The following is a 54,613-nucleotide window of genomic DNA, read 5'->3' as shown; positions in this document are numbered from 1 at the left end:
TGCCGATGCCCGAGCATGACATGCTCGCCCTGTGCGCCGAGACCGGCGTCGACCCGGCCACGGTCGAGAAGGTCTTCAGCCCGCACAACTCGACGCAGCTCTACATGGCCTACAGCCGCCAGACCGACGATGACACCGTACAGCGCACCCAGGCCGCCTTCGAGCACCTGCAGGCGGAGGGCGAGGTGGCGCGGATCATGGCGGGGCAGCCTTGATATGGCCTGATGGCGCGGCCTGTTTGCCGACTCGATTGCGGCGCAGGTGCCCCGTCCGGAACGCCACTGCCCGGTGACCGTGACCTGATCCGTGACCGCCAGGAACGTCTGCTCGAAGAGCAACGCCGCCGCCTCGAGGAGCTGCAACAGCTACCGGGACGCGAAACGTAGGCGCAGCCTGTGCTGCCATCCGATGACGAGCGCTGCTTCGAAATTCAGACCATTCGGTTGCAGGGCGCCAACCAGCTCAACGCGCTGCTCAAGGCCGTACATCGACCGTGACCGCGTCACCTCGCGTGCGTACCTGCCGCAGCAGGGCATGGCTGACCCTCGACAACACGCACTTCCAGCTCGCCGTCAGACCGTGAGCCAGACCATCGATGCGATGGTGCAGGCCGAACCTGGATTTATTTTTTGAATGAAAAGATCTGTTCCTTTTTATTCTTTTGCTTTTTTGCAGCTGGAATAAGCCGGGTAAGCGCGGAGCGAGAGGCAGCGTGGTGAGCGCCCGCGAGACCTCGTTTACGAGCACTCTCACGATGAGACTCCGGGACTTGCTTAAGGCAAAGAACTACCAGGACGGTTTCCTCGGCCTCGAACTACGGCGGACGGGCCCTGCTGCACACCGTATTCACATCCAGTTGCACAACCCGCTCGGTCTTACAGAAACCATCCGGCGACCGGTGGGTCATCCGTTCCTGATGCGTGTCGACGGTCGATGCGCCCGTTCCCGGGAGAATCACGATGCTCCTTGCCATGACTCATACCCTTCGTTTTTTCCTGCTGCCTTTGGCGCTATTCGCGGTCATGATGGTGCAGGCGCAGACGCGTCAGCTGGACGTTCCCTACGTACCTACGCCCGATAGCGTGGTGGCGCGCATGCTGGAAATGGCTGAAGTCGGGCCGGGCGATCGGGTCATCGATCTGGGCTCCGGCGATGGGCGCATCGCCATTGCCGCGGTGCGCGACCGCGGCGCGCATTCCGCCCTGGGTGTGGATCTCGACCCCGAGCGTGTCGCCGAGGCTGAGCTCAATGCGCAGGAGGCGGGCGTGTCCGACCGGGTCGCGTTCGAGCAGGGCGACCTGTTCGAAAAGGACATTTCCGAAGCCGATGTGCTGACCATGTACCTGCTGCAACGGGTCAACCTGCGCCTGCGTCCCATCATTCTCGAAACCCTGCAGCCGGGCACCCGCGTGGTGTCCCACGCGTTCAGCATGGATAACTGGCAGCCCGACCAGACCGATACCGTGGCTGGCAGCTACGTCTATCTATGGATCGTGCCGGCCAAGGTGGAGGGCGAATGGCAGGTGAAGACCGAACAGGGCCAAGTGACGTTGAGCCTGACGCAGCAGTTTCAGGAAGTGCAGGGCAGCGCTCGCAGCGCGGCCGGCGAGGAGCCTGTCCAGGGGCGGCTGATAGGCGATGAACTGCACTTCTCCCTCGGTGACCGGGAATACGTCGGCAAGGTCAATGGTGACCGGATCGAGCCCCTGTCGAACGAGGGCACGCAGCGCCGCTGGTCGGCTCAGCGGTCCTGAGGTGCGCGCTCCGCACCGCTCGCGTAGCGGCCTCTCCGTCACGGACGGGGTTGCGGTGCTGGTCGGCGTGGTCGTCGGCGTCGGCATCTTCGGTTTTCCTCCGCTGGTCGCGCAGCACGCGCCCAGCGCCCTCGCCTACCTGGGACTGTGGCTGGCCGGTGGTGTGCTGATGTTGCTCGGCGCGCTGTGCTATGCCGAGCTGGGCGCGACCTATCCGCACCGCGGTGGGGAATACCATTACCTGGCTCTCGCCTGGGGGCCGCGCCTGGCGCTGCTGTTCGCCTGGGCCCGCTGTGGGGTGATCCAGACCGGCTCCATCGCCGCGGTGGCGTTCATCTACGGCGACTACGCCCAGCGCCTGCTGCCGCTGGGCGAGGCTGGCGCCGCCTGGCACGCCGCTTCGGTCGTGGCGGCGTTGACCGTCCTCAATGTGCTGGGCACTCGCGAATCGGGGCGTCTGCAGCAAGTGTTCACCGGGCTCACGCTGCTGGCCATCCTTGGTGTTTGTGGCGCGGGGCTGTTTGTGGCACTCACCGGCGATGGCGCGCCGACGCGAGCCGTGGCGCCTGTCGAAGGCGGCCTGGCTGGCATGCTCGGCATGGGCATGGTGTTCGTCCTGCTCACCTATGGCGGTTGGAACGAGGCCGCCTACCTGTCCGGCGAGTTGCGTCGGCCGGGCCGCGACATGAGCCGTGTGTTGCTGCTCGGTGCAGCGCTGGTCACCGGGCTCTATCTGCTGGTCAACCTGGCCTTCCTCACCATCTTCGGCCTGCAGGGCGTGCGTGACTCATCGGCGATCGGCGCCGATCTGATGGGGCTGGTGGCCGGTGCCCGGGGCGAGACGCTGTTGGCATTGCTGGTCTGCCTGACCGCGTTGTCCACCCTCAACGCCACGGTACTCACCGGCGCCCGCGTTTACTACGCGCTCGGCCGCGACGTGCCGCGCCTGGCGGCATTGGGCGCCTGGAACGAACACGGCGCCACACCGCGTCGGGCGTTGCTGGCGCAGGCGGCTATCAGCCTGGGCTTGGTGGCCTTCGGTGCGTATGTCGGCAACGGCATCGAGACCATGGTCGCCTACACCGCGCCGGTGTTCTGGCTGTTTATGGCGCTGATCGCCCTGAGCCTGCCGCGTCTGCGCCGTCGTGCGCCGCGGGCGCGGCCGTTCAGTGCGCCCGGTTATCCGTTCACGCCCTGGCTGTTCGCGCTGGTCTGCCTGGGCCTGTGCTGGGCCAGCGTGCGCTACGCCGGCGAGGGCGCACTGCTTGGTGTGGCGGTACTGCTGGCCGGCCTGCCGCTGTTGCTGCTGCAACGCCGGGTCGCGCTGCCGGAGCCGGCCGGCGAAGGCGCCTGAATGGAGTCCTGCGTCTTCGTGCCGGGCTTCGCTTGACTACAACGCAAATAACTGGAGGCCGACCCCGCCATGAGCCTTTCATTCCGCCAATCCCTTGTGGCTGCTGTCCTGTCGTTGGCAGTGTCGGCCGTCTGCTCTTCTCCGCTCCAGGCGCAACCGCGCGCGCTGCTGATCGAAGGTGCGCAGGTGATCAGCCTAGACCCGCAACTGGGCGACCTGCCGCGCGCGGACGTGCTGCTGCGCGACGGTCGTATCGTCGAAGTCGGCGCGCAGCTCTCCGACGCCGAGGCGCAGCGGATCGACGGACGCGGCAAGCTGTTGCTCCCCGGACTGGTGGATACCCATACCCATCTCTGGCTGAGCGCGGCCCGCGGGCAGTTCCGCAATACGCCGCAGACCGACTACTTCCTGCTGAAGAAGCATCTGGCGCGGCACTACACGGCTGAGGATGTCCGCATCGGTACTGCCTTTGGCGCGCTGGAAAGCCTGGCGGCGGGTGTGACCACCAGTGTCGTGTTCTTCCATAACCTGCGTGGCCCGGAATATCTGCAGGCATCGCGGCAGGCGTTGCACGACAGCGGCATACGCGCCCGTCTGCTGTATGGAGCCCATGACGACCTCCCCGCCGACCGCACGATCGACCTGGAACATCTGGCCCGGGTCGCCCGCGACTGGCCGGCGGGGCGGGTTTCGCTGGGGCTGGGCTGGCGCGGCATCGGCGACGGGAAGGATGCGAAGGTCCTGGCGGTCGGCCGCCGAGAGATCGAGGTGGCGCGGCAGCTGGGGCTGCCGGTGTCGGTGCACTCCGGCGGTGCGCACAATGCGGCGCTGGCGGCAAGCGGCCTGCTGGGCCCTGATGTGCAGATCGTGCATGCCACCGGCGCGACGCCCGAGCAGCTCGCGGTGTTCCGCCGGGCGGGCGCCTCGCTGTCGCTGACGCCGGTGACCGAGCAGCGCGTCGGCTACGGCCTCACGCAACTGAGCGATTACGCGGCGGCAGGGCTGATCGGCCTCGGCATCGACGGGCCCGCCCTGGCCGGCAGCGCCGACCTGTTCGCCAACATGCGCCTGCTGGCGCTGAACGAGTCCGGCGCACGGCGCGCCGAAACGGCGGTCGAACCGCGCCGCATCCTCGAGCTGGCGACGCTGGAAGCCGCCCGTTCCCTGGGGCTGCAGGACGAGATCGGCTCTATCACCCCGGGCAAGCGGGCCGACCTCATCCTCCTTGATCTCGATGCGCTGAACCTGGCTCGACCCGGCGATACCGACCCCGCGGCGCTGCTGGTCTATTCGGCTACGCCGGCCAACGTCGACACGGTGATCGTCGACGGCATCGTCCGCAAACGCGACGGGCGCATGCTCGACCTGGATGTCCCGCGCCTGCTCGACGAGGTGCGCGGCTCACTGGAAACCATTCTCGAGCGCGCCGGCGGCCTGCCGTCAGTGCCGGACGGCTCCTGACCGCCGTCCGGGAAGGCGAGGCTTCGCTCAGAACCTGTTCACGATCTGCTGCGCGTCGGTCCTGCTGCGTTAAAAACAGGCTCGGCAAGCCGCTTGCGGCTAACGCGTTTTAGCGCGGCACGAAGGGCGAACGAAGTGAGTCATGCTCATGTACATCAGTAAACTCCGCTTGATTCGCTGTGCTTACCCTGCGGGCCAGCCTTCGGCTGTTACTCCGCTGCGCTATGTCTCTCGCCTGCTTTTGTGGGGCCGCCGAGGCCTTGCAGGCTTCGCCGAGCAGCAGATTCAGCAGGCCGAGCTTGAGCAGACGTCGTCTCTTCATGTCCTTTCACTGCCTTTCCTGGCGCGCGCCGTCGGCGCGGGCCTTCAAGGCGTGTGGCTAGCGTCGGCGGCGGGAGTTCCGCTATCGCGCGTCCTACAACCCCAGCGCTTCGCGCAACTCGGCGGCGCTCAGCATCCTCGCCGAGAGTCCGGAGTCGTAGTCGAAGCGCCTGGCGCTGCTCAACGGGCCGACGATCACCGGATCGAAGCCGGCATCGCTGACCAGTCGCGAAGCGACATGCAGGGCCTCGTCATCATCGCCGGCCAGGGGAATGGCCAGCCGCTCGCCGTCGCGATGGGCCTGGCTGCGCAGGTTGTAGGCCGAGATGGCATTGAACGCGCGAACCAGCCGCGCGCCCGGCAGGAAGCGCTGCGAGGCCAGTCCGACGCCCAGTTCCCGTGCCTCCTCGGCCATGGGACCGTCGCGCGCGGGGATGGGGTTGCCGGCATCCAGCACGATCTTGCCTTCGAGCCCCGCGGCGTGGTCGCGGCCAACCTGTGGGGTGGCGGCATAGGGCACCGCCAGCAGGATCACCTCGGCGAACGCCGCCGCCTCGCGCACCGTGCCGGCGCGGGCGCGTTCGCCCAGCTCGTCGGCCAGGGGCTGCAGGCGATCGGGATGGCGCGAGGAGATCATCACCGAATGCCCGGCCTTCACCCAGAGCCGGGCCAGGGCGCTGCCGATATTGCCGGTGCCGATGATGCCGATGCGCAGTGGCTGCTCCTGCGCCGCGCACCATGCGGCGTTCAGCGCCAAAGTCAGGCCCAGCAGGCAGGCGGTGAGGCGGTGGCGGGCTTTCATCGGGGCATCCTCCGGTCGATGGCACCGGGAAGCATAGGCGCCTCCGCTGCGTCGTGCCCTTTGCTGAATGGCTCAGCGGCTCGCGGCCGGAGCGACGCCGCGCCGCCAGCGCGCACGGGGCGGCCGGTGCAGCCAGGGTGCCAGCAGGCGGGTCGACAGCGGGATGAACAGGTAGGTCATCAATGGGGTCAGCGCCAGAGTGCTGAGCAGAATGCGCAGCATCAGGGGCAACTCGCTCAGGGCACCGCCGAACAGCGCGTGGAACAGCAGCGAGACGGGAAAGAACGCCAGCCAGATCGCCACACTCTGCTTCCAGCGCGGCGGCAGGCGGTCGCCATTGCCGAACCAGGCGTCGATGCCGCGGGCGCGGTGCTCATGGGGCTGGACGAAGAGTTCGCCGCCGCGTTGCAGCCAGGAGCGGCGCGAGGCCGAATGCTCCCAGGCGTCGAGGGTCGCTTCGTCGACGAAGCGGAAGACCATCTGGTATTCATCGTCGCCCGGCGGTGGGGCGAGCACGCCGGAACCGAGATAGCCGGGAAAGTCGGCGGCCAGTTGTTCGCCTTCGTGCAGCCAGGCGAGGAAGTCATGGTAGCGGCCGTCGCGCACGCGGCGGGCCACCATCAGGGTGACGGGGGCGGTAGACATCGTGTATCTCCAGCATCAGGCCGGCGACCCGGATAGGGTGTTCGGCGGTACGCAGCGCCAGGGTGGTGGCCTGCGACGAAGGCCATGCGAGGATCGTTCCTGTTCGTGCCGATCCCCGTCCCGCGCGGCGTTCCGGGGTAAGGTCGGCGGCGCGGGCGCGCCACTATACGAGAAAATGCCCCGTATGGTGGCGCGCTTCGCACCGCGATGGGTCTCGTCCGTGCCGGCCGGCTTCAGACCTCGCCGAGGTACTGCGTTTCCTTCAGCAGGCGCGCCAGGTGGATGCTGTTGTGCGCCAGGGTGCGGGTGGCCTGGTCGATCTTCTCCGGGGTTTGCGGCAGGTCCTTGTAGTCCTTGCCCTGCATGACCTCTTCGACCAGCAGGTCACCGCGTTGGGCGCCAGTGAGAAGCCGAGGTCGTTGAGCCCGTGGAAGATCTGCGCGCAGACATGGTGCGCACCGCCTTTTCCACGGATGGAGAACGCCCTATGCCCAGCATGGGCCGTCTTGCTTTACCGAACGACCTACACCATGTCGTCCAGGAGAAAAAGGGCTGTGCTGATGAAATGGAGTTTCGCGATGCAAGGTAGCGCTGTTGATACTGGGCATCCCCGGAGTGATTTGCTGCGCCCGGATGACTCGCGGGGCCACCAAGCTGGCCGGCGCGGCAAGTCGTCATGCCACGCCACCCCGCTAGACTGGCTTCGTCTCCATGAAAAACAAGAAAAACGAATGAGTAGCACCGACGGCATAGCACTGGATACCTGGCGCGCCAGCGCTCGCGAGTTCGATTTTGGCGGCAAGCGCATCCGCTACTGGACGGCCGGCGAAGGCGAGCCGCTGCTGCTGATCCATGGTTTCCCCACCGCCAGCTGGGACTGGCACAAGGTCTGGCAGCCGCTGGCGGCGCGCTATCGGCTGATTGCCTGCGACATGCTCGGCTTCGGCTATTCGGCCAAGCCGCGCGGACACGCTTACAGCCTGATCGAGCAGGCCGACCTGCAGCAGGCACTGCTGGCGCAGCTGGGTAGCGGCGGCGCGATCCATGTGCTGGCCCATGACTATGGCGACAGCGTCGCTCAGGAGCTGTTGGCGCGTCACTGCGAAGGGCGCATCACGCTGGCCAGCTGCGTGTTTCTCAATGGTGGGTTGTTCCCGGAAACCCATCATCCGGTGCGGGTGCAAAAATTGTTGCTTGGCCCGTTCGGCTTTCTGTTGGGCAGGCTGTTCTCGCGGCGTTCGCTAGGGGCGACCTTCGGCCGGGTGTTCGCTGCGCAGACGCAGCCGAGCGACGCCGAGCTGGACGATTACTGGCGGCTGATCGCCGAGAGCGACGGCCCGGCGGTGATGCACCGGCTGATCCGCTACATGCCCGAGCGGGTCAGGCAACGCGAGCGCTGGGTGACGGCCATGCAGCGCTGCAATGTGCCGTTGCGGGTGATCGACGGCGCTGCCGATCCGATCTCTGGGGCACATATGGTGGCGCGCTACCGCGAGCTGATTCCGACGCCCGACACCGTGCTGCTGGAAGGCATCGGTCACTATCCGCAGGCCGAGGCGCCGGAGCGGGTGCTCGAGCACTACTTCGAGTTTCGCGCGCGCCTTGCGTCCGTTGGCTGCGACCGTTGAGTCAGTGGACCTCGGCCGCGGGCGCGATCGCTCAGGCTTTACGCTTGGAAAACCTGCTCGCGAGGCTCGTTGAAGAAGTCTAAGTGCGGTGGGCGGCGCTGGATACGAACTCGGGACGGCCGACCGGCACCCACAGCTCGCCAGCCTCTCCGTTGAATCCTGCCGTTTTCAGAATTCTGGCATCCAAACGCAAGAAGCCCCGCCGACATCAGCCAGACGGGGGCTTCTTGCCACCTGCGCAAGGAGCTTCAGGCAGCGCCGCGCGGCGTCGGTGGTGCAATCACTGCTGCATCATCGCGATCACACGGTTGCGCAGCTCCGGGTCGGTCTGCACGGCTTGGTTGATGGCGTTGTACTCGTCGATGCTGATGTCGTTTTCCTCGATCACGCCGAGCATCTTCTCGTTGGCTTGCTGCTGAAGATCGCGGGCCTTGTCGGCGTCTTCGGTCTGCTGCAGCTTGCCGGTGAACTCCTCGCGGATCTCCATGATTTCGCCGAGCGACTCGGCGAAGCTTTCCAGTTTTTCCTCGCCGAACTGCTGCGCCTGTGCGCCGGCCGCCGGCTGGGCGGTGGGGGCCGGATTGGCTGATTGCGCCGATGCAAGGGGGGCGGCCAGGCCGAGGAACAACGAGAAGATTCCGGCGAAGGCGAGACGAGCGTTGTGCTGGGTCATGTTCATTCCTGCTTCGGTTAAAGACGTTCTCGACACTGCAGCCGCCGTGCCAGGTGCTCAGGTTGAGCGTAACCCCTTGATGGATAAGCAATTGCCCGTTTCATCGGAGCGCGCTGGCCGCAGCCGATGGCCTCCTGTAGTGTGCCGGTATGACACATGTATCAATCTGGCAGCGCCCAGCGAGCCTGCGTGGCGCGCTTTTGCTCAAGGTCGTCGTGCCGCTCATGGTAATCATGTTCGGCTTCAGTTCGGTGGTGCTCTGGACGGTCGAGCGCAGCAGCGAGCGGCGCCTGCAGGCCGAGGTGGAGCTGGTGGCGCGGGCGGTGCGGCTGCCGCTCAGCGCCAGCCTGGAAAAGAACCATGAGCGCACCCTGCAGCAGGTGCTGGAATCGGTGCTCGGCGTCGGTCGCGTGTACGGCGCCTACGTTTACGATCGCGACGGCAAGCTCGCCGCCTATGCCGGTGCGGTGGAGCCGGATCAGGACGAGTCGGCGATCCAGCAGCTCACCGCCGGTGGCGAGCTGACCGGTACCTATCAGCGCATCAATGGCCGCCCGGTTTATTCCTACTTCGTTCCGCTGGAAGAAAGTGGCGGGCAGATCAATGGCCTGCTGCAGGTGACGCGACGCTGGGGCGATTTCGAGCAGGACATCCGCCGCCTGCGCCTGATCGCTGCGGGCCTGGGCGGCTTGCTTGCCGGCGTGGCGCTGGTGGTGATCCTGCTCGGCCATCGCTCCGCGGTGGGTAAGCATCTGCAGCAGCTGGCGCGCAGCATGACGCGTGTCGCGGCCGGCGAGCGCGAGCATCGTGCACCGCGCAGCGGGCCGCAGGAGATCGTCGTGCTGTCCGCTGCCTTGAATCAGATGCTCGACAGCATCGCTGCCGCCGAGCGCCAGGTTGCCGAGCAGCAGGACCGCGAGGAGCAGTTGCAGGCGCGCCTGCGCCAGAGCCAGCAACTGGCGGCGGTGGGGCGGCTGGCGGCCGGTGTCGCGCATGAGCTGGGCAGCCCGCTGAGCGTGATCGACGGCAAGGCGCAGCGCGTGTTGCGCGACGACGAACTGGGCGAAACCCATCGCCGTGCGCTGTTGCAGATTCGCCAGCAGGTGGCGCGGCTCAGCGCCATCGTCCGCCAGCTGCTGGATTTCGGCCGCGCCGCCGGCTCGCCGCTGCGCAAGGTGCCCGCCGAGGTGCTGGCGCATTCGGCAGCCGCGGCGGTGGCCGATGAGCTGGCCGCGCTGCAGGTGCGGCTGGAGCTGCAGGCACCGGCGCAAACGCTGTACTGCCGGGTCGATCCGCCGCGTTTCGAGCAGGCGCTGACCAATCTGCTGCGCAATGCCGCCCAGGCCAGCCCGGGCGGGCTGGTGCGGCTGTGCTGGTGGCGCGCTGGCGCCGAGCTGATGTTGCAGGTCGAGGACGACGGCCCCGGCATTGCCGAGTCGAACCGCGCCTCGCTGTTCGAGCCGTTCTTCACCACCAAGCCGGTGGGCGAGGGCAGTGGGCTGGGGCTGGCGGTGGCCCATGGCGTGGTCAGCGAGTGCGGCGGGCGCATCGAACTGGTCGACGGCAGCCTGTCGGGCGCGGCCTTCCGTATCGCATTGCCATTGATCGAGGAGGAGGTCGAGCATGACTGAAGTGACGCAGGAGCGGGTCCTGCTGGTCGAGGACGACGACAGCCTGCGCCAGTTGCTGGTCGAGGAACTGGAAGATCGTGGCCTGCAGGTGCGTGCGCTGGCCAGCGCGGAGGAGGCGGTCGGCTCGCTGGAAAGCTGGGAGCCGGCGCTGGTGGTCAGCGATCTGCGCCTGCCCGGTGCCGATGGCATGGCGCTGTTGCGGCGGGTCAAGACGATGCAGGCAGCGCCGGCGTTTCTGGTGATCACCGCGTTCGGCAGCATCCAGCAGGCGGTGGCGGCGCTCAAGGAGGGCGCCGACGAGTTTCTCACCAAGCCGTTGGACCTCGAACACTTCGCCCTGGCGGTGGCCCGCGCGCTGGAGACGCGCCGCCTGCGCGACGAGGTGCGGCGCTTCCAGCAGTTGCTCAGCGATGATCGCTTCCACGGCATGCTCGGCCGCAGTCGGGTGATGCGTGGCTTGTTCGACCAGATCCGTCAGCTCGCCCGCGCCGAAGGGCCGGTGCTGGTGATCGGCGAGAGCGGCACCGGCAAGGAACTGGTCGCCCGCGCCGTGCATGCACAAAGCGAGCGTGCCAAGGGGCCGTTCCTCGCGATCAACTGCGCCGGGTTGCCGGCCGAATTGCTGGAAAGCGAATTCTTCGGCCATGTCGCCGGTGCCTTCACCGGCGCCAACCGCGCGCACAAGGGGCTGTTCCAGCAGGCCGACGGCGGCACGCTGTTCCTCGACGAGATCGGCGAGATGCCACTGCCGCTGCAGGCCAAGCTCCTGCGCGTGCTGCAGGAAGGCACGATCCGCCCGGTGGGTGCCGAGCGCGAGCTGAGCGTGGACGTGCGCATCATCGCCGCCAGCAACCGCCCGCTGGAAACCGAGGCCGGGCGCGAGGCGTTCCGCGAGGACCTGTTCTTCCGCCTGGAAACCTTCATCCTGCAGGTGCCCCCGCTGCGTGATCGCGAAGAGGATCTTGAACTGCTGGCCGCCGGCTTCGTCGCCCACTTCGCCGCGCGCAGCGGGCGGCCGGTGCGCGGCATCGCGCCGGCGGCACTGGCGCAACTGCGGCGCTATCCGTTCCCCGGCAACGTGCGCGAATTGCAGAACGCCATCGAGCGCGCGGTGACCTTCTGCCACGGGCGCAGCATCGAGCTGGAGCACCTGCCCAGCCGCATCGCCGACTATCGTGATGACAAGGCGCGCAGTGCCGGTGCCGAGCTGCTCGCCCAGCTCAGCGACGGTCCACTTTTGCCGACACTGGAAGAGCTGGAACTGCGCTATATCGAACACGTGTTGAAGCTGGTGGACGGTAACAAGCGCCGCGCCGCAGCGCTGCTCGGCATCGGCCGGCGCACGCTGTACCGACGCCTAGGCGAGCGCGAAGACGGTTGATCGGGCTCGCCGCAGGGCGCCTGAAAGCGCACACTGCCGGCCTTTTTCCAGTGAGGAGCGACCATGCTCAACAACGACGTCCTGCGCAGCCTGCGCTACACCCTCAAGGCCAGTGATGCACAGATGGCCGAAATCGCCGCCCTGGGTGGCTGTACGGTGGACGAGGCTGGGGTTCGCGCCTGGCTCAGCCGCGAGGACGAGGCCGCCTATCAGGAATGCCCGGACGAGGCGATGGCGCGTTTTCTCGACGGCTTGATCTACTTCAAGCGCGGCAAGGACGAGAGCCGCCCGGCGCCGCCGCTGGAACTGCCGGTCAACAACAACCAGATCCTGAAGAAACTGCGGGTGGCTTTCGAGCTGCGCGACGAAGACCTGCAGGCGATCCTGCAGGCCGCCGACCTGCAGCTGTCGAAATCCGAACTCGGCGCGCTGTTCCGCAAGCCCGGCCACAGCAACTACCGCGCCTGCGGCGATCAGCTGCTGCGCAATTTCCTCAAGGGGCTATCGCTGCGCCAGGGCTGAGCCACACCGCACGACACCGCAAGTGGTAAATGGCCAAACGGCCGCTACGCTGAAGCAGGCAGCTAGCCGCATGCCCGGTGCGCAGCTCGTCGCCGGGAACGCCATAACAACAAGATGACCGCCCACGTGGCGGTGCCCCGAGGTGCGTGCCATGAAGATTCCCTGCGTGACCCTGAGCGCCCTGCTCGCGATGAGCTGCGCCGCTGCGATTGCGGCGCCGACCAGTGACGAAGCACTGGAGCGCATGCGCTCGATGAAGACCACCGGCCAGTCGCTGGAGATGAAGACCATCCCCCAGGATGGACCCACTGCTGATGCCATCCGCGACAACCTCAAGCGCATCAAGCTGCCGGAAGGTTTTCGCATCGATCTCTACGCCATCGTTCCGGACGCCCGCCACATGGCGGTCGGGCCGTCCAGCGGGGTGGTCTTCGTCGGCACCCGCAAGACCGATCTGTGGGCGGTCACCGACCGCACCAAGAACCGCACCGCCGATGAAGTGAAACGCTTCGCTCCGGCGATTTCCTTCACCCAGCCCGGCCCCTGCTTCAGCCCGGACGGCTTTCTCTTCGTCGCCGAGCACAACCGCGTGCTGGTGTTCCCGGCAGCCGAATTCTTCTACGAGGGACCGGACGTGGCGGCGGACATCGTGGTGCCGACCGGCGAGCTGATCCCCAAGGACGAGGAGAGCTACAACCACGGCGCGCGGGTCTGTGCCATCAGCCCGGACAACAAGCTCACCATCTCCCTCGGTCAGCCGCACAACGTGCCGCCCAAGGACAAGCTCGACCTGTACGCCAAGCACGGCATTGGCGGCATCCTGCGCATGGAGCGCGACGGCAGCAAGCGCGAGGTCTACGCCACCGGTGTGCGCAACTCGGTGGGCATCACCTATCACCCGACGACGAAGGAGCTGTGGTTCACCGACAACCAGGTCGATGGCATGGGCGACGACACGCCGCCGGGCGAGATCAACCATGCGCCCAAGGCCGGAATGAAGTTCGGCATGCCTTGGTATGGTGGCGGCCAGGTGCGCACCAACGAATATGCTGACGAGACCCCGCCGGAGGGGCTGACCGCGCCGGTGGTGGAGACCATCGCTCACGCCGCCGACATGGGCCTGACGTTCTATACCGGCAAGCAGTTTCCCGAGCAGTACCGCGGCGGGCTGTTCAGTGCCCAGCGCGGCAGCTGGAACCGCACCGTGCCGGCTGGCGCGCGGGTGATGTTCACGCCGTTCGACGCCGATGGCAGCGGGCCGTCCGGCGAGACGGTGCCCTTCGCCGAAGGCTGGCTGGACGAGGAAACCGGTGAGTACTACGGCCGCATCGTCGATGTCGCGCAGCTCAAGGACGGTTCGCTGCTGGTCAGCGACGACACCGCCGGGGCCATCTACCGCATCTCCTACCAGGGCAAGTGAGCCGCTGCGCCGGCCTGCCGTTCAGGCGGCCGGCGCCATTCGAGGATCCCTGTATGTCGATGGATTTCAGCCGGCGGCTGTCCCTGGCGCTGGCACTGCTGCTAGGCAGCGCCTGTGTTCCGGTACTGGCGGCCGATCTGGCCGCTGCCAAGGCCAAGGCGAAGATGTGTGCGGCGTGCCACGGCATCGACGGCATCGCCAAGGTCGCCGATGCGCCGAACCTGGCCGGCAATGGCGAGCTGTACCTGGCGCGCCAGCTGCAGGCCTTCCGCTCCGGTGAACGCAAGCATCCGCAGATGAGCGTCATCGCCTCCGGGCTGAGCGACGAGGATATCGCCGCGGTCACGGCCTGGTATTCGGCGATCAAGGTCAGTGTCGAATTGCCTGAGTGAGCCGCTCGCTCTGAACGTTTGCCGCTTCGCTCAGGCCTAAGCCCTGACGAATCCAGAGAGCACGTCCATGACCTTTTCCATCATCGCCCGCTGCCCGCGCACCGGTCAGTTCGGCGTGGCCGCGGCCACGGCGATGCCCGCCGTGGGCAAGTTGCTGACCCACGCGGCGGCTCATGTCGGGGCGGTGGCGACCCAGGCGCAGATCAATCCGTACCTCGGTATCGACGGCCTGCGTTTCCTGCGCCAGTTCAGCCCGGCGGCCGAGGTGCTGGAGCGGTTGCGGCGCACCGATCCCTGCATGAGCCAGCGCCAGTGCGCGGTGATCGACGGCAACGGCCGCACGGCCTGCTGGACCGGGGAGAAATGCCTGCCCTGGGCTGGCTCGATCGCCGGCGAACAGTTCTGCGTGCAGGGCAACCGGCTCAAGGGCCGCGAGGTGCTGGAGGCGGCCTGCGAAGCCTATGAACGCAGCGCGCATCAGCCACTGGTGGAGCGTTTGATGGCGGCGATCGCTGCCGGCGACGCCCAGGGTGGCGATCGCCATGGCGAATCATCGGCAACGGTGTATGTGGTCGATAACGAGGAATACCCGCTCTGGGATATCCGCGTCGACCATCATCCAGACCCGTTCGCCGAGCTGCGCCGACTGCACGATGTGTTCGCGCGCGACGTGGTGCCGGAGATCCTCGCCATGTCGACGCGCGCCAATCCCGCCGGCGCGGCCGAGGAAGACGCCATCTAGTAGTTAGTAGTCGCTGCCGACTGCAACCGGACCGGGCTGCGGGCAAGCGGATGGCGGCAGCGGCTCGAGGCGCAGCGTGCCCTGGGCGCGGTTGCGCACGGCCATCCAGTCTTCCAGTGCCGCCAGCGAGCGCGGCGGCGAAATCAGGTAGCCCTGGAACAGGTCGCAGCCGGCCTGCAGCAGCGCCGACTGTTTTTCCATGTTGTCGACGCCCTCGGCATTCACGCGCTTGCCCTGGGCATGGCAGAAGTCGACTAGCGCGGTGAGGCTCAGCTGCATCTCTGGGCGGGTCAGTCGCGTGATGATCGCCATGTCCAGCTTGATGGTGTCGGCGGGGTATTCGAGCAACTGCTGGATCGAGGTATAGCCGACGCCGAAATCGTCGATGGCGACGCGAAAGCCCGCGCGGCGAATCGCCTGAACCACTTCCATGGTGCTCTTGCACAGCTCGGCGGCGTAGGTTTCGGTCAGCTCGATTTCGATCCTGCCTGGCTCGACGCCATGGTGTGCGGCGCGCTCGACCAGGTAGCGGCAGATGCGGTCGTCGTTGAGCTGCGCGGAGGATACGTTGATCGCCAGCAGCACGCCTTCGCCGAACAGCTGCACCAGCTTCGGGTACTCCGCCAGCGCATGATCGATGACCCAACTGTCGATCTTCGGGAACAACCCGGCCCGTTCGGCGATGGGGATGAACTCGCCGGGGGAAACCGTCCCGAGGATCGGTGAATGCCAGCGCAGCAGCACTTCGCAGCTGACCACTGCGCCTTCGCGATCGAGCGCCGGCATGTAGACCAGCCGCAGCTGATCATCGCCGTCGAGCTCGCGCAGCTGGTCCTCGATCAGGCGGATGCGCTCGTTGCGCCGCTCCAGCTCGCCGCTGAAGGCCACCGCGGTGTTCTTGCCCTCGGCCTTGGCCTGATACATGGCGGTGTCGGCACGGGTGAGCAGTTGGGTGATCGAGTCCGCGTCCTCCGGGTAGCAGGCGGTGCCGATGCTGACGCTGACCGGATACTGGCGATCTTCCAGACGAAAGCCGCCGCGGCACAGCCCCAGCAGGGCGTCGCACAGTTGCTGCAGACCGCCGTCGCCGGTTTCGCTCAGCAGCAGGATGGCGAACTCGTCGCCGGACAGCCGCGCCAGGGCCGTTTCCGTCTGCGGGTAGGCGACGCGATGACGTTCGAGCACGCCGCGGGCACGCTGGGCGAAGATCCGCAGCAGGGTGTCGCCGGCCTCGTGGCCGTGCTGGTCGTTGACCTGCTTGAAGTTGTCCAGGTCGAGAAACAGCAGCGCCAGTCGCCTGTGCGTGTGCAGGCACTGCTCGTACATGGCATTGGCCAGCACGCCGAAGTGCGCCCGGTTGCTGACCTGAGTCAGGCTGTCCTGCCAGGATATTTCGCGGATGCGCTGCAGCGCCTCGGTGTTGCGGTCGTGCAGGGTCTTCATGTTCACCGTCAGTCGGCCGATCTCGCCGCCATCGGTTGGCTCGTCGAGTGCGTTGCGTTTGCACAGCAGCAGGTCGGTGAGCTGGTCGTCCAGCTGGCTGATGGGGCCGGTGATGGAACGGCGGATCAACCACAGCAGCAGGCCGATGGAGATCAGGCAGATCAGCGCACCGCCGGCGATGAACGCCAGCCCCAGGGTCTGCAGACGCTCGGCGCTGTAGTGCGGCGCCGGTGTCAGCCGTGCATGCAGCGAGCGTGACAGCGAAACCCCGGCGGACAACCCCGCTGCCGCCGGCAACGGCTCGTCGGAGATTTCGACAGGCGCGGCGTATTCGCTTTCCAGGCTGCGCTTGAGCTTGAGGAAGCGCTCAGGACGCACCGCCAGCTGGATGGCGAAGGCCTCGGCGCGCTGGCTTGGCAACGGCCGGCTGCTGGAGGCCGGCAGGATGAAGTCGGTGTTCATCAGCAGCGGGGCGTCGGCGGCCTGCTCGACGTAGAGGGTGTTGCCGGGTGCCGATGACCGTCTGGCTTCGCTGACGATCCGTTGCTGGTTCGCGCTCATCGAGGCGAACGGCGACAGGCTGCTTTCGAAATAGTAGGCCGGCCTGCCATCGGGCTGCACGACGGCGAGGGAAACGAAGGTCAGCTCGGTGTTGGATAGCGAGCGGATGCTTTGCTGGATGCGCAGCCCGAGGGTGTCGTTGCGAAAGCCGGTGTCCGACTCGCGCAGGAACAGCAGCAGCGCCTCGCTATCCATGATCGAGTAGAGCACGCTGCGATTGAACGCCTCGTAGTCCAGGTAGGCGGAGGTCAATACCGAGAGCTGCTGTTCCAGACGCGCCTGCTCCAGCCCCAGCAACGAGGCGCGCTGGGTCAGGTAGGCGGTGGTCGAGGCAACCAGCTGGATGATCAGAATGACCGGAAAGATCACCAGCAGCGTGCGTTTACCTAGCGTCATGGGCGTTGATCAGTGCACTGATGATGCGTCGCCGTGTCTGCGTGCCTTCCAGCGGTCGCGTCTGGTAGACCTGGCTACGCTCCAGCACCGCTTCTGGCGGGTAGATGGTCGAATCTTCGCGGATCTCCTCCGGTAGCAGTGCCCGCGCTGCGGCATTCGGTGTGGCGACGCCCAGGTCGGCGGCATTCAGAGCGGCGATTTCCGGCCGTTGGAGGAAGTCGAGGAAACGCCGGGCCAGGGCTTTGTTTTCGGTGCCGGTCGGTATCGACAGGCAATCGACCCACAGCAGCGTGCCTTCTTCAGGCACCACGTAGCGCCAGGGCTCGCCGTCGACACCTTCCACCTCGTTGAGCACCTGCTGGTCGCCGCTGTAGGCCAGCGCCATGTCGGCCTGCTCCAGATAGCGCTGGCTGCGCAGGGAAGTGATCACGTACTCGTAGGTCAGTACCGCGCTGGATTGAGCCATGAGCAGGTTGAACGCGGCCTTGAGCTCGTCGTGGTTCGAGGTGTTGATCGAGTGGTTCTGCAGGATCAATGGGCTGGCGAGGATGTCCTCGTGGTCCTCCATCATGATGATGTGCGGCTCGTCCGGGCGAGCCGGTTGCAGCAGGTCCTTCCAGGAGCGCGGCGCGCTTTCCAGGCGGTCGCTACGATAGGCGATGCCGAGTGTGCCCCATAGATAGGGCACGCCGTAGCGACCGCAGCTGTCGCGCCAGCGTGGCGGAACATGACGCAGCGTCGGCAGCTGCTTGTCGTCGAGCGGGTCCAGCAGGCCGCGGGCGCCGAAGCGCGAGGCGCTGATCAGCTCCGTCAGGGCGATATCGATCTGGTGCTCGGGTTTGGCGAGGATTTCGTCGCGCTTGTCGCCGCTGTCGAAATAGATCTGCCTGATCGCGCCCCCGGTTTCGGTTTGCCAGCGCTCGATTACCGCTTCGCTGAGGTATTGCTCCCAGGTCAGCAGCGTCAGGGTTTCGGCCGCGTGCACGGGAGTCGAGGGAAACAGCAGGCTGACCGTCATCAGCAGGGTGCTGCGCATACGCCATGGTGCCGGTTTGTTGTTCTTCTCGGTCATTGGTCATCCATCCCAGGCATTGGCCGCCCTGTCGGTGGACGGCGCATTTGGCGGTCCTGCCCGGGCTATCGGCAATCAATGATGGCACTTTAATGGCGTCAGAGGGATGACGGCAATGGATTTGTAGTCTCAGCTGCGTTCGTTTCGATCGACGGTGCCCGGCAGCGATCGGTCAGGCGGGCTGTTCGTCGCCGATGGAGCACCGACACTCGATTCTTGAGCCAGACTCCAATACAGCCCGTGCCGGAACCGAGGAGCCTGCCATGACCTTCAAGATCCCCTTTTACGATCGAGTCCAGGCAGGTGAGGCGCTGGCCGAGCGCCTGGCGCAGGATGCCGACTGGCGCGACGCCCTGGTCCTGGCGCTGCCGCGCGGCGGTGTGCCGGTGGCGTTCGAGGTGGCGCAGCGGCTGGGCCTGGAGCTGGACATCCTGGTGGTGCGCAAGCTCGGTACGCCGGGCAATCGCGAGCTGGCCATGGGGGCCATCGCCGGCGGCGGCGTGCGCGTGATGAACGACGACATCGTGCAGTACATCCACGTCTCCAGGGCCGAGATCGACGGCACCATCGTCCAGGAAACCCACGAACTGCAGCGGCGCGAGCAGGCCTATCGCGGTGAACGACAGCCGCCGCTCATCGCCGGGCGTGGCGTGATCCTGGTGGACGACGGGCTGGCGACCGGCGCGACCATGCGCGCCGCGGTGCAGGCCGTGCGCCAGCTGGGCGCGATGCGCATCACCGTTGCGGTGCCGGTGGCCGCCGCGCAGAGCGTCGCGCAGCTGGAAAAACTGGCGGATCGCATTGTCTGCCTGCATGTGCCCCATGACCTGTATGCCATCGGCCGCTGGTACGAGCATTTCGAGCGGACCCCCGATCGCCAGGTGGTAGCGCTGCTGCAGCGCGCCTGGGACAAGGGAGGGCAGGCGGCATGACCACGCTTGCGGCGACACCCATGCGCTTCACGCTCGGCAAGGCACGCCTGCACGGCGAACTGTGCCTGCCGCCCGCGGCCACCGGCCTGGTGGTGTTCGTCCACGGCAGCGGCAGCAGCCGGCATAGCCCGCGCAACCGCAGCGTGGCGCATTGCTTCAACGAAATGGGGCTGGCGACCCTGCTCTTCGATCTGCTCACCAAGCACGAGCAGCCCATCGACGAGATCACCCGCCAGCTGCGCTTCGACATCCCGCTGCTCAGTCAGCGCCTCAGCGGCGTGGTCGACCAGCTGAGCAGCGATACGCGCCTGCAGGGCCTGCGCATAGGCCTGTTCGGTGGCAGCACCGGCGCCGCCGCGGCGCTGACCACCGCCGCCTCGCGGCCGGCGGACATCGCCGCGGTAGTTTCGCGTGGCGGCCGGGTCGACCTGGCGGATCTGTCGCTGGCGCGGGTCAAGGCGGCTTCGCTGTTGCTCGTCGGCAGCGGCGACCTCGAGGTGCTGGAACTCAACCGTGCCGCGGCCGCTCGCCTGCAGTGCGTGCATCAGCTGGTGGTGGTACCGGGAGCGACGCATCTGTTCGAGGAACACGGCACGCTGGAGGAGGTGGCGCGGCTGGCCGGCGACTGGTTCGTGCGGCACCTGGCGTGACCGCCGCCGCGGCGCCGCGTAGCGAAACTTGCGGCGCAGCACGTGACGGGCACGTCGGATTGGCGCTGAGCCAAGGCGGGCGCGATCATGGGCGCTCGACGACAAGGAGGTTTCATGAGTACCCAGAATCCCTACGCACCCCCGCGTGCCCCGCTGAACGGTGATGAGGCCGTGCGGATCGAGGCGTTGCCGGTTTCCGACAGCTGGAAACGACGCTTCCAGGCCATCGCCAGGGCGGGCGGCCCGCGCCTGCCCTCATTCAAGAGCCTGCCCGCGGCCGAGCGACGCCAGGCCATGGCCTTCAACATCCTCGCCTTTCTCTTCGGCCCGCTGTACTACTTGGCCAAGGGCATGTGGCGCAAGGCGATCAGCTACACGCTGCTGGCCCTGGGCGCGGTCACGCTGCTTGTCATGGGACTCGACGCCTTGGGCTACGGCGACTTCGCACGCTTGCTCGCCTATGGTGTCGCCGGTGTGTTCGCCATGCGCGCCAATCTCGATTTCTACAAGCGCCAGGTGCTGGGCGACAACGGCTGGTTATAACCCCGCCGTTGCATCACCCAGCCGATGGGCGAAGGCCTCCAGCGCCGCTTCACCGACCACGTCGCCGGGCAGCAGCGGCAGCTCCAGCAGCGGCAGCTGGCCCAGCGCCTGGCACAGGGTGGTGAGATGCCGCTCCTCCAGGGCGTGGCGTTCGGCGAGAAAGGCGCCGGCATCGGCCGGCGAGCGCTTGTTCACCACCAGCGCGCCGACCGGCGTGCCGGCGCGCTGCAGCTGCGCGTGCAACTCGATGGTTTCCAGCACCGGCAGCCGCTCGGCGGCGAGCACGATGACGAAGGCGCACTGCTGCGCATCGCCGAGTACCTCGCGCAGCCGGTTGAAGCGCTCGCGGCGACGGTCGAGGATCTGGCGGATACGGCTGTCGCGATCCGCTGCCGCCTCGCCATCGCCCTGGCCGAGGATGGACTGGCCGAAGCCGCGATCGTCCTGGCCGAGGTTCTTCAACACCTGGCTGAAGCGCGAGCCGCGTTCCTGGCGCCGCAGCAGGCCTTCGGTCCAGGCTGCCATCATCTCCGGCAGGGCCATCAGCCGCGCGGTGTGCCCGGACGGCGCAGTGTCGAACACCAGCAGGTCGTATTCGGCCAGGCCCTGGTCGACGGTTTCGGCGATGCGCTCGAGCAAGGCCGCCTCGTGCATGCCGGGCGCGTCGCGCGACAACGCCATGTGCTTGTCCACCTCGCCGGCCAGGTGCGCCGGCATCAGCTTGCGCAGAGCGGTGCCGACCTCCTCGAGGTGCTGCTGCACGGTGACTTCCGGGTCCAGTTCCAGGCCGTCCAGCCCCGCCGCCAGGCGCACCTTCTGCGGGCCCACCGGCCGCTGCCAGAGATGCCCGAGGTTGTGTGCCGGATCGGTGGAGACCAGCAGCACGCGGCGCCCGGCCCGCGCCTGGGCCAGCGCGGTGGCGGCGGCCACGGTGGTCTTGCCGACGCCACCTTTGCCGCCGAAGAACAGCACGCGGCATTCGGCCGCCAGCGCTAGCAGCATGCGATATGGTCCAGTGGCGAGCGCTCCATGCCCATGCGCCGGTGCCAGTCATGGAAGCGCTCGTACAGCGCCGGCATCAGCTCCAGGGTGTACCAAGCGGCCGGGTTCGGCACGCCCAGGGTTTCGCTGAACACCAGCAGCATGAACAGGTCATCCTCGTCGCGCCGGGCACGGGCGAAGGTCCGCCGGTAGGGCGCGACGTAGAATTCGCGCAGCCCCGCTGAAACCTTGCCGAGAATGCTCAGCGGCGGCTCGCTCACGGCTGTGCCTCGAAGGCACGCTCGGCCGGGTCGCGACCTTTGCGCATGGCGATGATCGCCTCGAGGGTGACCCACAGCGCGGCGATCAGGATGATCACGTCCATGCCCAGCAGCAGCCAATTCTCGGCGCGATAGAACTGGCCCATCTGCACCAGCAGCGCGTAGATCGACATGGCCAACAGAAACACCAGTGGCACCAGGGTGTACACCGGCGAGCGGCCGAGCTTGATCAGAATGACGGTGATCACTGCCAGGGTCAGGCCGGCCAGCAGCTGGTTGGTGGTGCCGAACAGCGGCCAGATGACCATGCCGCCGGTGCCATCGGAGCCGGCGCCGAAGGCCAGCGCCATGCACACGCCGACGGCGATCAGCGTGCCGATCAGCGTGTTGACCTTGATTCCGGCCAGCTCACCGGCCTCCTGGATGACGAAGCGCTGCAGGCGCAGGCCGGTGTCCATGGTGGTGCCGGCGAAGAGAATCGCCATTACTGCCAGAATGGTCCCGCCGAGTTCGGCCGGCAGGCCCAGACCGTTGGCCAGCAGCGTGCCGCCGCCCTGCACGAAGGCGGTGACGCCGCCGCTGCCGAAGGCGGTGTAGACCTGCTGCCAGTCGGTCAGGGTGGCGAAGCCGGCGGTGCAGCAGATGATCGCCGCCAGCGACAGCATGCCTTCGCCCATGGCGCCGAAGTAGCCGACGAAGCGGGCGTCGGTTTCCTTGTCCAGCTGCTTGGAGGTGGTGCCCGAGGCGACCAGGCCGTGGAAACCGGAGATCGCGCCACAGGCGATGGTGACGAACAGCAGCGGCACGATGCTCGGGGTTTCGGCCGGCAGCTCCTGGTTGAAGGCCGGCGCCACCAGCTCCGGCGCGCCGAACAGCACCGCCAGGTAGAGCAGGCCGAGGCCGACGAACAGCTGCAGGCCGTTGATGTAGTCGCGCGGCTGCAGCAGCACCCACACCGGCAGCAGCGAGGCGATGGCGGCGTAGACGAACAAGAGCAGGATCCACAGCGACTTGGCCGACAGGCCCATGATCTCGTCCGGTAGCACGATGGGGTACTGGTTGCCGATCAGGATCAGCGCGTAGAGCACGATCACCCCGCCCAGCGACGGCCAGAGCAGCTTCATGTTGTAGCGGTAGATCATCTGGCCGATCACCAGCGCCACCAGGATCGCGCCCCACACCGGGATCACCGAGGTCGGCGTGGACACCAGCAGGTTGGAGATCACTGCGGCAAAGGCGCCGTTGACCATCAGCAGGACGAGGAAGATCACCACCAGGAACAGGCTGCGCCCGCGCGAGCCGATCAGCCGACCGCTGAGCATGCCGACCGACTGACCGCGGCTGCGGGCGCTGGCCCAGAGCGCGCCGAAGTCATGCACGCCGGCGAAGAAGATGGTGCCGAACACCACCCAGGCGAAGGCCGGGCCCCAGCCCCAGATCACCGCAATCGCTGGGCCGACGATGGGCGCGGCGCCGGCCACCGAGGTGAAGTGGTGGCCCCAGAGCACGAATTTGTTGGTCGGTACGTAGTCCACGCCGTCGCGCATGGTGTGTGCGGGCGTCCGGTAGTTGGGATCGAGCCGGTAGATTCGTTCGGCGATGAACTTGGAGTAGAAGACGTAGCCCAGCGTCATGGCGCCCAGGCCGACCAACAACAACGCGATTGCACTCATCAAAGATTCCTCGGCGTGCCGCTCGCCGCGGCAGCGCAGTTCTGTCTGGCCCTCAGGGGGTGATTGTTTTATGACCGGGCGTCCACGCCCGGCCTCAGGGGACAGACCAGCGCTTGTCACGGACGTTCCGCCCACCGTGGCAGCGGGCATGCGGGCCGGCATCGCCAGGGCGGGCGGCAATCTGCTGATACAAGGCTTCTGCCGGCCTTGGGTGGACAGTGGCGAACTCTTGGCCTCGACTTGTTACAAAGATCGGAATGCCAAGGAGGATGTGATGACACAGGCCGCATGGCGTCGCGGAGCCACCGACGCACTCTTCTGGTCACTGCTCTATACCGCACTCTGGTCGCTGTTCGCGGTAGGCGAGGGCTGGCTGCTGGGCGTGCCGTCCATTGCCTTGGCCGTCGCCCTGAGCCTCTGGCTGGGCCTGCGGCCGATGGCCATGCGGCTGATCGCGCTGCCGGCGTTTCTCGGCTTCTTTCTCAAGCACATGCTGCTCGGCGGCTGGGACGTCGCGCGGCGGGCCTTGCAGCCGCGCTGCCCGCTGCAGCCGGCGTGGCATCCGTATCCGCTCCGCAGCCGCTCGCCACGGGTACGCTTGCTGCTCTCGGCGCTGGTCGGGCTGTTGCCCGGCACCCTGGCGTCGCGAGTCGATGCCGACGAGATGCGTGTGCACGTGCTGGATGAGCGCCTGCCCTGGCAAGCCACCGTGGCCGAACTGGAACTGCGCCTGGAGCGGCTGCTGGGCGTGGAGGGGCGGCGTTGATGGCGGTGTTCTGCGCACTTCTGCTGCTGACCCTGATCATCGGCCTGTGGCGCGTACTGCTGGGCCCGCGACGGGTTGACCGGCTGCTTGCCGTGCAGCTGTTCGGCACCACCGGCACGGCACTGCTGCTGGTGCTGGCGCAGTGGCAGGGCGCGCCGGCACTGCGCGATGCGGCGCTGGTGCTGGCGCTGCTGGCGGCGATGATCAGCGCCGCGCTGGTGCAACTGCTGCGTCGGAGTCGCCATGAGTGACCTGCTGAACATCCTCAGCTGGCCTTTGCTGGCCGGCGGGCTGCTGTTCTTCGCCGCCGGCAGCATCGGTTTGTTGCGCTTTCCCGATACCCTGAGTCGCCTGCACGCACTGACCAAGGCCGACACCCTCGGCCTCGGCCTGGTGGTCGCCGGCCTTTCGCTGCGCGCCGGCGGCGTTCTGGAAGTCGCGCAGATGCTGCTGATCTGGCTGCTGGTGCTGGCCTCCGGCGCCACCGCCTGCCAGCTGCTGGCACGTCAATCCGACGAGGAGGGCGGCGATGACTGACTGGCTGCTGGATGCGGTCCTCGGCCTGTTGCTGCTCGGTCTGGCCGGTGGCGCGCTGCATGTGCGCCAGCTGTATGCCGGCGTGTTGCTGTTCATCGCCTTCGGCCTGGTGCTGGCGCTGGTCTGGGCGCGGCTGGGCGCGGCCGACCTGGCATTGGCCGAGGCCGCCATCGGTGCCGGGCTGACCGGTGTGCTGCTGTTCGCCGCGCTGGCGCGCCAGCCGCAGGCCGGCAGCGAGCCGCAGCTGTCGCGCCGCCGGCGGCTGGCCGCGGTAGCGGTGCTGCTGCCGCTCTTGCTGATGGTGTTGCCGCAGCTGGCACCGCTGGCCGAACTGCAACCGAGCGTGCCGCCGCAGATCGATGCCGCGCTGGCGCAGAGCGGCGTCGAGCATCCGGTGACGGCGGTGCTGCTCAATTTTCGCGCCTGGGACACCTTGCTCGAGCTGGCCGTCCTGCTGTTGGCCCTGCTCGGTGCACGGCAGCTCGGATCGCTGCAGCCGCAGCTGAGCGAGCCCTGGCCTATGCTGCGTGCCTGGGGCCGAACCCTTGCGCCGCTGCTGGTGCTGGCCGGCGGCTATGTGCTCTGGCGTGGCGCGGCATCGCCCGGTGGTGCGTTCCAGGCCGGCGCGCTGCTGGCCTCCGGCATCGTCCTGCTGCGTCTGGCCGGTGCGCTGCCGGCGCTGTGCTGGAGCTTCTGGCCGCTGCGTCTGCTGGTGCTGATCGGTCTGCTGCTGTTCGTCGGCGTGGCCGCCGCCTGCGCCTGGTTCGGCGATGGCTGGCTGCAGTACCCGGCCGGCTGGGCCAAGCCGCTGATCGTCTTCATCGAGGCCGCGGCGACGCTGTCCATCGCCGCCAGCCTGAGCCTGCTGGTGATCGGCGACGACCCGGAGCCGCATTCGTGAGCGCCACGCTGTTCTGGATCGCCGTCGGCTTCGCCCTCTGGCTGCTCGGCCTGCACGGGCTGCTCACATTGCAGCATGCGCTGCGGCGGATCATCGCCATCAACCTGATGGGCAGCGGCGTGTTTCTGGTGATGATCGCCCTGGCGGCGCGCCACGATCCGAGCGATCCGCTGCTGGTGGCGCTGGTGGTCACCGGGCTGGTGGTGGCGGTGAGTGCGACCGCCCTGGCGTTGCGCCTGAGCAGCGCGCTGGCCGCGTCGAAGGAGCAGGAGCGTTGAACGCCGCCCTGGTCAGCCTGCTGCTGCCCCTGGCCGGCGCCTTGCTGCTGATCCTGCTGCGCCCGGCGCGCAGCGGCCGCTGGGTGATCGCGCTGAGCCTGGCTGCGCTCCTGGCGGCGATCATGGCGCTGCAGGTGGTGCTCGATCATGGCGAGCGCAGCCTGCTGGTCGGTGGTTGGGAGGCGGGGCTGGCGATCCGTTTCCGCCTGACGCCGTTGGCTGCGTTGTTGCTAGTGTTCACGTCCGGGCTGCACCTGCTGGTGGCGCTGTACGCGGCGCGCATCGCCCATGCCGCCGGCAGTCAGGATTACTGGCCGTTGTCTTGCCTGCTGCATGCTGCGCTGGCCGCGCTGTGGCTCTCGGCGGATCTGTTCAACCTCTACGTGACGCTGGAGCTGCTCAGCCTGGTCGCGGTGGCGCTGGTGTCGCTGGCGGGGCGCAAAGCCTGGAAACCGGCGCTGAATTACCTGCTGCTGTCGCTGGCCGGCTCGCTGGCCTATCTGCTCGGTGTGGCACTGATCTACGGGCGCTACGGCGTGCTCGATCTGGCCATGCTGGCGCAACTGACCGAAGCCGATGGCGCGACCCAGCTGGCGCTGCTGCTGATGACCCTCGGGTTGATGCTCAAGGCCGCGCTATGGCCGCTGCACCTGTGGTTGCCGCCGGCCCACGCCGCGGCGCCGACCGCGGTCAGTGCGCTGCTTTCGGCGCTGGTGGTCAAGGGCCCGCTGTACATTCTCTGGCTGATCTGGAGCGAGATCGCGCCGGATGCCTTTGGCCACGATGCTGGCCTGCTGTTCGGCGCCGCCGGGGTGCTGGCGCTGATCGCCGGTGGCTGGTCGGCACTGCGCGCGCCGCGACTGAAAACCCTGGTGGCCTACTCGACGGTCGCCCAGCTGGGTTACGCGCTGCTGGCGCTGGGGCTGCTGCTGCACCTCGACGAACCGCGCCTGCATGCGGCCCTGTGGTTGTTCGTGCTGGCCCACGGATTGGCCAAGGTCTCGATGTTCCTCGCAGCCGGCGAGTTGCAGAGCATCCTTGGCAGCAAGCGGGTGAAGGGCATGAAAGGTGCCAGCCAGAACGTGCCGATCGCCCTGGCGGCGTTCGCCGTGGCCGGCGGCAGCCTGATCGGCCTGCCGCCCAGTGGCGGTTTTCTGGCCAAGTGGTTGCTGTTGCAGCCGCTGTTCGAGCGGCCGCAGCACTGGCCCTGGGCGCTGGGCGTATTGTTCGGCACGCTGATGTCGGCGGCCTACGTGTTTCGCGTCATCGCCCATGGCTTCGACCGTGCCCGACCGAATCCACCGAGCATTCATGCCGATCGTCTGGCGCAGTGGCTGGCGTTGCTGCCGGCGCTGCTGGTCTGGGGGCTGGCGCTGATCAGCGAGCCGCTGCTGCTCTGGCTGGGAGGGCTCGGGCGATGAGCTGGCATGAGCTTTTGCCCCTTGGCATCGTGCTCAGCTCGCTGCTGCCGGGCCTGGTGATCTTCGGCCTGCGCGAGGACCGGCAGCGCCTGCGGGTGTCCCTCAACCTGCTCGGCGTGACGCTCAAGCTGGTGCTGGTCGGCAGCATGCTCTACGGCGTCAGCCAGGGCAGCGAGTACCGCTTCAGCGTGCCGCTGTTGCCGGGCGCGCCGCTGGTGTTGCAGGCCGATGCGCTGGCCTTGCTGTTCGTCGCGCTGTCGTCGCTGCTGTGGGCGGCGACGACGATCTATGCCATCGGCTATCTGGAAAACTCGCCGCTGCGCTCGCGCTTCTTCGGCTACTTCAGCCTCTGCGTCAGCGCCACGGTGGGCCTGGCGCTGGCCGGCAATCTGGTCAGCTTCCTGCTGTTCTACGAACTGCTGACCCTCGCCACCTTCCCGCTGGTGGTGCACCGCGGCACGCCCGAGTCGCTCGCCGCGGGGCGCGTTTATCTGGCCTACACCGTCGGTGGTGGGTCGCTGGTACTGATGGGCGTGGCGTTGCTGCACAGCCTGGCCGGCACGCCGGATTTCCAGGCCGCCGGCTACCTGCTGGATGAGGTCGGCGAGCATGACGTCGGGCTACGCGTAGCCTTCGCCCTGCTGATCCTCGGCCTCGGCGTGAAGGCCGCGCTGATTCCGCTGCACGGCTGGCTGCCGCAGGCGATGGTCGCTCCGGCGCCGGTCAGCGCCTTGCTGCACGCGGTGGCGGTGGTCAAGGCCGGGGCCTTTGGCATCGTGCGGGTGGTCTATGACGTCTTCGGCGCCGAGGCGCTGACGCAACTGGATCTCACCACGCCGCTGCTCTGGCTCGCCGCAGCGACCATTCTCTACGGTTCGCTGCGCGCCCTGCAGCAGCAGGAGCTGAAGAAGCGCCTGGCCTACTCGACCATCAGCCAGGTGTCCTACGTGACTCTCGGCGTCGCGCTGCTCGGGCCGATCGCTGCGGTGGGCGGCCTGGTGCATCTGGTCCATCAGGGGCTGATGAAGGTCACGCTGTTCTACTGTGCGGGCAACTTCGCCGAAACCCTGGGCATACACCGCATCCGCGAGATGGACGGCGTCGGCCGGCGCATGCCCTGGAGCATGACGGCGTTCTCCATCGGCGCGCTGGGCATGATCGGCATCCCGCCGATTGCCGGCTTCATCAGCAAATGGACGCTCGGCCTCGGCGCGCTGGAAGTCGGTCAGGACTGGGTGCTGCTGGTGTTGCTCGGTTCGGCGTTGCTCAACGCCGCCTACTTCCTGCCGCTGCTCTGGCGTGGCTGGTTTGCCGAGCCAGCGGACTGGCACCAGAACCGCTGGGCCGATGAGCGTTTCGAAACCCACTGGATGCTGTTGCTGCCGCCGCTGCTCACGGCGCTGCTGTCGCTGCTGGTCGGCCTGCTGGCAGCCACCGCGCTGAGTCCGCTGGGCTGGAGCCAACTGATCGTCGAGCGGGAGTTCGCCATATGACTGCCTGGCTCTGGCTGCTGGTGCCTTTCGCACCGTTGCTCGGCGGCGTTCTGCTGTTGTGGCTGCGCGAGCGCAGCCTGCCGTGGCTGTGGCTGGCCTGTGCGCCGGCGCTGCTGGCAGCGCTGCAACCGCCGCCAGCGTTGGAGTTGCCGTGGCTCTGGGAGGGCGTGCGCTGGGGCGCCAGCGATACCCTGACCCGCGCCTGGCTGGGCTTTACCGCCGTGCTCTGGAGTTGCGCGGCGATCTTTGCCAACAGCAGCCTGGCTGCCGATCGCAAGCGGCTGCGCTTCTGGACGTTCTGGCAACTGGCGCTGGCCGGCAACCTGCTGTTGGTCATCGCCACCGACGCGCTGAGCTTCTACCTCGGCTTCAGCGCCATGAGCCTCGCGGCCTATGGGTTGATCGTGCAGCGCGGTGGACCGGGCCCGCGGCGGGCCGGACGCCTCTATCTGCAACTGGCGATCGGCGGCGAGATGCTGCTGCTCGCCGGGCTGTTGCTGCGCAGCCACAGCACCGAGCAGGCCTTCGACTTCGCCAGCTGGCAGGCGCAGCCGATCGACCACCTGACCCTGGCCCTGCTGGTGCTCGGGCTCGGCCTGAAGGCCGGGTTCTGGCCGCTGCACGTCTGGCTGCCGCTGGCCCATCCGCAGGCACCGGCCCCGGCCAGCGCGGTGCTTTCCGGGGCGATGCTCAAGGCTGGCATTCTCGGCATCTGGCGCTGCCTGCCGGAGAGCGACCCGACGCTCGCGGCCTGGAGCACGCCGCTGCTCGTTGCCGGCCTGTTCGGCGCGCTCTATGCGGCTGCGCTGGGGCTGTGCGCGGCCAAGTCCAAGGCGGTGCTGGCCTGGTCATCGGTGAGCCAGATGGGCTGGATGCTGATGATCCTGGCGCTGGCCTGGAGCCTGGAGGCGCCCTCTGCGGCGCTGCTGACGGTGCTGGTGCTGTTCGGCGTGCATCACGGGCTGGCCAAGGGCGCGCTGTTCCTCGCCGCCGGGATGGTTCATGAAGGACGTCTGTCGCGTCTGGGCTGGGCGCTGCTGGTGCTGCCGGCGCTGGCGATCATGGGCGCGCCGCTCACCAGCGGTGCGGCAGTGAAGTACCTGCTGAAGGAGGCCTGGCATGACAGCGCCTTCGGCGCCTGGTTGCCCTGGCTGACCCTGGCCAGCTTCGCCACCGCGTTACTGCTCTGGCGCGCGCTCTGGCTGATGTGGCGCGACCAGCAGCACGCCAGCACCCGCGCGCCGCTCGGCCAGTGGTTGCCGTGGGCGTTGCTCTGCGTGGCGTCGCTATCCGTGCCCTGGCTCTGGCCGGCTATGCGCGAACCGCTATTGGCCGGGATGTATCTGGCCAATCTATGGTCGGCGTTATGGCCGCTACTGGCTGCACTGGGCCTTACATTGCTGGTGCTGCGCCGCGGCTGGGGCGTGCCGTCGCGGCTGGCGCAGTTGCCCAACCCGGCACTGTGGGCATCGCTGTATCTCACGCGCCTGCTGCGCCAGCCGCCACTGCCCGTACCCGGGATGCAGCTCGAGCGGAACCGCTGGCGGGCGCGCGAACGGCGCTGGAATCGCCAGTGGGAACGCGGCGCGCTGACCCTCAGCGCCTGGCTGCTGGTGGCGCTGCTCTGGCTGGGCTGGCTGTGGTGAATCGCTGACTCAGGGCAGGGCCTTCTCTGCGAAGGGCCGGGTATCCAGGCCCAGTTGGGCGCGGAAGCTTTCCATGTCGAACATGGTGCAGATTTCCTGCACCTGCTGGGTCGGGGTGATGGTCCAGAAGGCCATGGCGGAGATGCTCAGTACCTTGTCGCTGGGCGGATAGCCGAACGCCTGCCGCTCGATGGTGCCGATCAGCGTGCTCCAGGTGACCACCCGATTGTCTTCGGCGATGCATTCCTCGACCACCACTTCCAGTTCCGGCATGGCGTGGCGGATCTGCCGGACCATGTCGAGAAACTCGGCGCTGGCGAGCGGCCGGCCGATGAAGGAGCTCTTGTAGAGAAAATCCTTGCTGTGCAGGTGCTCGGCCAGCGCCAGGCGCCCGCGATTCCAGGTCAGGTCGATGTGCTGACGGACGAGTTTCTTGCGGTCATCCAGTGACATGCGCCCTCCAATGGGCTGCAGATAGCTCGGCAGCGAACTCTAGCAGTGGCCAGGGCTGTGCGGGAGTGCCGTTTGGTCAGTCCGCCTGCAGCCGGATGCGGAAAGCCGCGCCACCGAGTGCCGACTCGCCGAGGCTGAGTTCGCCGCCGTAGCTGTCGAGAATATCCTTGACCACCGCCAGGCCGATGCCCTGGCCGGGGTGCTGGCCATCGAGGCGTTCGCCGCGGCGGATGATGCGCTCGCGTTGGCCGACCGGCACACCCGGGCCGTCGTCCTCGACGCTTAGCAGCAGATCGCCTTCGTGGTAACTGGCGCTGATGCGCACCTGCTGCAGGCACAGACGGTAGGCGTTCTCCAGCAGGTTGCCGAGCAGCTCCATCAGCGCGCCCTGTTCCATCGGCACCAGGCAGGGCTCGGCGAGCTGCATGTCGGCTTGCACGTGCTTGTCGCGGTAGACCTTGTCCAGCGTGCTGCAGAGGCTGGTCAACAATGGCTTCAGTTCGACCCGGTGCCGCACCAGGCCGCTCTTGCCGAGGCTGGCACGCTGCAGCTGGTAGCCGATCTGCTGGCTCATGCGTTCGATCTGCCCCTGCATCACCTGCGCCTGCTCGCGGCTCTGCGTCTGCGCGGCGAGGGTTTCGCCGACGCCCTGCAGCACGCTGAGCGGGGTTTTCAGGCTATGCGCCAGGTCGCCCAACGAATTGCGGTACTGCTCGCGCTGGCGCCGTTCGCTGTCCAGCAGGCGGTTGAGCGAACGGGTCAGGCGCAGCAGCTCCCGGGGGTGTTCGTCGCTCAGGTGCTGGCGCTGGCCACCCTCGACCTGATCGAGCTCGGCACTGACGCGTTTCAGTGTGCGAAAGCCCCAGGTCAGGCCGAGCCAGAGCAGGATCAGCAGCACCAGCAGGCCGCTGCCGAGCCACAGGTAGAGCTGCCGGCGAAACTCGTCGAACAGGCTCAGGTATTCGCTGGTGGGCTGCATGGTGACGAAACTGAAGGCGTTGTCGCGGCTGCCAGCCAGCTGCAGTTCGACGTCGTAGACGAAATACTCCACGCCCGCCGCATCGCGGGTGCGCAGAAATTCGCTGGTGTGGCCCTCGTAACGCGGACGGTAGTCGATGCGCTCGTCGGCGGCCGAGCGTGAATGCCAGACCAGCTCGCCGCGGCGGTCGTAGATGAAGCCGAGCAACTGTGCGTCGGGCAGGTTGAATTCTTCGTCCGGCATTTGCTCGGGCATCAGCAAGCGACCGTCCTCGACGTGCGCGGCAGTGATCAGGGTGCTGGCATCGGCGGCCAGGCGTTGCTCGATGACGCGTTCGAAAGTCAGGCTGAAGGCACCCTGCAGCGCCGGCAGCAGGGCCAGCATGAACAGCACGGCGAGGCCCGCGGCGCCGAGCATCAGCCGCAGGCGCAGCGACATGGCACCTTTCAGTTGATGGCGCACGCGCGCCTGCAGGCGGCGCCAGCGTCGGCTCATCGGCAGCGCTCGGTGAACAGGTAGCCGAGGCCGCGCACGGTTTCGATGGGCCTCATCGCGCACTGCGCCTCCAGCTTGCGCCGCAGCCGGCCGACCAGCACTTCGATGACGTTCGGGTCGCGCTCCTCGTCGCCGCTGTAGAGCTGCTCCATCAGCCGCTCCTTGGCCACCACCTGCTGCTGATGGCGCATCAGGTATTCGAGGATGCGGTATTCGTAGGCGGTCAGCGCCAGCGGCGCGCCATTGGCCGTGGCCTGCTTGCGATTGAGGTCGAGCAGCAGCGGGCCGGCCTCAATGGTGGCCTGGGTGAAACCGCTGGAGCGGCGCAGCAGCGCATTCAGCCGGGCTTCCAGCTCCTCGAACTGGAACGGTTTGACTACGTAGTCGTCGGCGCCGGCGGCCAGACCCTCGACCTTGTCCTGCCAGTTGCCGCGCGCGGTAAGGATGAGGATGGGGAAGGCCTTGCCGCGGCTGCGCAGCTGGCGGATCAGGTCCAGCCCGCTGATACCCGGCAGGCCGAGATCGATGACGGCCAGGTCATGGTTGAATTCGTGGGTTTGAAACAGCGCTTCTTCGGCGTTGGGCACGGCATCGACGACATGCCCGCTTTCGCCGAGTCGGGTCTGCAAGTGGTGGCGCAGCAGCGCCTCGTCTTCCACCACCAGCACTTTCATTGGTCTGCTCCCCGTGCAAAAACGGCCAGGTGCTGCCTGGCCGTCGTTCAACGTTCTGTCAGCGTAACGCCATCAGAAGTGATAGTTCAGACCCAGATAGGCCTGCTTGCTGCTGTGCAGGTCGATCGAGCCCAGCTTGCCGACGCCACGCTCGGACACTTCGGTGCCGGCGTTGCTGCGCAGGTAGCGGTAACCGGCTTCCACCGAGGTGTTGTCGCCGAGTTTCTGCAGGATACCGGCCTGCAGGCCGACCAGGTAACCGATGTCGCTGTCACGGCTGTAGCCCTTGGATTCGTTCTCCAGCTTGGTCAGACCGGCGCTGGCGCCGCCGAACAGGCGGGTGGTGTCGCCCAGCGGGAGGAACAGGTCGTAGCTGCCGAGCAGGTTCTGCTGGCGCAGCTTGAAGGTGCTGCCGTAATCGTCCGAGACGTTCTCGTAGGTCATGTAGTAGCGGCCCTCGTCGGTCATCTGACCGGCGCGAACACCCCAGGTGCCGCTGTTCTTGATGGTGTCATCGAAACGGTTTTCGCCGCCCATGTTCTGCTTCAGGTCGCTGGAACGATCGGTATTGACGGTGGTTTTGCCCCAGGTGAGACCGGCGAAGTTCTCGGCGGCGTGGGCGCCGAAGCTGAGGATGCCGAGGGTAGTGGCCAGGGCCAGGGTGCTGAGTTTTTTCATCGGTGACTCCTTTTCAGGCAGCGGGATACTGACGGCCCCTAGCCTGAACGGGTGTCACTGAACCCCGCCTGAACCCCAGCTGAACCTGCGCTGAACGAGCGCCACCTGGTGCGCCGTCGGTCCGCTTTCGGCCTTCACGCGATCTGTTCCGGCTGGTCTTCGTCGCCCACGTCGGCGTCGTCGTCCGGGTAGCTGCGCAGGATCGGCGGCTGCTCGGCATCGTCGATCCACCACTGCAGCTCGGCCTCGACGCGGGTGTCGTCGGCGATGCCGAGGCGGTTGTTCAGCGGGCATTGCTGCGTCGGGGTGGCGATCAGCGTGCCGCTCTGCGCGGTCTGGGCATTGCCGGCCCTGCCGCTGGAGCGAACCTTGAGACGAAAGCGGACCTGCTGTCCGCTGCCCTTGAAGCACAGGGCGAACGAAAGCCGGCTTTGCTCGGCCGGTTGCAGTTCGAAACTGACGGCTACCGGCGCATCAGCGGGAGCGGGGGTGGCTGCGAGCAGCCAGGTGGTGAGGGTCATGGTCAGCATCCGTTCTGATTCCGTTGAAGCCGGTCCGTGGCTGGAGGGTGGTTGCGCTACTGCTGGACGATGGTGGCGCTGTTGCCGGTGCCGCTCTGCTGGATCGTCGCGACGCCGGGCAGGCGGGTGAAATCGTTGACCGGCAGGCTCTGGCGGATGATCGCTTCGTTGGCACTGCCCAGCTGGGTGATGGTGGCCTGATGACCGTAGTTGCCCTGCTCGATGCTCGCCAGGTTGTCGTTGCCGCTCTGGATCACCGTGGCCTGGTTGGACATGAAGCTCTGGACGATGTCGACGCTGTTGCCGCTGCCGATCGACGAGCCGCTGATGCGGCCGCCGAAGCCGTTCTGGTCGACCGTCAGCCGGTTGCTGTCGCCGCTCTGGGTGAAGTCCAGTTCGTTGTGGTAGTCGTTCTGCTGAATCTCGGCGATGTTGTAGGTGCCGGCCTGGGCGATGTTCATGCGATTGCCGTCGCCTTGGTAGATGTCGGCCAGGTTGCCCAGACCGTCCTGCGACACGCTCATCCGCGACCCTTCGAAATAGCCCTGCTGGTCGAAGGTCAGCACGTTGTCATCGCCGCGCTGTTCGATCTGGGCGGTGACGAAGGCGGTCTGGCTGCCGGTGATCTGGTTGCCGTTGCCGATGCTGCTGGCATCGACCGTGCTGGTACGCCCGGTCTGCTCGAGGGTGGCGACGTTGGCGTTACCGATCTGCTGCAGGTTGGCGACCTTGAAGTAGGCCTCGCCGATCTGCGTGATGCTGGCGGTGTTGAGGTTGCCGATCTGGCTGACATCCATCGTGCTGGACTCGACCAGGCCGGTCTGTTGCAGCTCGGCGACGTTGTCCGTGCCGAGCTGCTCCAGTTCGATGCTGTTCTGCGCCATGGCCTGAGCGGCGGCGAGGGTGAGCAGGGTGGCAATTGCCGTAGGCTTGAACATGAACTCTCCTGATCGCCAGTGGCCTGTGCGGTGAGTGGTTGAGGCAAGTTCGGATGAACATGGCTCCGAGACAAGGCGCTGCGACGAGTCATAGCGGGGCTATGGCGAGGAGCAGCAACACGGTATCGGGGCCATGGGCGCCGAAATTGACCAATTGGACTTACCAAACAGGCCACTAGCGACCCTGCACGATATTGATCTGCTGGCCGACGCCGAATTGCGTCACCGCGCTGCGCAGGCCCTGGCCGGTCTGCTCGATGCGCGCATCGTTATAGGCGCCGTATTGGCTGATGCTGGCCTGGTTGTCGCTGCCGGTCTGGCGGATTTCGGCGTAATTGCCCTGTCCGACCTGCTCGATGACCGCCATCAGGTTTTCGCCGTGCTGCAGGGTGAAGGCTTCCTGGTCGCTGCCCTGCTGCAGCATCTGCGCGCTCAACGCCTGGCCGTTCTGGGTCAACTCGGCGAGATTGCCCTGGCCCAGCTGCTGAATGTAGGCGGCCTTCGCGTCGGTCAGCTGAATGGCAAGCCGGGAGGCGTTGGCGCTGGTGCTGCCAAGAGGGGATAGATCGCCGTTGTCCATCAGGTCGGCGGCCATCAGCGGCGCGCAGGCCAGGCAGGCAATCAGAGCAAACAGTGAGGTGGCGCGGGGCAGGGCGGAACGGGTCATTGGCGTGTACCGGATGACAGTGGCCGCGATTCTTGAACGTGGCGGGCGCCCTTGAACATCCATCGGATGATGTAAAAGGTGCCGCGCGTGAGGTTCGCCAGGGATTAATACCTGTCACTGCGTGACGTTTCCAGGCCGTGCCAGAGCATTTTCGATGACGCTCCGTCCGCTAGACCGCCCGTCGCCGCGGGCGCTAGCGGACGCTACTCAAGCGCTGCAGGACTTGTCCCAGTCGAGATGACTACGCAGCAGGTACGCTGCCTCGGCCCGATTGGACGCGCCAATCTTGCGCAGCAGATTGTGGATATGACTCTTGATCGTGTGTGGGCTGAGGCACAGCTGCTCGGCGATTTCCGCGTTCGACAGCCCCTTGCCGGCCAGGCTCAGGATCTCGCGCTCGCGCAGCGTCAGGCTGGACTTGGTTTCAGCGAGCTGGCGCATGCGCCGCCACTGGCCCAGCAGTCTCTCGGTGAGGACCCGTGGCAGCCAGTCGCCACCCTTGAGCAGCACGAGGATGCCCTCGAGCAGGTGCTCGCGGGTGGCGTGGCTGTAGAACACCCCGCGAATCACCGGATGCCTCTCGACCAGTTGCTCGGCCTGCTCGGGGACGATATTCACCAGCGCCACCGGTGTGTGCTCGTCGAGCTGGTCGATCAGGCTGGATATCTGTTCCGCCTCGCTGTGGCCGGCGTCGACCAGAAACAGGTCGGCGCCGCGATTATCCGGTGATTGCAGTCCGGTCAGGGCAACTTCGACTTGCGCCTGCTCGCCTAGAAAGTGGCGAAAAAACAACCCCAGCAGCTCATTGCCGGTTAACAGCGTGACAGTTGGGGAGGATGTGTCCCGTGTAAGCTCCGCGTCCATGTTCGGTACCTAGTCAGTCGGGCGTGATTGATTAAAAAGTTACTAAACGACCAGCACCTTGCAGCGAAGTTCAGCCGAGAGATGGCGAACGGGCATTATCCAGCCAGCACGTGCACAACTCCGCCGAATGCCGAGCGCGCCGGCGAAAAGGGCGCGCGTTTTTGCACCGCACGGCTGCTAAGGTAGGGTAATGATCGCGACCACCTCTGCCGTTTCGTCTCGTGAACTGACCCTGCGTGCCTTGCTCACCGGTCTGCTGTTGGGTGCGCTGCTGGCACCGTCGAATGTCTACTCGGGCCTCAAGATCGGCTGGTCGTTCAATATGTCGATCATCGCGCTGCTGATCGGCTTCGCGTTCTGGCAGAGCATGGCCGTCGCGTTCGGCCGTCCGCGCTGGTCGTTGCTGGAAAGCAACATCAACCAGACCACCGCCTCATCCTGCGCCTCGATCATCTCCGGCGGGCTGGTGGCACCGATTCCCGCCTATACCTTGCTCACCGGTCAGCAGCTGGACAGCCTGCCGCTGATGGCCTGGGTGTTCTCGGTGAGCTTTCTCGGGGTCTGGGTGGCCTGGTATCTGCGGCCCTCGCTGATCGTCGAATCGGGGTTGCGCTTTCCCGAGGGCATGGCGACCCTGGCCACCCTGCAGCAGATCTACAGCCATGGCGCCGAAGCCGGACGGCGGCTCTGGGTGCTGGGTGGCGCCGCCGTGCTGGCCGCCGGGAGCAAATTGCTCGACACCTTTTTCTGGACGCTGCCGCGCTGGGCACCTTCGGCGCAGCTGGAGCGCCTGACGTTCAGTTTCGAGCCGTCGCTGCTGCTGCTCGGTTTCGGCGGCATCATCGGACTGCGTGTCGGCTTGTCGCTGCTGCTCGGCGCCGTGCTGGCCTGGGGACTGCTCGCGCCCTGGCTGCTGACCGAGGGGCTGGTGCGCTTGCCCGCCGCCGCCCAGGGGCCACAGTTCGCCGCGCTGATCGAATGGTTGTTGTGGCCGGGCGTGAGCCTGATGGTCTGCGCGACGCTGACCTCGCTGGGCCTGCGCCTGCTGCGCTCACGCTCGACAACGACACGCCGGCGGCCGAGGTTGCGGCGCCCGCACGGCTGGCCAGCGGCCGGTTTCGCGCTGTCGGTAGGGCTGGTGCTGGCGCTGCAGGTCAGCCTGTTCGGCATCGATCCCTGGCTGGCGGCACTGTCGATTCCGTTGGCGCTGCTGCTGGCGATGGTTGCCGCGCGGGTGGTCGGTGCGACCGGGATTCCGCCGATCGGCGCCATCGGCCAGCTGTCGCAGCTGAGCTTCGGCGTGTTCGCCCCGGGCCAGGTGCCGGTCAATCTGATGAGCGCCAACACCGCCGGTGGCGCGGCGGGGCAGTGCACCGATCTGCTCAACGACTTCAAGGTCGGGCATGCCATCGGCGCTGCACCGGGACGTCAGGCAGTGGCGCAGTGCTTCGGCATTCTGCTCGGCAGCGTGGTCGGTGTACTGGCCTACCAGCTGCTGATTCCCGATCCGCAGAGCATGCTGATCACGCCCGAATGGCCGGCCCCGGCGGTCGCCACCTGGAAAGCGGTGGCCGAAGCCTTGACCGGCGGCCTGGACGCGCTCGCTGCCGACATACGCTGGGCGATGCTCGCCGGCGCGCTCGTGGGCGTACTGCTCGGGGCGCTGGAAGGGCTGCTGCCCGCACGCCGGCTGCGCTGGTTGCCGAGCTCCGCGGCGCTCGGCCTGGCATTCATCATTCCGGCGTCGATTTCGCTGATGATGACCTTCGGTGCCGTGCTCGCCTGGGCCTTCGCCTCGCGCTGGCGCAGCCTCGGCGAGCGCTTCGTGATCGTCGCCGCGGCCGGACTGGTGGCGGGCGAGAGCATGGCCGGCGTCGGTGCCTCGCTCTGGCAGCTGCTGCGCTGATTGCCTGTCATCGCTGAATTAATGCGCGAGACGGTCTGTCGTACCTCTTGTATTCACCAGGGGGAGCACCATGTCCACGACGACACTGCAGAACGATGCCAAGAAGGTTGCCAATCGCACGATTGTGCAGGCCGCAGTGCTGGCCTTCGTGGTGCTGCTGAGCATCGTCGCCTGGCTGGCGTTCGATTTTCTCCTGCTGCTGTTCGCCTCGATTCTTTTCGGTGTGCTGATTCATGGCGTGAGCCGCTGGCTGTGCAGCAAGACCGTGCTGTCCTACAAGTTGTCCATGGCGGTGTTCTTCGTGCTCTTGCTGCTCGGCCTGGGCGGCGCCGGCTGGCTGGTCGCGCCGAGCATCGCCGAGCAGGCCGATGCGCTCTCCGATTCGCTGCCCGAGGCCGTCGAGCGCCTGCGTGAGCGCGCCGAGCAGCTGCCCTGGGCGAATGAACTGCTGCAGCAGCGCGAACGCCTGGAGGACTCGCTGCCCGACGGTTCCAGCGCGTTCAGTGTGGTGACCAAGGTGATGGGCTCGATCGTCGGGGCGCTGAGCAGTTTCGCCATTGCCTTCGCCATCGGCATCTGTCTGGCCATCAATCCGCAGATATACGTGCGTGGGCTGCTGAAGCTGATTCCGCTGGGCTATCGCCCGCGTGCCGCGGAGGTGCTCGACGAAAGCGGCTCGACGTTGCGTGCCTGGCTGCTGGCCAAGCTGCTGGAAATGCTGCTGATCGGCGTGCTGACCACGCTCGGCCTGTGGCTGCTGGGCATCGAGCTGGCGCTGGTGCTGGGTTTGATCGCCGGGTTGTTGTCGTTCATTCCCAATATCGGCCCCGTGCTGGCGGTGATTCCGGCGCTGCTGCTGGCCTCGCTTGAGGGCGGGCGCACGGTGCTCTACGTCGCCGCGCTCTATCTGTTTGTCCAGGCCCTGGAAAGTTATGTGTTCACGCCGTGGATGCAGCAGCGCATCGTCTCGGTTCCGCCGGCGCTGACCATCGCCGTGCAACTGTTGTTTGGCCTGCTGGCCGGCACCCTTGGCCTGCTGTTGGCGACGCCGCTGGCCGCGGTCGGCATGGTGCTGGTGCGCATGCTCTACGTGGAGGATTTGCTCGGTGACCGGCCGCAGGCGACCGACGGTCCGAATGACTAGGCGCTCTGGCAGGGCCGCCCGTCAGGGCTGTCACGTTTTGTAAAGGCTATTAGGAAACCCCTGACGCGTCCTGCTGCCGGATTACATGAACCCCCTGAAAAATTGCAGGAGTCGATCATGAACATGCACAAGATTGCGGCATTCACCCTGGCGGGACTGCTGTCCAGCGCGGCATTCGCTGCCGGTAATACCGGTACTGGCAGCGAAACCGACCCCCGCGACTCGATGGGGCACAGCACCGAGCAGCCGGGGGTCATGGGTGGCACTGGCAGCGGAATGGATTCGACTTCCGATACCGGCAAGATGCCGGATGAGACTGAGCGTCCGGCGACTACCACAGGTAGTGATCGCGGCACCGGTATCGATGCGGGTGGTGATGGTGCGACCGATAGGCAGGGCACGAGCGGTGAGGATGGCGCACGCGGCGCCTACTGAACCATCGGTAGCAGATGAGCGGCCCGGCAGACTCAGCTTTGCCGGGCCGTTTTGCGTCCGGCCCGACCGCTCGGCCGTTGCCGGCGGCCGTGCGGAAACCTTGTCGGTTCCGGCGTGCCGAACCTGCAAGAACAATGAGCGGGAGGTGCACGATGGGCATGCTGCGTTTGAGCATTCTGCTGGTGTCATTGGTGGGCGCATCGAGCGCCCTGGCCGAGACTACCGGGCCGACCAATCCGGAAAAGGCGCGTCAGCATCCTCTGGACAACCGCGAGCCGCGGCCGCAGTCGGACCAGCAATCGGACGAGATGGAACAGATCGAAGCACCGCTGCTGCAGCCGCGTCAGGCACCGATCGAGACCGATGTACCGCCGACACCCAAGCCGCGTGACGAGCAGCCGGGAGCGGATGTCGATGCCGCGGGTAACCGGGTGCTGCGCAGCTAATGGAGAACGCTAGGTTTCGGCAGTGCGCATGAATGAAAAAGGGAGGCCGAAGCCTCCCTTTCAATGCACCACGTCAGCGAATCAGAACAGCACGCGGCTGCGGATGGTGCCGTTGACGTGCTGCAGCTTCTCCAGCGCCAGGTCGGAGTACTCCTTGTCCACGTCGATGACGACGTAGCCGACCTTCTCGTTGGTCTGCAGGAACTGGCCGGCGATGTTGATGCCGTTCTCGGCGAAGACCTTGTTGATCTCGCTCATCACGCCCGGAATGTTCTGGTGGATGTGCAGCAGACGGTGCTTGCCCGGATGCGACGGCAGGGCGACTTCCGGGAAGTTGACCGAAGACACCGAGGTGCCGTTGTCGCTGTACTTGACCAGCTTCTCGGCCACTTCCAGGCCGATGTTGGCCTGTGCTTCGGCAGTCGAGCCACCGATGTGCGGGGTCAGGATCACGCGGTCCAGGCCACGCAGCGGGCTCTCGAATTCCTCGTCGTTGGACTTCGGCTCGACCGGGAACACATCGATGGCGGCGCCGATCAGGTGCTCGTCCTTGATCGCGGCGGCCAGGTGATCCAGCTCGACCACGGTGCCGCGGGCAGCGTTGATCAGGATGCCGCCCTTCTTCATGGCGCGGATTTCCTTCTCGCCGATCATCCATTGGGTCGACGGCAACTCGGGAACGTGCAGGGAAACGATGTCGCACATGCCCAGCAGCTCGTACAGCGAGCCGATCTGAGTGGCGTTGCCCAGCGGCAGCTTGGTCACCACGTCATAGAAGAAGACCTGCATGCCCAGCGCCTCGGCCAGTACCGACAGCTGCGTGCCGATGGAGCCGTAGCCGATGATGCCGAGCTTCTTGCCGCGGATCTCGAAGGAGTTGGCCGCCGACTTGATCCAGCCGCCGCGGTGGCAGGAAGCGTTCTTCTCCGGGATGCCGCGCAAGAGCAGGATGGCTTCGGCCAGCACCAGTTCGGCGACCGAGCGGGTATTGGAGTAGGGCGCATTGAACACTGCGATGCCGCGCTCGCGGGCGGCATTCAGGTTGACCTGGTTGGTACCGATGCAGAAGCAGCCGACGGCGATCAGCTTCTTGGCCGCGTCGAAGACATCTTCGGTGAGCTGGGTGCGCGAGCGAATGCCGATGAAGTGGACGTCGGCGATCTTTTCCTTCAGCTCCTCGCTGGACAGCGCGCCCTTGAGGTACTCGATGTTGGTGTAGCCGGCCGCCTTGAGGGTGTCGACGGCGTTCTGGTGCACGCCTTCGAGTAGAAGAAACTTGATCTTGCTCTTGTCGAGAGAGGTCTGGCTCATCTGCATTAAAACCTTAAGGCCGAAGGATAGGACTGAAGTGTCCAGCGAAGGCTGGCCGACCCGTCATTAGCGGTGTCGGGAGTCTGCCGAGGCACGTTTCAAAGGGGGGCGTATGCTAGCATACGAGCCCCGCGAAACACCCCCATCCCTGTGCTGAAGCGTGCTCAGGGTGACCATGAATCGTATGAGAGTTCCCGTGATGACCGACTCCGCCCTGATCGATGAGCTGAAAACCCTGGTCGAGCCCGGCAAAGTGCTGACCGACGCCGATTCGCTGAACGCCTACGGCAAGGACTGGACCAAGCATTTCGCCCCGGCGCCCTCGGCCATCGTCTTTCCCAAGAGCATCGAGCAAGTCCAGGCCATCGTGCGCTGGGCCAACGAGCGCAAGGTCGCGCTGGTGCCCTCGGGCGGCCGCACCGGGCTGTCCGCCGCTGCCGTGGCGGCCAATGGCGAGGTGGTGGTGTCCTTCGACTACATGAACCAGATTCTCGAATTCAACGAGATGGATCGCACCGCCGTCTGCCAGCCTGGCGTGGTCACCGCGCAGCTGCAGCAGTTCGCCGAGGACAAGGGCCTGTACTACCCGGTGGACTTCGCCTCCGCCGGTTCCAGCCAGATCGGCGGCAATATCGGCACCAACGCCGGTGGCATCAAGGTGATCCGCTATGGCATGACCCGCAACTGGGTCGCCGGCATGAAGGTGGTAACCGGCAAGGGTGACGTGCTCGAGCTGAACAAGGACCTGATCAAGAACGCCACCGGCTACGACCTGCGCCAGCTGTTCATCGGTGCCGAGGGCACGCTGGGCTTCGTCGTCGAGGCGACCATGCGCCTGGAGCGCCAGCCGACCAACCTCACCGCGCTGGTGCTGGGCACGCCGGATTTCGAGTCGATCATGCCGGTGCTGCACGCCTTCCAGGACAAGCTGGACCTGACCGCCTTCGAGTTCTTCTCCGACAAGGCGCTGGCCAAGGTGCTCGGTCGCGGCGACGTGCCGGCACCGTTCGAAACCGACTGCCCGTTCTACGCGCTGCTGGAGTTCGAGGCCACTACCGACGAGCGTGCCGACCAGGCACTGGCGACCTTCGAACATTGCGTCGAGCAGGGCTGGGTGCTCGATGGCGTGATGAGCCAGAGCGAACAGCAGCTGCAGAACCTGTGGAAGCTGCGCGAGTACATCTCCGAGACCATCAGCCACTGGACGCCGTACAAGAACGACATTTCCGTCACCATCGCCAAGGTGCCGGCCTTCCTCAAGGAAATCGACGCCATCGTCGGCGAGCACTATCCGGATTTCGAAATCGTCTGGTTCGGCCATATCGGCGACGGCAACCTGCACCTGAACATCCTCAAGCCGGATGCGATGGACAAGGACGAGTTCTTCGGCAAGTGCGCGACGGTGAACAAGTGGGTGTTCGAAACCGTACAGAAGTACAACGGCTCGATCTCCGCCGAACACGGCGTCGGCATGACCAAGCGCGACTATCTCGAGTACAGCCGCTCGCCGGCGGAAATCGAGTATATGAAGGCAGTCAAGGCGGTGTTCGACCCCAACGGCATCATGAACCCCGGCAAGATTTTCAGCCTGAAGCCTGAAGCCTGGCTTAGCCTTTGCTTTCAGCTCGTAGCCTGCCGCCATCCTGAGGATTCGCAATGAACTACAGACACCTGTACACCGACGGTACGCCGATCCATTACCCGCTGGGCAAGGTGGTCTGCATCGGCCGCAACTACGCCGAGCACGCCAAGGAACTGAACAACCCGGTGCCCACCGAGCCGCTGCTGTTCATCAAGGCCGGCAGCTGCACCGTGCCGCTGGAAGGCGGCTTCAGCATCCCGAGCGATCGTGGTGCGGTGCATTACGAAGCGGAAATCGCCGTGCTGATCGGCAAGCCGCTGTCGCGCAAGCCCAACGAGGAAGAGGTGCGCGATGCCATCTCCGGCTTCGCCCCGGCGCTGGATCTGACCCTGCGCGACGTGCAGGCCAGGCTCAAGGAAAAGGGCCACCCGTGGGAGATCGCCAAGAGCTTCGACGGCGCCTGCGTGCTGGCACCGTTCGTGCCGGGCGACGCGGTGGAGGATCTGGGCGACATCGGCATCCGCCTGAGCATCAACGGCGAAGTCCGCCAGGACGGCAACAGCAGTCAGATGCTCAATGCCATCCTGCCGCTGCTGCAGCACATCGCCGGGCATTTCAGCCTGCAGCCGGGCGACGTGGTACTGACCGGCACGCCGGCCGGTGTCGGCCCGCTCAACCAAGGCGATGAGCTGGTGCTGGAGCTGGTCGGCCTGTCCCGCTTCGAGAGCCGCGTGCTCTGATCCATCGACGCGGCGGGATTCACCCGCCGCGTTTGCCGCTTCTTTGCGAACCGTTCTCGTGTTGTAATCCAGCACCCTCCGCTGGAACGCTTTCCATGCCCGTTCGTTATTCCCGTTGGCGCCTGCTCGTGGCTGGCGTCCTGTTGCTGCTGTTCGTCGCGCTGCTCGTCGCAGGCCGCCTGCTGCACTGGGATGACCAGCTGCGGCTGTACTGGGGCGAACGTTCGGTCACTGCCGAACAGCGTGCTGCCGGCATCTGGCTGCCGGACTACGAATTGGCGCTGGAGACGACGCTGGCCGGGCTGGAAGACGAGGAAACCTCGGGGCTGACCTGGAATCCGCTGAGCGGCACGCTGTTCACGGTCACCGGTGAGCAGCTGGTCGAGTTCAGCCCTGCTGGCGTGGTGCTACGCCGGATCGCGCTGAATGGCTTCGCCGACCCGGAAGCGGTGGAAGCGCTGAGTGATGGCCGTCTGGCAATCGTCGACGAGCGTCGCCGGCTGGTGGCGGTGTTCCATCTGCAGCCGGACGTGGAAACCCTGGAGCTGGACGACTTGGCCAGCTACGACCTTGGCTTCGCCGATGCCGGCAACAAGGGCTTCGAGGGACTGGCCTGGAACCCGCGTACGCAGCGCCTGCTGCTGGCCAAGGAACGTGACCCGCAGGGCCTGTTCGAGCTGCCATTTCCGGGTGAGGACGGCGCGCCCGGCGCACTGCAGGCACTGTCCAGCCAACCGCTGCTGGTGCGTGACATTTCCTCCGTCACCATCGATCCGCGCAGCGGTCATACGCTGCTGCTCTCCGACGAGTCGCGACTGCTGGTGGAACTCGATCTGCAAGGCACGCCGCGCAGCTTCATCAGCCTGTTCGGCGGGCTCAACGGCTTAGTGCAGGGCATCGAGCAGGCAGAAGGCGTGGCCATGGATGGCGAGGGCAACATCTATGTGGTCGGTGAGCCCAACCACTTCTACGTATTCAGCCGCAAGCGCTGAGACGTTGCGCCCGTTAAGCCTGGCGTAAGCCAGGCCCGACACAATCGCGATTTCAGAATTAGAAGAAAGTGGGTGTCATGCGTGCGTTGAAAATCCTTCTGGCTGCGCTGCTCGGCGTTGCCCTGTTACTGGCCGTGGCGGCCGGCGTTCACTACCGTCTGTTCGAGCGCGGCTGGTTCCACTTCACCCAGTGGCAGCAGGGCGAGCAGAGCGGCAGCGCCTCGTTGTGGCTGCCGGACTACCGGGTCGCGATCCAGGGCAAGGTCGTCGCCGGTATCGACGATGACCTGTCTGCGCTGACCTTCGATCCGGATCGCAACAGCCTGATCGCCGTCACCAACGGCGATCCGCACTGGCTGGAACTCAGCCTGGAAGGCGATCTGCTGCGCGCCATTCCGCTGGTCGGCTTCGGCGATCCGGAGGCCATCGAGTACATCTCCAAAGGCGTCTACGTGATAAGCGATGAACGCTTGCAGCGGTTGCTGCGCGTCGAGGTCAATGAGCAGACCAGCGTCATCGATGCCGAGCAGGCGCAACAGCTGTCGCTGGGGATCGACCTCAACGGCAACAAGGGCTTCGAGGGGCTCGCCTACGATACGGCGGGCCAGCGCCTGTACGTCGCGAAGGAGCGCAACCCGGTGCGCATCTACGAGATATACGGCTTTCCGTTTGCCGAGCCGACGCCTTCGGTGCATATCAGTGAGCACCAGGCGCGACTGTTCGTGCGCGACCTTTCCAGCCTGCAGTTCGACGAGCAGACCGGCCACTTGCTGGCGCTTTCCGACGAGTCGCGCCTGGTGGTCGAGCTGGACGCCGATGGCCAGCCGCTCAGCAGCCTGTCGCTGAGCGCGGGCCGGCACGGGTTGGAGCGGGACGTGCCGCAGGCGGAGGGGATGGCGATGGGACCGGACGGCACGCTCTATCTGGTCAGCGAGCCGAACCTGTTCTACGTGTTTCGCAAACCGGCCAGGTGATCGGACGACCAGCCGATCACCTGGCACCAGCGATCAGGCGACCGGCGAGGCGCTTTCGTCCTGCAGGGCGGCGTTCGGGGCGTGGCGACGGACCGAGTCGCAGCCCTGCTCGGCGCTGTGCAGGCTGGCGTACATCTGGCTCTGACCGATGACCTGGCCATTCGTGGCCTTGAGCACGAAGTAATGCTTGCCGTTGCTCGACTCCCTGACCTCGAACGCCTCTTCGCGCACGGCATTCTTGCGTACCGAATCGATGCCGTTGAGCGCCGAAGCGTGGGCCTTGTACTGTTCGCTGGACAACACGACCTGGCCGTTGCTGGCCAGCAGATTGAAATGAAACTGGCCATTGCTGGCGCGTTTCAGCTGGAATTTGCCGGACATGGCGACACCTCCTGTGAATTGCTGCGACGGACTCGGCGCAGCAATTCAAGCGTAGTCGCCCGTGGCGAGAGGCGCCGCTGTGTGACGGTCAGCGCGTGAGGGTCTGCACGCCGTCCTGGGTGCCGAGCAGCAGCAGGTCGGCCGGGCGCATGGCGAACAGGCCGTTGCTGACCACGCCGACGATGTCGTTGATCTTGCCTTCCAGCTCCGGGGCGAAGCCGATCATCAGGTTGTGCACGTCAAGGATGACGTTGCCGTTGTCGGTCACCACGCCGTCGCGGTAGACCGGATCGCCGCCGAGCTTGACCAGCTCGCGCGCCACATGGCTGCGCGCCATCGGGATGACCTCCACCGGCAGCGGAAAGGCGCCCAGCTGCTCGACCAGCTTGCTGCCATCGGCGATGCAGATGAAGGTCTTGGCCACCGCCGCGACGATCTTCTCGCGGGTGAGTGCCGCGCCGCCGCCCTTGATCAGCTCCAGGTGCTTGTTCGCCTCGTCGGCGCCATCCACGTAGAACTCCAGTTCGCTCACCGAGTTCAGGTCGTAGACCGGAATGCCGTGCTGCTTGAGACGTTCGGCGGTGGCTTCGGAGCTGGCCACGGCACCGTCGAAGAAGCCCTTGTGCTTGGCCAGCAGGTCGATGAAGAAGTTGGCGGTGGAGCCGGTGCCGACGCCAACGATGCTGCGATCGTTGAGCTTGGGAAGGATATGGTCGACAGCGGCCTGGGCGACGGCCTGCTTGAGCTGGTCCTGGGTCATGGGGGAATCCGGGCGGGAAAGACGAAGCGCGGATTATAGCCCCGCGCCGGCGACCGGTCTCGTGTGCTGCGGCAATGCCGAGGCCTTCGCGGATTGCCGGTGGTCGCCGGGGCGCTCGCGAGGGTAGACTCGGCGTTCCCCGCAAGGCCCGCCCAAGATAGCCAGAATGCTCGAACACTACGTCAAGAAGATCCTCACTTCGCGCGTCTATGACGTCGCCGTCGAAACGCCGCTGCAACCCGCCCGCCAGCTTTCCGAACGGATCGGCAACCAGATTCTGCTCAAGCGCGAGGATCTGCAGCCCGTGTTCTCCTTCAAGGTGCGTGGCGCCTACAACAAGCTGGCCCAGCTGTCCGCCGAGGAGCTGGCGCGTGGCGTGGTCACGGCATCGGCTGGCAATCACGCCCAGGGCGTGGCGCTGGCGGCCAAACAGCTGGGGATCAAGGCGACCATCGTCATGCCGCGCACCACGCCGGAGCTGAAGGTGCAGGGCGTGCGCGCCCGCGGCGGCAAGGTGGTGCTGCACGGCGACGCGTTTCCCGAGGCGCTGGCGCATTCGCTGAAGCTGGTGGAGGAGAAGGGCTACGTCTATATCCACCCCTACGACGATCCCGATGTGATCGCCGGCCAGGGCACCGTGGCGATGGAGATCCTCCGTCAGCACCAGGGCCCGATCGACGCGATCTTCGTGCCGGTGGGTGGTGGTGGCCTGGTGGCCGGGATCGCCGCCTACGTCAAGTACCTCTACCCAGAGACCAAGGTGATCGGCGTCGAGCCGGACGATTCCAACTGCCTGCAGGCCGCAATGGCCGCCGGCGAGCGCGTGGTGCTGGAGCAGGTCGGGCTGTTCGCCGACGGCGTGGCGGTGGCGCAGATCGGTCAGCACACCTTCGAGCTCTGCAAGGATCATGTCGACGAGGTGATCACCGTCAGTACCGACGAGATCTGCGCAGCGATCAAGGACATCTACGACGACACCCGCTCGATCACCGAGCCGGCCGGCGCCCTGGCCGTGGCCGGGATCAAGAAGTACGTCGAGCGCGAGGGCGTCAGCGACCAGGTGCTGGTGGGCATCGACTCGGGCGCCAACGTCAACTTCGACCGCCTGCGCCACGTCGCCGAGCGCGCCGAACTGGGCGAGAAGCGCGAGGCGATCATCGCCGTGACCATTCCCGAGCAGCCGGGCAGCTTCAAGGCCTTCTGCGAGGCGATCGGCAAACGCCAGATCACCGAGTTCAACTACCGTTTCCACACCGACCGCGAGGCGCACATCTTCGTCGGCGTGCAGACCCATCCGGAAAACGACCCGCGCGCCGCGCTGGTGCAGGGGCTGCGCGACAAGGGATTCCCGGTGCTCGATCTGACCGACAACGAACTGGCCAAGCTGCATACGCGGCACATGGTCGGTGGCCACGCGGCCGGGGTCAGCGACGAGATGGTGCTGCGCTTCGAGTTTCCCGAGCGGCCGGGTGCGCTGTTCAACTTCCTCAACAAGCTCGGCGGGCGCTGGAACATCTCTATGTTCCACTACCGCAACCACGGCGCTGCCGATGGCCGGGTAGTCGCAGGGCTGCAGGTGCCAGCGGAGGAGCGTCATCTGCTGCCGGCGGCGCTGGACAAGATCGGCTACCGCTACTGGGATGAAAGCGAGAATCCGGCCTACCAGCTGTTTCTCGGCTAAACGAGCTTAAAAGGAAGGCAAATGGACCACTACCTCACCCTCAGAATCATTCATGGCGCGACTGCAGTGCTGTTGCTGCTGGGGGTCATCGTGCATCTGCTGATGCTGTGGAAGGCCGGCCGCGGCGGCGACCAGGCCGTGCTGCAACGCAAGCTGCAGCGCACCCGCCGACTGTCCCTGCCGCTGCTGGCGGTGATCGGCCTATCGCTGCCGGTGACCGGCTGGTGGCTGACGCATCTGGCCGGATGGCCGCTGGGCCAGTTCTGGTTGTTGGCCTGCGCCGTGCTGTTCCTCGTGCTGATCCCCCTGGTCCTGCTGCTGGCCGGGCGTCTTGCCGCCTGGCAGGCGCCGGGCAACGCCAGCGCGGCGCGTAACGCCGCTATCTATGCTGTGCTGGTGCTGGTCGTGCTGATTGCCATCACCGCCCTGATGGGCGCCAAGCCTGTCTGATTCGACCGGCTCGGGCATGGCTGCCGCGCTGGTTCAGCGCAGCGAAATGATCTGCCAGCCACGTTCGCTGGCGATCTCGCGCAGCACCGGGTCCGGGTCCACGGCCACCGGGTGGGTGACGCGTTGCAGCAGTGGCAGATCGTTACGCGAATCGCTGTAGAAGTAGCTGCCTTCGAGGGTCTGCTCGGTTTCCGCCAGCCAGCGCTCGATGCGCTGGACCTTGCCTTCCTGGAAGCAGGGGATGTCGGTCAGACGGCCGGTGTAGCGGCCGTCGCGCATCTCGCATTCGGTCGCCAGCAGGGTGTCGACGCCCAGGCGAGCGGCGATCGGTCCGGTGATGAAGCGATTGGTGGCGGTTATGATCACCACCCGGTCGCCCGCCTCCAGATGCTGGCGTAGCAGCGCCTCGCCCTTGCTCAGCACGATGGGCTCGATGAAGTCCTGCATGAATTCGTCGTGCCACTGCTGCAGTTGCGCCATCTCGCTGCGGCCGAGCAATTCCTGGCAGAAGTTCTGGTAGGCGTGCACGTCGAGATTGCCGGCCAGGTAATCCTGATAGAAGGCGTCGTTGCGTGCCTTGTACTGAGTCGGATCGACGATGCCGCGCTGGCAGAGGTATTCGCCCCAGGCGTGGTCGCTGTCACCGGCCAGCAGGGTGTTGTCGAGATCGAATAGAGCCAGGCGCACGGATGATTTCCTCGAGGATGGTCAGGGCAGCGCCAAGCATACCGGTTGCAACGCCTTGCGCGCAGCCTCGGGCGGCCCCTCGCCGAGCGTGTGGGTACGTGCCGAACGGCGGCTTGCCGTGCTTTCGGCTTATCGCGGTTTTGTGGAACAATGCCGCGACATGCGTCTGCGAGGTTGTATGCCGTGATCGACTCCGATGGTTTTCGCCCGAACGTCGGCATCATCCTGACCAACGATGTCGGTCAGGTGCTGTGGGCCAGGCGGATCAATCAGGATGCCTGGCAGTTCCCGCAAGGCGGGATCAATGCCCGTGAAACGCCGGAAGAAGCCCTGTTTCGCGAACTCAACGAAGAAGTCGGCCTGGAAGAGCAGGATGTGAAAATCCTCGCCTGCACCCGTGGCTGGTTGCGCTATCGTCTGCCGCAACGCCTGGTGCGTACCCATAGCCAGCCGCTGTGCATCGGACAGAAACAGAAGTGGTTTCTGCTGCGCCTGACCGGCGCCGAAGAGCGTGTACGCATGGACCTGACCGGCAAACCGGAGTTCGACGGCTGGCGCTGGGTCAGCTACTGGTACCCGCTGGGACAGGTGGTCACCTTCAAGCGCGAGGTCTATCGTCGCGCACTTAAAGAACTCGCACCGCGTCTACCGGTGCGGGACTGAGATTCGGGGAGAAAGCCTCTGAGCATGCTCGGCACGCTGCGCAAGATTGTCCAGGAAGTGAATGCCGCCAAGGACCTCAAGGCGGCGTTGGGCATCATCGTGCTGAGAGTCAGGGAGGCCATGGGTAGCCAGGTCTGCTCGGTCTATCTGCTCGATCCGGAAACCGAACGCTTCGTCCTGATGGCCACCGAAGGCCTCAACAAGCGCGCCATCGGCAAGGTCAGCATGGCGCCCAACGAAGGCCTGGTCGGCCTGGTCGGCACCCGCGAAGAGCCGCTCAACCTCGAACACGCCTCCGAACACCCCCGCTATCGCTACTTCGCCGAAACCGGCGAGGAACGCTACGCCTCCTTTCTCGGCGCGCCGATCATCCACCACCGGCGGGTGATGGGCGTACTGGTCATCCAGCAGAAGGAACGCCGCCAGTTCGACGAGGGTGAAGAAGCCTTCCTCGTCACCATGAGCGCGCAGCTCGCCGGCGTCATCGCCCATGCCGAGGCGACCGGTTCGATCCGCGGGCTCGGCCGGCAGGGCAAGGGTATTCAGGAAACCCGCTTCATCGGCATTCCGGGCGCTCCGGGCGCCGGCGTCGGAACCGCCGTGGTGGTGCTGCCGCCGGCTGATCTGGAGGTGGTGCCGGACAAGAACATCGATAACATCGATGCCGAGCTGACGCTCTTCGAAGCCGCGCTGGAAGCCGTGCGCGCCGACATGCGCACGCTCTCGGAAAAGCTCGCCACGCAGATGCGCAAGGAAGAGCGCGCGCTGTTCGACGTCTACCTGATGATGCTCGACGATTCCGCCCTGGGCGGCGAAGTGACCAAGGTCATCCGCACCGGCCAGTGGGCGCAGGGCGCGCTGCGTCAGGTGGTCAGCGAGCACGTGCGGCGCTTCGAAATGATGGACGACGCCTACCTGCGCGAGCGCGCATCGGACGTCAAGGACATCGGCCGGCGCCTGCTCGCCTACCTGCAGGAGGCACGTCAACAGACGCTGACCTATCCCGACAAGACCATTCTGGTCAGTGAGGAGCTCTCGCCGGCGATGCTCGGCGAGGTCCCCGAGGGCAAGCTGGTGGGCATGGTCTCGGTGCTGGGTTCGAGCAACTCCCACGTCGCCATCCTCGCCCGGGCCATGGGCATTCCGACGGTGATGGGCGCGGTGGACCTGCCGTATTCCAAGGTCGACGGCATCGAGCTGATCATCGACGGCTATCGCGGCGAGATCATCACCAACCCGGGCAAGGTCCTGCGCGAGCAGTACGAAGTGCTGGCCGAGCAGGAGCGCCAGCTCTCCGCCGGGCTCGACGTGCTGCGCGAGCTGCCGTGCGAAACCGTCGACGGTCATCGTATTCCGCTGTGGGTGAATACCGGCCTGCTCGCCGATGTGGTGCGTGCGCAGGAGCGCGGCGCCGAGGGTGTCGGTCTGTATCGCACCGAAGTGCCGTTCATGATCAAGGAGCGCTTCCCCAGCGAGAAGGAGCAGATGGCGATCTACCGCGAGCAGCTGGAAGCCTTCCATCCACTGCCGGTGACCATGCGCAGCCTCGACATCGGCGGCGACAAATGCCTGCCGTACTTCCCGATCAAGGAAGAGAACCCGTTCCTCGGCTGGCGCGGTATCCGCGTCACCCTCGACCATCCCGAGATCTTCCTGCTGCAGACCCGCGCCATGCTCAAGGCCAGCGCCGGGCTGAACAACCTGCGCATCCTCTTGCCGATGATCTCCGGCATCCGAGAACTGGAAGAGGCGCTGCATCTGATTCACCGTGCCTGGTGCGAGGTGCGCGACGAAGGCCTGGATGTGATCATGCCGCCGGTCGGCGTCATGATCGAAGTGCCGGCGGCGGTCTACCTGACCCGCGAGCTGGCACGCATGGTGGACTTCATCTCGGTCGGCTCGAACGACCTCACGCAATACCTGCTGGCCGTGGATCGCAACAACCCGCGGGTCGCCGACCTCTACGACTATCTGCACCCGGCCGTGCTCGAAGCGCTGCAGCGCGTGGTCAAGGAAGCCCATGGCGAGGGCAAGCCGGTGAGCATCTGCGGCGAGATGGCGGGCGATCCGGCGGCGGCCATGCTGCTGCTGGCGATGGGCTTCGACAGCCTGTCGATGAACGCCACCAACCTGCCCAAGGTGAAATGGCTGCTGCGCCAGGTCAGCATGGACACCGCCCAGCAGCTGCTGGCGCGGGTCATGCTGCTGGACAGTCCGCAGGTCATCCACAGCACGGTTCAGCTGACCTTGCGCAACCTCGGTCTGAGCAAGCTGATCAATCCGTCCGCCGCCGTCTGAGCGATCCGCCGCCTGCCATTCAGCTCGTTGGCGGGTGGCGGTAGCGCACCTCGCCCACTGGGCCGTCCGGGCCGAAACTACGCTCCACGATGTCCAGCACCCCGTCGGCATGACTGATCAGCGCTGTGCTGGCGCGTGTGCCATATTCCGGGCTGGCGATGAAAATGCTCGACAGCCGCCTTTCCCATTCCAGCGGCACGCCGGTCTGCGGCAGTTCATGCTCGGCCGCTGGGCTTGGGTCCGCCAGCAGAGCGAGCAGTTGCTCAGGAGCCGCCGGATCGAGGTTGGCCGCCAATGCTGCGCGGGCTTTTCTCAGCTTGGGCCAGGGTGTGTCGAGGCCGGCGTTGGACAGACCATAGACGCCAGGCGGCAAGGCCGTCGCCTCGCCGCTATGCGAGTCCAGATGCCAGAGTGCCTGCCGATCGCCGACCAGCAGGTTGAAGCCGGCATAGTCGCTGCGGCGCCCGGCCAGCTCGGCGAGGTAGTCGGCCGGCGGCAAGTTCCCGCGCAGGTAATGCTCCGGCAGCTCGCCGCGCGAGCGTGGGCCGTTCGCCTGGCCGGGTGCGCGAATGTTGGTCAGTGCGGCGAAGCGTCCGCCGGTGGTGACGCCCATCCAGGTGCCGCCAGCCTGCAGGTCGCGACCGCCGATGACCCAGGGTGCATCCTCCCAACGCCCCAGCGGCAGGCTCGGGCGAGCGTGGAACTCGTCGCGGTTGGCGGCGACCACCAGCGGTTGGGTATGGCCGGGGCGCCAGGCGAAAACGATCAGGCACATGATTGCTCAGCTTCAGGCTCGAAGCGACAAGCTTGAAGCCAAGCGACTGCTTCGGCAACCTCGCCCAGCTTCCAGCTTCCAGCTTCCAGCTTCCAGCTTCCAGCTTCCAGCCCGTTTTTCAGCTACCATGCCGCCTTTGTCTGGCGAGATGGGCCCACATGGAGTTTCTGCTGTATCTGCTGCTGGGGGGCTTCGCCGGTGTGCTGGCCGGGCTGTTCGGCGTCGGCGGCGGAATGATCATCGTCCCGGTGCTGGTCCTGAGCTTCACCGCGCACGGCTTTTCGGACCAGGTGCTGACCCACCTGGCCGTCGGCACCTCGCTGGCGTCGATCGTCTTCACCTCGATCAATTCGATCCTGGCGCACCACCGCAGGGGCGCGGTGCGCTGGCCGATCGTGTTGTGGATGACCGTCGGCATCCTCTTCGGCGCCGCGCTCGGCTCGCTGACCGCGGCGGCCATCCAGGGGCCGCTGCTGCAGAAGATCATCGGCGTGTTCGCCATCCTCATGGCGATCCAGATGCTGTTCGACTTCAAGCCCAGGGCTTCGCGTGGCGTGCCGGGCAAGCCAGGGCTGACCGTGGCCGGCGTGGTGGTCGGCTGGGCCTCGGCGATCTTCGGCATCGGCGGTGGTTCGCTGACGGTGCCCTTCCTCAGCTGGCGCAGCGTGCCGATGCAGCAGGCGGTGGCGACTTCCGCGGCCTGCGGCCTGCCGATCGCCATCTCTGGCGCGCTGAGCTTCATGCTGGTCGGCTGGAACGACCCGCGCCTGCCGGAATGGAGCTTCGGCTACGTCTATCTGCCGGCGCTGGTCGGCATCG

General features: G+C 66.3%; 56 protein-coding genes and 2 pseudogenes (2 of these 58 cut by a window edge). 36 read left to right on the top strand and 22 right to left on the bottom strand.

The window, feature by feature from the left end; genetic code table 11:
* From P5704_011810 to P5704_011790, 5 genes and pseudogenes are all read left to right on the top strand, one after another.
* A protein-coding gene (locus P5704_011810; GenBank protein WOF81104.1) for a transporter substrate-binding domain-containing protein crosses the window boundary here: on the top strand, positions 1–215 show its 3' portion. Its footprint begins 517 nt before the window's first position; only the last 215 of its 732 coding nucleotides appear in the window; its start codon lies beyond the left edge, outside the window; it ends in the stop codon at positions 213–215.
* A gap of 9 nt (positions 216–224) precedes the next feature.
* Positions 225–540: pseudogene (locus tag P5704_011805) on the top strand (ShlB/FhaC/HecB family hemolysin secretion/activation protein).
* 431 nt (positions 541–971) lie between these two features.
* A complete protein-coding gene (locus P5704_011800) occupies positions 972–1,754 on the top strand; it encodes a 50S ribosomal protein L11 methyltransferase (protein ID WOF81103.1) in 783 nt (260 codons plus the stop codon).
* A 1-nt stretch (position 1,755) separates the two neighbouring features.
* Positions 1,756–3,108 carry an amino acid permease gene (locus P5704_011795; protein WOF81102.1) on the top strand — a complete coding sequence of 451 codons (1,353 nt, stop codon included), beginning with the start codon at positions 1,756–1,758 and terminating at the stop codon, positions 3,106–3,108.
* Positions 3,109–3,177: 69 nt separating this feature from the next.
* Positions 3,178–4,569 carry an amidohydrolase family protein gene (locus tag P5704_011790; protein WOF81101.1) on the top strand — a complete coding sequence of 464 codons (1,392 nt, stop codon included), beginning with the start codon at positions 3,178–3,180 and terminating at the stop codon, positions 4,567–4,569.
* Positions 4,570–4,984: 415 nt separating this feature from the next.
* Here P5704_011790 and P5704_011785 read toward each other — a convergent pair whose 3' ends face one another.
* The 3 genes from P5704_011785 to P5704_011775 all read right to left on the bottom strand — a co-directional run bounded on the left by P5704_011785 (position 4,985) and on the right by P5704_011775 (position 6,702).
* Entirely contained in the window at positions 4,985–5,692 is a 708-nt protein-coding gene (locus P5704_011785) for an NADPH-dependent F420 reductase (protein WOF81100.1), read from the bottom strand.
* A gap of 72 nt (positions 5,693–5,764) precedes the next feature.
* Complete coding sequence (locus P5704_011780; GenBank protein WOF81099.1) at positions 5,765–6,337, bottom strand: antibiotic biosynthesis monooxygenase; 573 nt, start codon at positions 6,335–6,337, stop codon at positions 5,765–5,767.
* A gap of 233 nt (positions 6,338–6,570) precedes the next feature.
* Positions 6,571–6,702, bottom strand: a complete 132-nt coding sequence (locus P5704_011775) for a hypothetical protein (protein ID WOF81098.1) — start codon at positions 6,700–6,702, stop codon at positions 6,571–6,573.
* Between the two features lie 366 nt (positions 6,703–7,068).
* On the opposite strand from P5704_011775, the gene P5704_011770 reads away from it, so the two are divergent.
* Entirely contained in the window at positions 7,069–7,965 is an 897-nt protein-coding gene (locus P5704_011770; GenBank protein ID WOF81097.1) for an alpha/beta hydrolase, read from the top strand.
* Between the two features lie 280 nt (positions 7,966–8,245).
* Here the strand turns inward: P5704_011770 and P5704_011765 are convergent, their stop codons facing one another.
* Positions 8,246–8,638, bottom strand: a complete 393-nt coding sequence (locus P5704_011765) for a DUF4168 domain-containing protein (protein ID WOF81096.1) — start codon at positions 8,636–8,638, stop codon at positions 8,246–8,248.
* Between the two features lie 149 nt (positions 8,639–8,787).
* On the opposite strand from P5704_011765, the gene P5704_011760 reads away from it, so the two are divergent.
* From P5704_011760 to P5704_011735, 6 genes are all read left to right on the top strand, one after another.
* A complete protein-coding gene (locus tag P5704_011760) occupies positions 8,788–10,269 on the top strand; it encodes an ATP-binding protein (protein WOF81095.1) in 1,482 nt (493 codons plus the stop codon).
* Positions 10,262–11,650, top strand: coding sequence for a sigma-54 dependent transcriptional regulator (locus tag P5704_011755; GenBank protein ID WOF81094.1), 1,389 nt, complete (start codon positions 10,262–10,264; stop codon positions 11,648–11,650). The genes P5704_011760 and P5704_011755 overlap by 8 nt, the downstream gene beginning before the upstream one ends.
* 63 nt (positions 11,651–11,713) lie before the next feature.
* On the top strand, positions 11,714–12,172 hold the full coding sequence (locus P5704_011750) for a DUF1456 family protein (GenBank protein ID WOF81093.1): 459 nt from the start codon (positions 11,714–11,716) through the stop codon (positions 12,170–12,172).
* A 151-nt stretch (positions 12,173–12,323) separates the two neighbouring features.
* Positions 12,324–13,592 (top strand): PQQ-dependent sugar dehydrogenase, encoded by a 1,269-nt coding sequence (locus tag P5704_011745; protein WOF81092.1) that lies wholly within the window; start codon positions 12,324–12,326, stop codon positions 13,590–13,592.
* Positions 13,593–13,645: 53 nt separating this feature from the next.
* Positions 13,646–13,984, top strand: coding sequence for a cytochrome c (locus P5704_011740; protein WOF81091.1), 339 nt, complete (start codon positions 13,646–13,648; stop codon positions 13,982–13,984).
* A 67-nt stretch (positions 13,985–14,051) separates the two neighbouring features.
* A complete protein-coding gene (locus tag P5704_011735; protein WOF81090.1) occupies positions 14,052–14,726 on the top strand; it encodes a DUF1028 domain-containing protein in 675 nt (224 codons plus the stop codon).
* A 3-nt stretch (positions 14,727–14,729) separates the two neighbouring features.
* On the opposite strand, the gene P5704_011730 is transcribed toward P5704_011735, so the two are convergent.
* Together P5704_011730 and P5704_011725 are read right to left on the bottom strand one after the other, a co-directional pair.
* A complete protein-coding gene (locus P5704_011730) occupies positions 14,730–17,126 on the bottom strand; it encodes an EAL domain-containing protein (protein ID WOF81089.1) in 2,397 nt (798 codons plus the stop codon).
* Complete coding sequence (locus tag P5704_011725) at positions 17,113–18,198, bottom strand: spermidine/putrescine ABC transporter substrate-binding protein (protein ID WOF81088.1); 1,086 nt, start codon at positions 18,196–18,198, stop codon at positions 17,113–17,115. Before P5704_011725 ends, P5704_011730 begins: the two co-directional genes overlap by 14 nt.
* A gap of 263 nt (positions 18,199–18,461) precedes the next feature.
* Between P5704_011725 and P5704_011720 the strand changes: the two genes are divergently transcribed.
* From P5704_011720 to P5704_011710, 3 genes are all read left to right on the top strand, one after another.
* On the top strand, positions 18,462–19,130 hold the full coding sequence (locus P5704_011720; protein WOF81087.1) for a phosphoribosyltransferase: 669 nt from the start codon (positions 18,462–18,464) through the stop codon (positions 19,128–19,130).
* On the top strand, positions 19,127–19,780 hold the full coding sequence (locus P5704_011715) for an alpha/beta hydrolase (protein WOF81086.1): 654 nt from the start codon (positions 19,127–19,129) through the stop codon (positions 19,778–19,780). Before P5704_011720 ends, P5704_011715 begins: the two co-directional genes overlap by 4 nt.
* Before the next feature lie 114 nt (positions 19,781–19,894).
* Positions 19,895–20,323 carry a DUF2628 domain-containing protein gene (locus P5704_011710; GenBank protein ID WOF81085.1) on the top strand — a complete coding sequence of 143 codons (429 nt, stop codon included), beginning with the start codon at positions 19,895–19,897 and terminating at the stop codon, positions 20,321–20,323.
* On the opposite strand, the gene P5704_011705 is transcribed toward P5704_011710, so the two are convergent.
* The 3 genes from P5704_011705 to P5704_011695 are packed head-to-tail and all read right to left on the bottom strand — an operon-like array spanning position 20,318 to position 23,258.
* A complete protein-coding gene (locus P5704_011705) occupies positions 20,318–21,325 on the bottom strand; it encodes an ArsA family ATPase (protein ID WOF81084.1) in 1,008 nt (335 codons plus the stop codon). The two genes, P5704_011710 and P5704_011705, sit on opposite strands and share 6 nt — an antisense overlap.
* The gene (locus tag P5704_011700) at positions 21,316–21,585 is read right to left on the bottom strand and encodes a cory-CC-star protein (protein ID WOF81083.1); all 270 of its coding nucleotides are present in this window, start codon (positions 21,583–21,585) and stop codon (positions 21,316–21,318) included. The genes P5704_011705 and P5704_011700 overlap by 10 nt, the downstream gene beginning before the upstream one ends.
* Positions 21,582–23,258 (bottom strand): carbon starvation protein A, encoded by a 1,677-nt coding sequence (locus P5704_011695; protein ID WOF81082.1) that lies wholly within the window; start codon positions 23,256–23,258, stop codon positions 21,582–21,584. The genes P5704_011700 and P5704_011695 overlap by 4 nt, the downstream gene beginning before the upstream one ends.
* A 274-nt stretch (positions 23,259–23,532) precedes the next feature.
* Here P5704_011695 and P5704_011690 point away from each other — a divergent pair, with 274 nt between their 5' ends.
* The 8 genes from P5704_011690 to P5704_011655 are packed head-to-tail and all read left to right on the top strand — an operon-like array spanning position 23,533 to position 30,300.
* Positions 23,533–24,024, top strand: coding sequence for a Na+/H+ antiporter subunit E (locus tag P5704_011690; GenBank protein ID WOF81081.1), 492 nt, complete (start codon positions 23,533–23,535; stop codon positions 24,022–24,024).
* Entirely contained in the window at positions 24,024–24,275 is a 252-nt protein-coding gene (locus tag P5704_011685; protein WOF81080.1) for a monovalent cation/H+ antiporter complex subunit F, read from the top strand. Before P5704_011690 ends, P5704_011685 begins: the two co-directional genes overlap by 1 nt.
* The gene (locus P5704_011680) at positions 24,268–24,561 is read left to right on the top strand and encodes a monovalent cation/H(+) antiporter subunit G (GenBank protein ID WOF81079.1); all 294 of its coding nucleotides are present in this window, start codon (positions 24,268–24,270) and stop codon (positions 24,559–24,561) included. The genes P5704_011685 and P5704_011680 overlap by 8 nt, the downstream gene beginning before the upstream one ends.
* Positions 24,554–25,462, top strand: coding sequence for a Na(+)/H(+) antiporter subunit B (locus P5704_011675; protein ID WOF81078.1), 909 nt, complete (start codon positions 24,554–24,556; stop codon positions 25,460–25,462). The genes P5704_011680 and P5704_011675 overlap by 8 nt, the downstream gene beginning before the upstream one ends.
* Positions 25,459–25,740, top strand: coding sequence for an NADH-quinone oxidoreductase subunit K (locus P5704_011670; GenBank protein ID WOF81077.1), 282 nt, complete (start codon positions 25,459–25,461; stop codon positions 25,738–25,740). The genes P5704_011675 and P5704_011670 overlap by 4 nt, the downstream gene beginning before the upstream one ends.
* Positions 25,737–27,161 (top strand): proton-conducting transporter membrane subunit, encoded by a 1,425-nt coding sequence (locus P5704_011665; protein WOF81076.1) that lies wholly within the window; start codon positions 25,737–25,739, stop codon positions 27,159–27,161. The genes P5704_011670 and P5704_011665 overlap by 4 nt, the downstream gene beginning before the upstream one ends.
* A complete protein-coding gene (locus P5704_011660; GenBank protein WOF81075.1) occupies positions 27,158–28,654 on the top strand; it encodes a proton-conducting transporter membrane subunit in 1,497 nt (498 codons plus the stop codon). The genes P5704_011665 and P5704_011660 overlap by 4 nt, the downstream gene beginning before the upstream one ends.
* Positions 28,651–30,300 (top strand): complex I subunit 5 family protein, encoded by a 1,650-nt coding sequence (locus P5704_011655; GenBank protein ID WOF81074.1) that lies wholly within the window; start codon positions 28,651–28,653, stop codon positions 30,298–30,300. The genes P5704_011660 and P5704_011655 overlap by 4 nt, the downstream gene beginning before the upstream one ends.
* 9 nt (positions 30,301–30,309) lie before the next feature.
* On the opposite strand, the gene P5704_011650 is transcribed toward P5704_011655, so the two are convergent.
* The 8 genes from P5704_011650 to P5704_011615 form a co-directional block, all read right to left on the bottom strand.
* The gene (locus P5704_011650; GenBank protein WOF81073.1) at positions 30,310–30,753 is read right to left on the bottom strand and encodes a ketosteroid isomerase-related protein; all 444 of its coding nucleotides are present in this window, start codon (positions 30,751–30,753) and stop codon (positions 30,310–30,312) included.
* A 76-nt stretch (positions 30,754–30,829) separates the two neighbouring features.
* On the bottom strand, positions 30,830–32,227 hold the full coding sequence (locus tag P5704_011645) for an ATP-binding protein (protein ID WOF81072.1): 1,398 nt from the start codon (positions 32,225–32,227) through the stop codon (positions 30,830–30,832).
* Positions 32,224–32,901 (bottom strand): response regulator, encoded by a 678-nt coding sequence (locus P5704_011640; GenBank protein WOF81071.1) that lies wholly within the window; start codon positions 32,899–32,901, stop codon positions 32,224–32,226. Before P5704_011640 ends, P5704_011645 begins: the two co-directional genes overlap by 4 nt.
* Positions 32,902–32,973: 72 nt before the next feature.
* The gene (locus P5704_011635; GenBank protein WOF81070.1) at positions 32,974–33,579 is read right to left on the bottom strand and encodes an outer membrane beta-barrel protein; all 606 of its coding nucleotides are present in this window, start codon (positions 33,577–33,579) and stop codon (positions 32,974–32,976) included.
* A 134-nt stretch (positions 33,580–33,713) separates the two neighbouring features.
* Positions 33,714–34,109, bottom strand: coding sequence for a hypothetical protein (locus P5704_011630; GenBank protein ID WOF81069.1), 396 nt, complete (start codon positions 34,107–34,109; stop codon positions 33,714–33,716).
* Between the two features lie 47 nt (positions 34,110–34,156).
* The gene (locus P5704_011625) at positions 34,157–35,038 is read right to left on the bottom strand and encodes a hypothetical protein (GenBank protein WOF81068.1); all 882 of its coding nucleotides are present in this window, start codon (positions 35,036–35,038) and stop codon (positions 34,157–34,159) included.
* 175 nt (positions 35,039–35,213) lie between these two features.
* Positions 35,214–35,705: a curli production assembly protein CsgB gene (locus P5704_011620; GenBank protein ID WOF81067.1), complete on the bottom strand. Its 492-nt coding sequence runs from the start codon at positions 35,703–35,705 to the stop codon at positions 35,214–35,216.
* Between the two features lie 207 nt (positions 35,706–35,912).
* Positions 35,913–36,497 (bottom strand): response regulator transcription factor, encoded by a 585-nt coding sequence (locus P5704_011615; GenBank protein ID WOF81215.1) that lies wholly within the window; start codon positions 36,495–36,497, stop codon positions 35,913–35,915.
* 262 nt (positions 36,498–36,759) lie between these two features.
* Here P5704_011615 and P5704_011610 point away from each other — a divergent pair, with 262 nt between their 5' ends.
* From P5704_011610 to P5704_011595, 4 genes are all read left to right on the top strand, one after another.
* Positions 36,760–38,475 (top strand): OPT family oligopeptide transporter, encoded by a 1,716-nt coding sequence (locus P5704_011610; protein WOF81066.1) that lies wholly within the window; start codon positions 36,760–36,762, stop codon positions 38,473–38,475.
* Between the two features lie 70 nt (positions 38,476–38,545).
* Positions 38,546–39,619 carry an AI-2E family transporter gene (locus P5704_011605; protein WOF81065.1) on the top strand — a complete coding sequence of 358 codons (1,074 nt, stop codon included), beginning with the start codon at positions 38,546–38,548 and terminating at the stop codon, positions 39,617–39,619.
* Positions 39,620–39,736: 117 nt separating this feature from the next.
* Positions 39,737–40,054 (top strand): hypothetical protein, encoded by a 318-nt coding sequence (locus tag P5704_011600; protein WOF81064.1) that lies wholly within the window; start codon positions 39,737–39,739, stop codon positions 40,052–40,054.
* A gap of 152 nt (positions 40,055–40,206) precedes the next feature.
* Entirely contained in the window at positions 40,207–40,500 is a 294-nt protein-coding gene (locus P5704_011595) for a hypothetical protein (protein WOF81063.1), read from the top strand.
* Between the two features lie 81 nt (positions 40,501–40,581).
* On the opposite strand, the gene serA is transcribed toward P5704_011595, so the two are convergent.
* Complete coding sequence (serA, locus tag P5704_011590) at positions 40,582–41,811, bottom strand: phosphoglycerate dehydrogenase (protein WOF81062.1); 1,230 nt, start codon at positions 41,809–41,811, stop codon at positions 40,582–40,584.
* A 199-nt stretch (positions 41,812–42,010) separates the two neighbouring features.
* Here serA and P5704_011585 point away from each other — a divergent pair.
* From P5704_011585 to P5704_011570, 4 genes and pseudogenes are all read left to right on the top strand, one after another.
* Positions 42,011–43,399, top strand: a pseudogene (locus P5704_011585) (FAD-binding oxidoreductase).
* A gap of 68 nt (positions 43,400–43,467) precedes the next feature.
* Entirely contained in the window at positions 43,468–44,133 is a 666-nt protein-coding gene (locus P5704_011580) for a fumarylacetoacetate hydrolase family protein (GenBank protein WOF81061.1), read from the top strand.
* 95 nt (positions 44,134–44,228) lie between these two features.
* Positions 44,229–45,125 carry an SdiA-regulated domain-containing protein gene (locus P5704_011575; protein WOF81060.1) on the top strand — a complete coding sequence of 299 codons (897 nt, stop codon included), beginning with the start codon at positions 44,229–44,231 and terminating at the stop codon, positions 45,123–45,125.
* 77 nt (positions 45,126–45,202) lie between these two features.
* Positions 45,203–46,099, top strand: coding sequence for an SdiA-regulated domain-containing protein (locus P5704_011570; protein WOF81059.1), 897 nt, complete (start codon positions 45,203–45,205; stop codon positions 46,097–46,099).
* A 33-nt stretch (positions 46,100–46,132) separates the two neighbouring features.
* Here the strand turns inward: P5704_011570 and P5704_011565 are convergent, their stop codons facing one another.
* Complete coding sequence (locus P5704_011565; GenBank protein ID WOF81058.1) at positions 46,133–46,480, bottom strand: YegP family protein; 348 nt, start codon at positions 46,478–46,480, stop codon at positions 46,133–46,135.
* 88 nt (positions 46,481–46,568) lie between these two features.
* A complete protein-coding gene (gene rpiA, locus P5704_011560) occupies positions 46,569–47,240 on the bottom strand; it encodes a ribose-5-phosphate isomerase RpiA (GenBank protein ID WOF81057.1) in 672 nt (223 codons plus the stop codon).
* 166 nt (positions 47,241–47,406) lie between these two features.
* On the opposite strand from rpiA, the gene ilvA reads away from it, so the two are divergent.
* Both ilvA and P5704_011550 read left to right on the top strand, forming a co-directional pair.
* Complete coding sequence (ilvA, locus tag P5704_011555; GenBank protein ID WOF81056.1) at positions 47,407–48,921, top strand: threonine ammonia-lyase, biosynthetic; 1,515 nt, start codon at positions 47,407–47,409, stop codon at positions 48,919–48,921.
* A 21-nt stretch (positions 48,922–48,942) separates the two neighbouring features.
* Positions 48,943–49,371 (top strand): DUF2269 family protein, encoded by a 429-nt coding sequence (locus tag P5704_011550; GenBank protein ID WOF81055.1) that lies wholly within the window; start codon positions 48,943–48,945, stop codon positions 49,369–49,371.
* Positions 49,372–49,404: 33 nt separating this feature from the next.
* Here the strand turns inward: P5704_011550 and P5704_011545 are convergent, their stop codons facing one another.
* Positions 49,405–50,058 carry an HAD family hydrolase gene (locus tag P5704_011545; GenBank protein WOF81054.1) on the bottom strand — a complete coding sequence of 218 codons (654 nt, stop codon included), beginning with the start codon at positions 50,056–50,058 and terminating at the stop codon, positions 49,405–49,407.
* A gap of 183 nt (positions 50,059–50,241) precedes the next feature.
* Here P5704_011545 and P5704_011540 point away from each other — a divergent pair, with 183 nt between their 5' ends.
* Both P5704_011540 and ptsP read left to right on the top strand, forming a co-directional pair.
* Complete coding sequence (locus tag P5704_011540; GenBank protein WOF81053.1) at positions 50,242–50,721, top strand: RNA pyrophosphohydrolase; 480 nt, start codon at positions 50,242–50,244, stop codon at positions 50,719–50,721.
* Between the two features lie 24 nt (positions 50,722–50,745).
* Positions 50,746–53,019, top strand: a complete 2,274-nt coding sequence (gene ptsP / locus P5704_011535) for a phosphoenolpyruvate--protein phosphotransferase (protein ID WOF81052.1) — start codon at positions 50,746–50,748, stop codon at positions 53,017–53,019.
* Between the two features lie 19 nt (positions 53,020–53,038).
* Here the strand turns inward: ptsP and P5704_011530 are convergent, their stop codons facing one another.
* On the bottom strand, positions 53,039–53,794 hold the full coding sequence (locus tag P5704_011530) for an NRDE family protein (GenBank protein ID WOF81051.1): 756 nt from the start codon (positions 53,792–53,794) through the stop codon (positions 53,039–53,041).
* 158 nt (positions 53,795–53,952) lie between these two features.
* Between P5704_011530 and P5704_011525 the strand changes: the two genes are divergently transcribed.
* Positions 53,953–54,613, top strand: the 5' portion of a protein-coding gene (locus P5704_011525) for a sulfite exporter TauE/SafE family protein (GenBank protein ID WOF81050.1). 122 nt of this gene lie beyond the right edge of the window; the window shows 661 of its 783 coding nt (coding positions 1–661); it begins with the start codon at positions 53,953–53,955; its stop codon lies beyond the right edge, outside the window.

This window comes from Pseudomonas sp. FeN3W, from assembly GCA_030263805.2.
Lineage (GTDB): Bacteria > Pseudomonadota > Gammaproteobacteria > Pseudomonadales > Pseudomonadaceae > Stutzerimonas > Stutzerimonas stutzeri_G.
Note: the sequence above shows the minus strand (reverse complement) of the source record. Positions and strands in the feature narration are given on the sequence as shown.

Excerpts from the sequence above, each read along its gene's own strand:
- P5704_011800 (WOF81103.1), top strand. The coding sequence starts at position 972 with ATGACTCATACCCTTCGTTTTTTCCTGCTGCCTTTGGCGCTATTCGCG.
- P5704_011790 (WOF81101.1), top strand. The coding sequence starts at position 3,178 with ATGAGCCTTTCATTCCGCCAATCCCTTGTGGCTGCTGTCCTGTCGTTG.
- P5704_011785 (WOF81100.1), bottom strand. The coding sequence starts at position 5,692 with ATGAAAGCCCGCCACCGCCTCACCGCCTGCCTGCTGGGCCTGACTTTG.
- P5704_011780 (WOF81099.1), bottom strand. The coding sequence starts at position 6,337 with ATGTCTACCGCCCCCGTCACCCTGATGGTGGCCCGCCGCGTGCGCGAC.
- P5704_011775 (WOF81098.1), bottom strand. The coding sequence starts at position 6,702 with ATGCAGGGCAAGGACTACAAGGACCTGCCGCAAACCCCGGAGAAGATC.
- P5704_011770 (WOF81097.1), top strand. The coding sequence starts at position 7,069 with ATGAGTAGCACCGACGGCATAGCACTGGATACCTGGCGCGCCAGCGCT.
- P5704_011765 (WOF81096.1), bottom strand. The coding sequence starts at position 8,638 with ATGACCCAGCACAACGCTCGTCTCGCCTTCGCCGGAATCTTCTCGTTG.
- P5704_011760 (WOF81095.1), top strand. The coding sequence starts at position 8,788 with ATGACACATGTATCAATCTGGCAGCGCCCAGCGAGCCTGCGTGGCGCG.
- P5704_011755 (WOF81094.1), top strand. The coding sequence starts at position 10,262 with ATGACTGAAGTGACGCAGGAGCGGGTCCTGCTGGTCGAGGACGACGAC.
- P5704_011750 (WOF81093.1), top strand. The coding sequence starts at position 11,714 with ATGCTCAACAACGACGTCCTGCGCAGCCTGCGCTACACCCTCAAGGCC.
- P5704_011745 (WOF81092.1), top strand. The coding sequence starts at position 12,324 with ATGAAGATTCCCTGCGTGACCCTGAGCGCCCTGCTCGCGATGAGCTGC.
- P5704_011740 (WOF81091.1), top strand. The coding sequence starts at position 13,646 with ATGTCGATGGATTTCAGCCGGCGGCTGTCCCTGGCGCTGGCACTGCTG.
- P5704_011735 (WOF81090.1), top strand. The coding sequence starts at position 14,052 with ATGACCTTTTCCATCATCGCCCGCTGCCCGCGCACCGGTCAGTTCGGC.
- P5704_011730 (WOF81089.1), bottom strand. The coding sequence starts at position 17,126 with ATGACGCTAGGTAAACGCACGCTGCTGGTGATCTTTCCGGTCATTCTG.
- P5704_011725 (WOF81088.1), bottom strand. The coding sequence starts at position 18,198 with ATGACCGAGAAGAACAACAAACCGGCACCATGGCGTATGCGCAGCACC.
- P5704_011720 (WOF81087.1), top strand. The coding sequence starts at position 18,462 with ATGACCTTCAAGATCCCCTTTTACGATCGAGTCCAGGCAGGTGAGGCG.
- P5704_011715 (WOF81086.1), top strand. The coding sequence starts at position 19,127 with ATGACCACGCTTGCGGCGACACCCATGCGCTTCACGCTCGGCAAGGCA.
- P5704_011710 (WOF81085.1), top strand. The coding sequence starts at position 19,895 with ATGAGTACCCAGAATCCCTACGCACCCCCGCGTGCCCCGCTGAACGGT.
- P5704_011705 (WOF81084.1), bottom strand. The coding sequence starts at position 21,325 with ATGCTGCTAGCGCTGGCGGCCGAATGCCGCGTGCTGTTCTTCGGCGGC.
- P5704_011695 (WOF81082.1), bottom strand. The coding sequence starts at position 23,258 with ATGAGTGCAATCGCGTTGTTGTTGGTCGGCCTGGGCGCCATGACGCTG.
- P5704_011690 (WOF81081.1), top strand. The coding sequence starts at position 23,533 with ATGACACAGGCCGCATGGCGTCGCGGAGCCACCGACGCACTCTTCTGG.
- P5704_011685 (WOF81080.1), top strand. The coding sequence starts at position 24,024 with ATGGCGGTGTTCTGCGCACTTCTGCTGCTGACCCTGATCATCGGCCTG.
- P5704_011680 (WOF81079.1), top strand. The coding sequence starts at position 24,268 with ATGAGTGACCTGCTGAACATCCTCAGCTGGCCTTTGCTGGCCGGCGGG.
- P5704_011675 (WOF81078.1), top strand. The coding sequence starts at position 24,554 with ATGACTGACTGGCTGCTGGATGCGGTCCTCGGCCTGTTGCTGCTCGGT.
- P5704_011660 (WOF81075.1), top strand. The coding sequence starts at position 27,158 with ATGAGCTGGCATGAGCTTTTGCCCCTTGGCATCGTGCTCAGCTCGCTG.
- P5704_011655 (WOF81074.1), top strand. The coding sequence starts at position 28,651 with ATGACTGCCTGGCTCTGGCTGCTGGTGCCTTTCGCACCGTTGCTCGGC.
- P5704_011650 (WOF81073.1), bottom strand. The coding sequence starts at position 30,753 with ATGTCACTGGATGACCGCAAGAAACTCGTCCGTCAGCACATCGACCTG.
- P5704_011645 (WOF81072.1), bottom strand. The coding sequence starts at position 32,227 with ATGAGCCGACGCTGGCGCCGCCTGCAGGCGCGCGTGCGCCATCAACTG.
- P5704_011640 (WOF81071.1), bottom strand. The coding sequence starts at position 32,901 with ATGAAAGTGCTGGTGGTGGAAGACGAGGCGCTGCTGCGCCACCACTTG.
- P5704_011635 (WOF81070.1), bottom strand. The coding sequence starts at position 33,579 with ATGAAAAAACTCAGCACCCTGGCCCTGGCCACTACCCTCGGCATCCTC.
- P5704_011630 (WOF81069.1), bottom strand. The coding sequence starts at position 34,109 with ATGCTGACCATGACCCTCACCACCTGGCTGCTCGCAGCCACCCCCGCT.
- P5704_011625 (WOF81068.1), bottom strand. The coding sequence starts at position 35,038 with ATGTTCAAGCCTACGGCAATTGCCACCCTGCTCACCCTCGCCGCCGCT.
- P5704_011620 (WOF81067.1), bottom strand. The coding sequence starts at position 35,705 with ATGACCCGTTCCGCCCTGCCCCGCGCCACCTCACTGTTTGCTCTGATT.
- P5704_011610 (WOF81066.1), top strand. The coding sequence starts at position 36,760 with ATGATCGCGACCACCTCTGCCGTTTCGTCTCGTGAACTGACCCTGCGT.
- P5704_011605 (WOF81065.1), top strand. The coding sequence starts at position 38,546 with ATGTCCACGACGACACTGCAGAACGATGCCAAGAAGGTTGCCAATCGC.
- P5704_011600 (WOF81064.1), top strand. The coding sequence starts at position 39,737 with ATGAACATGCACAAGATTGCGGCATTCACCCTGGCGGGACTGCTGTCC.
- P5704_011595 (WOF81063.1), top strand. The coding sequence starts at position 40,207 with ATGGGCATGCTGCGTTTGAGCATTCTGCTGGTGTCATTGGTGGGCGCA.
- serA (WOF81062.1), bottom strand. The coding sequence starts at position 41,811 with ATGAGCCAGACCTCTCTCGACAAGAGCAAGATCAAGTTTCTTCTACTC.
- P5704_011580 (WOF81061.1), top strand. The coding sequence starts at position 43,468 with ATGAACTACAGACACCTGTACACCGACGGTACGCCGATCCATTACCCG.
- P5704_011575 (WOF81060.1), top strand. The coding sequence starts at position 44,229 with ATGCCCGTTCGTTATTCCCGTTGGCGCCTGCTCGTGGCTGGCGTCCTG.
- P5704_011570 (WOF81059.1), top strand. The coding sequence starts at position 45,203 with ATGCGTGCGTTGAAAATCCTTCTGGCTGCGCTGCTCGGCGTTGCCCTG.
- P5704_011565 (WOF81058.1), bottom strand. The coding sequence starts at position 46,480 with ATGTCCGGCAAATTCCAGCTGAAACGCGCCAGCAATGGCCAGTTTCAT.
- rpiA (WOF81057.1), bottom strand. The coding sequence starts at position 47,240 with ATGACCCAGGACCAGCTCAAGCAGGCCGTCGCCCAGGCCGCTGTCGAC.
- ilvA (WOF81056.1), top strand. The coding sequence starts at position 47,407 with ATGCTCGAACACTACGTCAAGAAGATCCTCACTTCGCGCGTCTATGAC.
- P5704_011550 (WOF81055.1), top strand. The coding sequence starts at position 48,943 with ATGGACCACTACCTCACCCTCAGAATCATTCATGGCGCGACTGCAGTG.
- ptsP (WOF81052.1), top strand. The coding sequence starts at position 50,746 with ATGCTCGGCACGCTGCGCAAGATTGTCCAGGAAGTGAATGCCGCCAAG.
- P5704_011530 (WOF81051.1), bottom strand. The coding sequence starts at position 53,794 with ATGTGCCTGATCGTTTTCGCCTGGCGCCCCGGCCATACCCAACCGCTG.